Raw genomic sequence first — 57,671 nt, 5'->3', positions numbered from 1 at the left:
GTTTGTCACGGTGCTGGGCACCATCAAAGGCACGGAGCCCGGCAAGATTGGCGAGGCGAACTACAAGTTTGTGGTGATTAATGTGCGAGGCTATCAGCGCTGGCATCTGACCCGACAGGTAATGTCGCCGCCGCAGCCGATCGATCCGTGGATCTGGTATGGTCCGACGCGTCATCGTCCCGGCTACTGGGGACCCAATCCTTACTGGGGAATGTACAGCAGCGGTCCGGCACAGGTCGAAACCATTCTGACTGAGTGACCCGATAGTGACACTTTTTTGGCCCGGTAGCGCTGGTCGCCGCCGGGCTTTTTATTTGTCTGTTTAACAGCACGAAATTTAGTGATGGACTTCGCAACCTCAACATGCCGAAACCGGCAAACTGGTACAATCAGTTAAAATATTGTTAACAAACCAGGTTGGCTGAGGCAGCGATGGAAATACAACATGATTATCGGGGTGGATCCTTGAATAAGGTTTGGCTTAAACGCTACCCGGCTGATGTGCCAGCCGAAATAAGTGCAGATCGTTATACGTCGCTGGTGGATCTGTTTGAGCAGGCCGCCAAACGCTACGCCGATCAACCTGCATTCTGGAATATGGGTCAGAAGATGACCTATCGCCAGCTGGAAGAGAAAAGCCGCGCGTTTGCGGCTTATCTGCAACAGCAGCTGGGCCTAAAAGCCGGCGATCGGGTGGCGCTGATGATGCCAAACCTGCTGCAGTATCCGGTGGCGCTGTTTGGCGTACTGCGCGCCGGCATGGTGGTGGTGAATGTGAATCCGCTCTATACGCCGCGCGAACTCAAACACCAGCTGAATGACAGCGGTGCCAGCGCCATCGTTATCGTGTCCAACTTCGCCCATACGCTGGAAAAAGTGGTGGCGGAAACCGCTGTGCGCCATGTGATTCTGACCCGAATGGGCGATCAGCTGGCTCCGGTCAAAGCGACGCTGGTTAATTTCGTGGTCAAATACGTCAAGCGTCTGGTACCGAAATACCATTTGCCCGGCGCAATCTCGTTTCGTCAGGTGATGGAGCAGGGGGCCACGCTCACGTATCAGCGACCAACGGTCAGCAATGACGATCTCGCTTTCCTGCAGTATACCGGCGGCACCACCGGCATCGCCAAAGGCGCGATGCTGACGCATCGCAATATGCAGGCCAATCTGGAACAGACCAAAGCCACCTACGGTAAAGTTCTGCGCGACGGCAAAGAGTGCGTGGTTACGGCGCTGCCGCTCTATCACATCTTTGCCTTAACGGTGAATGGCCTGCTGTTCCTGGAGCTGGGTGGTCAGAATCTGTTGATCACCAATCCGCGTGACATCCCTGGCTTTGTTAAAGAGCTGGCGAAGTTTCCGTTTACCGCCATCACCGGCGTGAACACGCTGTTCAACGCTCTGCTGAATGATGAGCAGTTCAATAAGCTCGACTTCAGTACGCTGCGACTGTCCGCCGGCGGCGGAATGGCGGTGCAGAAAGCGGTGGCAGAACGCTGGGAAAAGCTGACCGGTCACTATCTGCTGGAAGGCTATGGGCTGACTGAATGCTCGCCGCTGGTGTCGGTCAATCCTTACGATATCAGCTGCCACACCGGCAGCATTGGCTTGCCGGTTCCCTCAACCGATGTGTTGATTGTGGATGATAATGGCAATGAAGTTGCGCCGGGTGAACCGGGCGAGCTGTGTATCAGCGGTCCACAGGTGATGCTCGGCTACTGGCAGCGTCCGGATGCCACGGAGGAAGTGCTGAAAAATGGCTGGCTCCACAGCGGCGATATTGTTACCGTTGATCAGGAAGGCTTTATTCGCATCGTCGATCGTAAGAAGGATATGATTCTGGTCTCCGGCTTCAATGTTTATCCCAACGAGATCGAAGATGTGCTGATGCAGCATCCGAAAGTTCGTGAAGCGGCCGCTATCGGCGTCCCCAGCGATCTTTCCGGCGAGGCGGTAAAAGTCTGCGTGGTGAAAAAAGATGCCTCACTGACTAAAGAAGAGCTGCTCGACCACTGTCGCCGTCAGCTGACCGGATACAAAGTGCCGAAAATTATCGAGTTTCGTGATGAGCTGCCAAAAACCAACGTCGGCAAGATTCTGCGACGCGAATTGCGCGACGAAGTGAAAGCCAGCGCAGGCTGAGTTTTGGCAAGGATTCAGGTTAGACGCCGGCATGTCCGGCGTTTTTATTGTGTTTAACATGGAGCACCGCACGTTGTTAGCTGCGGTGAAAAATGAGACGTGAATTACTCTTTGATCGACCAGGATGAACAACTGGCTGAAGTGTGCCAGAAAGCGCGCCAGCATACGGCAGTGGCACTGGATACTGAATTCGTCCGCACCCGGACCTACTACCCGCAACTCGGATTGATCCAGCTGTTCGACGATCACCAGTTAGTGCTAATCGATCCTCTTGCAATTCGTGACTGGTCACCGTTTATCGCGTTGCTGACCGATACCGCAGTGACTAAATTCCTGCACGCCGGCGGCGAAGATCTGGAAGTCTTCCTGCACCGTTTTGGCGTCCTGCCACAGCCGATGATCGATACCCAGATTCTGGCGGCGTTCTCCGGCCAGCCGCTGTCGTGGGGCTTTGCCTCGATGGTGGCGCATTTTACCCAGGTCGAACTGGATAAGAGTGAGTCCCGCACCGACTGGCTGGCGCGCCCGCTGACCGAGCGTCAATGTCAGTATGCCGCGGCGGATGTGCATTATCTGCTGCCGATTGCCCATCAGCTGATGGTGCAGACTGAGGCAGCAGGCAACATGGCGGCGGCACTCAGTGAGTGTGAAAACCTGTGCCAGCGTCGCCTCGATAGCTTAGCGCCTGAAGAAGCGTGGCGTGAGATCACCAACGCCTGGCAACTGCGTCCGCGTCAGCTGGCAGCGCTGCAGCGGCTGGCCGCATGGCGACTGAAGCTGGCGCGTGAAAAAGATATGGCGGTTAACTTTGTGGTGCGCGAAGAGCATCTGTGGAAAGTGGCGCGCTTCCTGCCGGGTTCGCTGGGCGAACTGGACCATCTTGGCCTCTCCGGTCATGAGATCCGTTTCCACGGTAAAATGCTGGTGGCGCTGGTGGCAGAAGCCCAGGCGCTGGATGAGAATGAATTGCCTGCGGCGCTCGGCAACCTGATTGACCATCCGCATTACAAGCAGGTGTTTAAAGCGATGAAAGCGCTGGTGCAGCAGGTGAGTGAGCAGAGCGGATTCAGTCAGGAATTACTGGCGTCACGGCGTCAGATTAATCAGGTTCTGAGCCAGCACTGGGGATTGAAGCCACAGGGACGTCAGCCAGAGTTACTGACCGGATGGCGCGGCGAATTACTTAAACCCGGCATAGAAAAGATTCTGGCCGAGGTGTGACCGATAAAATTTCCCCTGCAACAGCGCAGGGGAAATTCAGGAAACGGTCAGCGTCATTTAGTCACTTCTTCCGTTTCCGGTAGCGTAACGTTCAGCTCCAGAATTGAGATGTCGTCACCTTTCTGATCGAGCTGAACTGTGACCATTTCCGGATCGATTTTCACATATTTGCAAATCACTTCCAGAATGTCGCGCTTAAGTTGCGGAAGATAGTGGGGCTCACTGTCGCCCCTTCTGCGTTCTGCCACGATAATCTGCAGCCTTTCCTTGGCTATGTTGGCAGTGTTCTTCTTCCGGGATAAAAAGAAATCAAGTAATGCCATGGTTTATCCCCCGAACAGGCGTTTCAGGAAACCCTTCTTCTCTTCTTCAATAAAGCGGAAGGGGCGAACTTCACCGAGCAACCGTTCAACGGTATCGGCATAGGCTTTGCCAGCATCAGATTCACCATCAAGGATCACCGGCTCGCCCTGGTTAGAGGCACGTAACACCGATTGATCTTCCGGGATCACGCCGACCAGAGGAATGCGTAAAATTTCCAGCACGTCTTCCATACTCAGCATGTCGCCACGATTAACACGGCCTGGATTGTAACGGGTCAGCAGCAGATGCTCCTTAACCGGCTCCTGGCTGTTTTCAGCGCGACGGGATTTTGACGAGATGATCCCGAGAATACGGTCTGAGTCACGTACCGAAGAGACTTCCGGGTTAGTGGTGATGATCGCTTCATCAGCGAAGTACAGCGCCATCAGTGCACCGGTTTCAATCCCTGCTGGCGAGTCACAGACGATAAAATCGAACTCCATCGCCGCTAAATCGTTCAGTACTTTTTCGACGCCTTCACGGGTCAGCGCATCTTTGTCGCGGGTCTGTGACGCAGGCAGAATGTAGAGCTGCTCGGTACGTTTATCGCGAATCAACGCCTGATTCAGCGACGCATCGCCCTGAATCACGTTGACGAAGTCGTAGACCACGCGTCGTTCACAACCCATGATCAAATCGAGGTTACGCAGGCCGATATCAAAATCGATAACAACCGTTTTTTTGCCTTTCTGCGCTAAACCGGTGGCGATGGCCGCGCTTGACGTGGTCTTACCAACGCCCCCTTTACCGGATGTAACTACAATAATGCGTGCCATAAATGTTGATTTCCTTAACAAAAGAAAAGGGGCCTAATTAAGTGTCTGGATGGTGAGCGCGCCATCCTGCAGGCAAAGGCGCGCAGCTTTACCAAAATATGCTTCGGGGATCTGATCCATGATCCAGTATTCGCCCGCAATCGAGACCAGCTCTGCTGCCAGATTGGTACAGAAAATCTGACAGTTGCGGTCTCCGCTGGCACCGGCGAGCGCGCGACCGCGCATCATGCCGTAAATATGAATGTTGCCGTCGGCAACCAGTTCGGCGCCGGCACTGACGCTGCTGGTGATGATTAAATCAGCGTCACGCGCATAAATTTGCTGACCCGAACGCACCGGGGTATTCACGATGCGGGTTTTTGCTGCCATTGCCGGTTCAGCGGCCATCGGCTGAGGTTCCGGCGCGGGAGCAGCAACATCACTGCGCGTTTTCGCCTCTTTACCCTCTGCCAGCACCGGCAAGCCAGCGCGGGAAATCATGCGTTTCAGCGCATCATCTTTACAGCCGCTGACGCCGACAATCCGCAAACCGGTGGCGATAATCGCCTGCTGTAGCTGCTTCCAGTTAATATCGGCACTTAAGGCCGCAACGTTCAGCACTACCGGCGCGTTTTTCAGAAAATCCGGAGCCTGGTCAATCTTGTCCTGAAGTGCCTTACGAATCACCGCGGGATCGTGGTGATGCAGATGGACGACAGATAGGGTGAAACTGCTACCTTTGAATTCGATTGGCGTTTGCGACATCTGTCCCGACTCAGTCCTGTTTTCACTACCGCTGGCTAAGCGATGATAAAATCATCATTAAAGCGCCAACGGTGAATATTCGAAGTTCTGCAAGCATGTTATAGTTACAGCTATATTCAGACAAGCCTCAACGCTGGTTAATTCGAGTAAAAAATATGTTTTGTGTGATCTACAGAAGCCCGCTGCGCGACCAGACTTATCTTTATGTTGAAAAAAAAGACGATTTCTCTCGCGTTCCGCCAGAGTTGCTGAAAGGGTTTGGCAAGCCGCAGCTGGCAATGGTGCTTAAGCTGGCGGGCCGCGACAGGCTGGCAAATGCAGATATCAATAAAGTAAAGCAGGGATTGAGTGAGCAGGGCTATTATTTACAGCTGCCGCCGCCGATAGAAAGTCTGCTTACTGTTCATCTGCAGACAGATAAAAAAGTTTAATTCAGATTCATCTGTAAATATTAATCCTGTCGCGCTGATGCCGTCAGGATTAATATTTTTCCTACCCCGCTAAAATTAAACCTACTGCTTATCTATCCAGTTATTTTAAATTGCCTGCCTGATATTTAACGTCATTTGTACGTTTATTCATCAGTTCAGCGCTCTGATTCACGCTTTTTGACAAATTCTTCCCCCCGGAGAGCTAAAAGCGTCTTATTATCAGGCGATGAGGTTGGCATTTCGATCAACACAGCCGCAAACATCGACCCGCCAGCCACGCTGGCATCACAACTAACCTACGCAGGGGATAAGCATGTATCAGCATCGTAACTGGCAAGGCGCTCTGTTGGACTTTCCGGTCAGCAAAGTGGTTTGCGTCGGCAGCAACTATGCGAAACACATTAAAGAGATGGGCAGCGCCACGCCCACCGAACCGGTGATTTTCATCAAGCCGGAAACCTCGCTGTGTGATTTGCGCCAGCCGCTGTCGATTCCGGATGCGTTTGGCGAAGTTCATCATGAGGTTGAGCTGGCGGTCCTGATTGGCGCAACCCTGAAGCAGGCGACAGAAGCGCATGTGGCGCAGGCGATTGCCGGCTACGGCGTGGCGCTTGATTTGACGCTGCGTGACCTGCAGGCAGGGCTGAAGAAAGCGGGCCAGCCGTGGGAAAAATCGAAAGGTTTCGATAATTCCTGTCCGATTTCCGGTTTTATCCCGGCCGCTGAATTCAGTGATGACCCGCAGAATACCGAACTTAAGCTGCGGGTGAATGGTGAGGTGCGTCAGCACGGTTCCACTGTGGATATGATCCATAAAATCCTGCCGCTGATTGCCCACATGAGCCAGTATTTCACCCTGCGTGCCGGTGATGTGATCCTGACCGGAACCCCGGAAGGGGTCGGTCCGATGCGCTCTGGCGATCAGCTGGAAGTGTCACTGGCCGGACACGGCATCAGCACGCGCGTACTGTAAAACTTGCATCGCCGCACCAGAGGCTTTATAAGGTGCGGTTTACGCTAAACCCGGACAATCATCATGACTGACACCCCTTTCTGGCAACACAAACGCCTGGCAAAAATGAGCGATGAGGAATGGGAATCCTTGTGTGATGGTTGTGGGCAGTGCTGTCTGAATAAGCTGCAGGACGCCGACACCGATGAGATCTACTTCACCAACGTCGCCTGTAATCAGCTGAATATCAAAACCTGCCAGTGCCGCAATTATGAACGTCGCTTCGAACTTGAAGAGGATTGCATCAAGCTGACGCGCGAGAACCTCACCACCTTTGACTGGCTGCCGCGCACCTGCGCCTATCGCCTGTTGGGTGAGGGCAAGCCGCTGCCAGCCTGGCATCCGCTGCGTGCTGGCTCAAAAAAAGAGATGCACGCCCAGCGGATTTCAGTACGTTACATTGCGGTGCGGGAGAGTGAAGTGCGCGACTGGGAAGATCACATTATCGATCGACCTGACCGTAACGGCTAAGCGCCGGAGTAATCATCAAAAAAGGCTGCCAGTGGCAGCCTTTTTGCTATCAGCGACGCAACAGTTTGTTATCAGCGACTGAACAGATCGCGGCGTTTCGCTTTAAACGGCTGGGCGATCAGCACCAGCAGCGCCACCAGCAGATAAGCGGCGAACACCACGATCATCCACTGCGGCATGCTGAAGGTCAGGAAGGTCCAGCTGCGGTCGGCACAATCGCCGCTGGCGAGAAACACCGACGGCAGCCATTTATCCAGCGGTAAGCCACTGGGGAAACGTGCCGCAAAGTCACAGGTGGTAAAAGGATTGGGATGCAGCTGAATCATGGTGTGTTCATAGGAGAGGCGCAGACCTTGCCATGCGCTGTATAACCACAATGCCAGCGCCACCAACCGTAACGGCGTTTTTGGCGCTATGGCGCCGATCAGACCGGCACCCATCACGCCGAATAACGCATTGCGTTCATAAATACACATTACGCAGGGCTTGAGTCCCATGACATGCTGGAACCATAACGCCGTAAGTTCCAGCGCCAGCGCTGTCAGGGCCAGTAATAACCAGGCTCCGCGACCACGAGAACATTGATTCAGATATCGTAACATATTGCATTCCCTGTAAACGTTAATGCCTCGCAGTGTAAACCAAAAGCGCCGCCAAACCAGCCTGGCGCAGGGAAAAATCATGTTCAAATATGACCTGAACCTGATCCAGACCGGCTAAAAGGTTTACAGGTGCGGCGGTGAAAGCCATCCGAGACTGAGCAGGCTGTCGGTATACGGCACCAGCAGAAAGTGGATTGCCAGATAGCCCACCAGCGACAGTACCACGGTAAACGGCAGTGCCATCCACACCATCCGTCCGTACGACAGACGAATCAGTGGTGCCAGCGCCGAGGTCAGCAGGAACAGGAATGCCGCCTGGCCATTCGGTGTGGCGACCGACGGCAGATTGGTACCGGTGTTGATCGCCACCGCCAGCAACTCAAACTGCCGGGCGTCAATCGCGCCACGATCAAAGGCATGACGCGCTTCATTGATATAAACCGATCCGACGAAGACGTTATCTGAAATGGAGGAGAGCAGGCCGTTGAAAACGTAGAACCACTTAAGCTGGGCGTCGGGCTCCGTGCTGAGCACAAAGGTGACCAGCGGTGCAAACAGCTGCTGCTCAATGATCACCGCCACGATGGCAAAAAACACCGTCAGCAAGGCGGTAAACGGCAGCGCTTCGGTGAACGCCTGACCAATCGCGTGCTCATCGGTGATGCCGCACAGCGCCGTGGCCATAATAATCACCGACAGCCCAATCAGACCGACCTCTGCCAGATGAAACGCCAGCGCGACAATTAACCAGAGGCCAATCGCCGCCTGAATCCACAGTTTCAGCTTCTCCTGGCGGGTACGCTGTGCAGCGTTCTGCTGTTCACTCTCTTCCAGCAGTTGACGCACGCTGGCCGGCAGGGTGGCACCATAGCCAAACCAGCGGAATTTTTCGACCAGCACGCTGGTGACGATGCCGAAGATCAGCACCGGGACCGTGACCGGCGCCATCCGCAGAAAGAACTGGACGAAGTCCCAGCTGGCGGCATGGGCAATAATCAGGTTTTGCGGTTCACCCACCATGGTCATCACGCCACCCAGTGCGGTACCGACGCCGGCCTGCATCATCAGGCTGCGCAGAAAGGCGCGGAACTGTTCCAGCGTCTCACGCTGTGCCAGCGGATGCTGCTGGAATTGCGGATCGGAGGCGACCCGGTGATAGATCTCATAAAAGCTCACGGCCACGCTGATTACCACGGCCAGTACCGTCAGCGCGTCGAGGAAGGCGGAAAGAAAGGCGGCGGCCAGACAGAACGTCACGCCGAGCAGCACTTTTGAGCGGATTGACAGCAGCAGGCGGGTAAAGACAAACAGCAACAGCTGCTTCATGAAGAAGATGCCTGCCACCATAAAGATCAGCAGCAACAGCACTTCCAGATTATTTGCCAGCTCGGTTTTGACCTGATCGGCGCTGGCCATGCCGATAATTATCGCCTCAACCGCCAGCAGGCCGCCTGGCAACAGCGGATGGCATTTAAGCGCCATGCCGAGGGTAAAAATAAATTCTGCTACCAGCAACCAGCCGGCGGCAAACGGGCTGACAAACGCATAAATCAACGGATTCACGATCAGGAAAACCAGCATTAATGCTTTATACCAGTCGGGCGACTGGCCGAGAAAATTCCGTTTTAACGCTTGCCCGTATGTCATCTCCATCTGAATAAGTATCCTGTTGTTGTGTATGGATTTCTGCCGCAAAGAATAATCCTTAGCGGTGCCGGGCGCAAATTAGCGCGGTTTCACCGTGAGTCAGCCCGGAAAATTGCATCCGCGTCCGGTTTAAAGTGTTGCGCAGGCTATATCCGCTATAGGGCGTCTGGTATGATGAGTGCCCATCACGATTAAGAAAGCAACGAGAACAAACTGCTATGGTAATTAAGGCTCAGAGCCCAGCGGGATTTGCTGAAGAGTATATTATTGAAAGCATCTGGAACAGCCGCTTTCCGCCAGGGTCGATTCTTCCTGCTGAACGTGAGCTTTCTGAATTGATTGGGGTAACACGCACCACCCTGCGGGAAGTGTTACAGCGTCTGGCACGTGATGGCTGGCTGACCATTCAGCACGGTAAACCGACCCGGGTGAATGACTTCTGGGAGACCTCCGGACTGAATATTCTGGAAACCCTGGCGCGTCTCGATCACGACAGCGTGCCGGTGTTGATCGATAATCTGCTGTCGGTTCGTACCAATATATCGTCAATTTTTATCAGTCGCGCGCTGCGTCATCATCCGGAAAAAGCACGTGAAGTGCTGGAAACCGTGGCCAGTGCGGATGATCAGGCTGATGCCTATACCGAACTCGATTACCGGATATTCCGTGGTCTGGCGTTTGCCTCCGGCAACCCAATCTATGGTTTGATCCTGAATGGGCTGAAAGGACTCTACACCCGGGTCGGGCGTCACTACTTTTCTAACCCGGAAGCGCGTCAGGTGGCGCGTGACTTCTATCTTGGACTGCTGGCGCTGTGCGACAAAGAGCCGAGCCAGGATGAGATTGTTGATGCGGTGCGCCATTACGGCCGTCGCAGCGGTGAAATCTGGCACAGCATGCAAAAAAGCATGCCGGATGACCTCGGCAGTAAACGCTAACAAAAAACCGGACATCGCGTCCGGTTTTTTTATACTCAGGTCAGAGTGGTGAGCCACGTGAGGGCGTGCGATCGAGCAGTTCGACGCTGCCATCTTCATTCTGCTGTTCCAGAATCACATCAAATCCCCACAGACGATGCACATGCTTCAGCACCTCGCGGCGGCTTTTATCCAGCGGGGTACGGCTCTGCGGTACATAGCGCAACGTCAGCGAGCGATCGCCACGTAAGTCCACGTTATAGACCTGAATGTTAGGCTCCAGATTGCTCAGGTTGTACTGCGCCGAAAGCTGCTGGCGAATTGCCCGGTAGCCCGCTTCGTCATGGATAGCCGCAATCTCAAGGTAATTGTTGCGGTCATCATCCAGCACGGTAAACAGCCGGAAGTCACGCATCACTTTCGGCGACAGGAACTGACTGATGAAGCTCTCATCCTTGAATTCACGCATCGCAAAGTGCAGGGTTTCCAGCCAGTCCGAACCGGCAATATCCGGGAACCAGTAGCGATCCTCTTCGGTGGGTGACTGGCAGATGCGCTTGATGTCCTGGAACATCGCAAACCCTAAGGCATAAGGATTGATGCCGTTGTACCACTGGCTGTTGTACGGCGGCTGAAACACCACGTTGGTGTGGCTGTGCAGGAACTCCATCATGAAACGTTCCGACACTTTGCCTTCGTCATACAAATGGTTAAGGATAGTGTAGTGCCAGAAGGTGGCCCAGCCTTCGTTCATCACCTGGGTCTGCTTTTGCGGATAGAAATACTGGCTCACCTTACGCACAATGCGCAGGATCTCACGCTGCCACGGCTCCAGCAGCGGCGCGTTCTTCTCCATAAAATAGAGCAGGTTTTCCTGCGGTTCAGACGGATAACGCGCCGCTTCAACCTGCACCGTCTCTTTTTCACGCCGTGGCAGCGTACGCCACAGGGTATTCACCTGGCTCTGCAGATACTCTTCGCGGCTCTTCTGTCGCGCTTTCTCCTCCTGCAGCGAGATCTTCTGCGGCCGTTTATAACGGTCAACGCCGTAGTTCATCAGCGCGTGGCAGGAGTCGAGCAGTCGTTCGACTTCCTCAACGCCGTAGCGCTCCTCGCAATCACTGATGTAATTTTTAGCAAATAGCAGGTAATCAACTATCGAACCAGCGTCGGTCCAGCTGCGGAACAGGTAGTTATTTTTGAAGAAAGAGTTATGACCGTAACAGGCGTGCGCCATCACCAGCGCCTGCATGGTCATGGTGTTCTCTTCCATCAGATAGGCGATGCAGGGATTGGAGTTGATCACAATCTCGTAGGCCAGACCCTGCTGACCATGCTTGTAGCGCTGTTCGGTTTCAATGAACTTTTTACCGAATGACCAGTGTGAATAATTGATCGGCATACCGACGCTGGAATAGGCGTCCATCATCTGTTCAGAGGTGATCACTTCGATTTGGTGCGGATAGGTATCGAGCCGGTAGAGTTTCGCCACACGGTCGATCTCGGCTAAGTAGACATCCAGCAGTTCGAATGTCCAGTCTGGTCCGTCATTGAGTCGTTTGCTGTCCTTGATGGGATCGTCAAAGATTGTCGTCATAGCGCACCTCTTTTTTTGCAAACTGGCTGACCCGAAAGGCAACCCGTTCCGGTTATTTAAGGCTTCATCCTGAGAAAGGGAACCCGAAAAAAACTGAGCGAACACAACAATGATAGTCCACTGTCGCCTATCCGAAATGCGAACTCAAATGAATTCTTTGGCAGAAAATCATTCAGAGTGGATTAGTGTGGAATTTAATAGCCTTTAACTCGACCATGAATTTAAAATGTGGAATATAATCCTGTTTATAAGCGCTTTGTATGGGGTTGAATGATTCTCCTGCCAAAAGCAGATTTAACTGGCTTCGTTGTCATTTATTTCTGAATTGGCCCGATAAGGCGGATAAATCTCTGAATTTTGCGCGGTGATATGATTTTAGTTACCTGTTAAGTAAAAAAGATGTGAAATAGTTGCTGAAATTTCGGGGTGATATCCGCTGAGTGAATCCGCTGAATGTCGCCTGATGAACAGTGAATTATGCTTTTACATGCCGGGTGGGGGACATATGCACGTTGTGATTCTGGGAAGTGGTGTGGTAGGTGTGGCGAGCGCGTGGTATCTGGCGCGGGCCGGACATCAGGTGACGGTGATTGATCGTCAGCCTGCCGCGGCGCTGGAGACCAGCGCAGGCAATGCTGGTCAGATTTCGCCAGGCTATGCAGCGCCCTGGGCGGCGCCGGGCGTGCCGCTAAAAGCGGTAAAGTGGATGTTTCAGCGGCATGCCCCGCTGGCGGTGCGGCTGGATGGCAGCAGCTTCCAGCTGGAGTGGATGTGGCAGATGTTACGTAACTGCGATATCAACCACTATCAGCAGAACAAAAGCCGGATGGTGCGGATTGCGGAATACAGCCGTGATTGCCTGAAAGCGCTGCGCGCCGAAACCGGCATCGCCTATGAAGGCCGGCAGGGCGGCACCCTGCAACTGTTCCGCACCCAACAGCAATACGACAGCGCCAGCAAAGATATCGCGGTGCTGCGCGAAGCGGGCGTGCCCTATGAATTGCTGGAAGCCCATCAGCTGGCGCGGGTTGAACCGGCGCTGGCGGCTACGCAGCATAAACTGACCGGCGGTTTACGCCTGCCGAATGATGAAACCGGCGACTGCCAGCTGTTTACCCAGCGGCTGGCCAAAATGGCAGAACAGGCCGGCGTGGTGTTCCGCTTTAATACCCCGATCGACCACCTGCTGCGCGACGGTAATCGTATCTACGGCGTGAAGTGCGGTGAGGAGATCGTTAAAGCGGATCAGTATGTGGTGGCGCTGGGCTCCTATTCCACCGCGCTGCTGCGCAACGTGGTCGATATCCCGGTCTATCCGCTGAAAGGTTATTCACTCACCATCCCGATTAAAAATCCGGATGCTGCACCGGTCTCAACCATTCTCGACGAAACTTACAAAGTCGCGGTGACCCGCTTTGACGATCGTATCCGGGTGGGCGGCATGGCGGAAATTGTTGGTTTTAACACCAGACTGACCGAAGCACGGCGGGAAACGCTGGAGATGGTGGTCAGTGATCTCTATCCTGAAGGCGGTCATCTGGCGCAGGCCAGCTTCTGGACCGGCTTACGTCCCATGACGCCCGACGGTACGCCAATTGTCGGCGCCACCCCGGTGGCTAACCTCTGGCTTAACACCGGTCATGGAACGCTGGGCTGGACGATGGCCTGCGGTTCGGGTCAACTGCTGGCCGATTTGATCAGCGGTAAAAAACCGTCGATCGCCGCCGATGACTTATCGGTGTTCCGCTACTTACCCGGTTTCGTGGCGAGTGCTTCGCCACTGCGTAACGCCAACGCTACTCGTTAAGCTCTCAGGGAGAGGAAGGATGTCACGTCCGATTGTCGCCACCATCAATCAGCAGGCATTGCGACATAACCTGGCGGTGGTTCGCCAGGCCGCACCTGCGTCCCGCGTCTGGTCGGTGGTTAAGGCTAACGCTTACGGCCATGGACTTGCCCGCGTCTGGGAAAGTCTGGCCACCACCGACGGCTTTGCCCTGCTTAATCTGGAAGAGGCGATTCTGTTGCGCGAGCAGGGCTGGAAAAAACCGATCCTGCTGCTGGAGGGATTTTTTCAGCCAGAGGATCTGCAGCTGATCGATCGCTATCGCCTGACCACCAGCGTGCACAGTAACTGGCAGATTAAAGCGCTGGCTAACGCGACGCTGTCGGCACCGATTGATATCTATCTCAAGGTCAACAGCGGAATGAACCGGCTCGGTTTCCGGCCCGAACAGGTGAACGCGGCATGGCAGAAACTGCGTGCACTTAACAACGTCGCTGAAATGACGCTGATGGCCCATTTTGCGGATGCCGAGAATCCCGACGGCATTATCGTTCCGCTACAGCGGATTGAGCAGGCGGCCGAAGGATTGAGCTGCCCGCGATCGCTGTCCAACTCCGCCTGTACCCTGTGGCACCCTGAAGCGCATTATGACTGGGTGCGGCCCGGCATTATTCTGTATGGCGCGTCACCGAGCGGCGACTGGCAGGATATTGCCAGCAGCGGTCTGCAACCGGTAATGACGCTGAGCAGTGAGATTATCGGCATTCAGCAGCTACAGGCGGGCGATGGCGTCGGCTATGGCTACCGTTATCATGCGACGCAGGCGCAGCGGATAGGGGTGGTGGCCTGTGGCTATGCGGATGGTTATCCGCGCCATGCTCCAACCGGTACACCGGTCAGCGTCGATGGGATACAGACCCAGGTGGTGGGTGCGGTGTCGATGGACATGATCACTGTCGATCTGACCCCCTGTCCGCAGGCCGGAATCGGCTCGCGGGTGGAATTGTGGGGCGAACAGGTGAAGATCGATCAGGTGGCAAAAGCGGCCGGAACGGTGGGGTACGAACTGATGTGCGCACTGGCTCCGCGCGTTCCGGTTCAGCTAAGTTAAGGTCAGCTCAGCGCGGTCACCCGGCCGCGCATCTTCCTGCTGCAGCGCCAGGCGATCAACGCCAGCACGGCACCCAGCAACATCATCAGACTCAGTGACAGCTTTTCAGCCATCGGCAGCGCCACGATAATCAGGCTGCCTGCCGCACCGCCCGCCATCTGGATAAATCCCTGTAATGCGGAGGCTACCCCCGCCTGTTGCTGATACGGCTCCAGCGCATAGCTGGTGGCCGGACCGACGGTAAACGCCAGACCGGCTACCGATACCGCCACCGGGAACATATACAGGGCCCAGTGAGTCTGCATCGACGCCGGGAACAGCATCATTCCCGCCAGCAGCAGCAGCGCCCCCAGCAGCATGGTAATAAAGCCCATCGCCAGACAGAACGGCCGTCCCGCTTTGCGGATGGTTTTATTGACGAACACGCTGACAAACATAATCCAGAAGCCGTTGGCACCAAAGGCAAAGGAGAACTGAATTGGCGATAAGCCACCCTCGGTCATCAAAACCTGCGGAGCCAGTGACACATAGGTCAGCACCATGCCCAGAGCGCCCGCATTAGCAAAGGCAAAAGCGAGAAAGCGTGGCTGACGCAGAATGGCAGCATACTGGGCAATCGGCAGGCCTTTGACCCGCAAAGTATCGGCCGGACGCGTTTCCGGCAGCCAGATAATCACCAGCAGCATGATCAGCGCGCCGTAGCCGCACAGGAACCAGAAAGGCGCGCGCCAGTCAAAAGCGCTGGCCAGCAGGCCACCCAGCAGCGGTGCCAGCGCCGGCACGATGTTTAACGCGCCATTCAGAAACCCGTAGGCGCGTGCTGCGTCATCACCGCTCAGACGGTCACGTACGCCGCTGAAGGCGACCACTGCGCTACAGCAGACGCCACAGCCCTGCACCAGGCGGGCAATCAGGAACAGCGGAAACGAGGTGGCCGTAGCGGCGATGACGCTGCCTGTAATATAGAGCGCCAGCCCGAGCAGGGCGATCGGCTTGCGACCGTAGTTATCCACCAGCGGGCCGGTGACCAGCTGTCCCAGTCCCATCACCAGCAGAAACAGAGGAATAGTGGTCTGCACCAGATTGACCGGAGTATTCAGCCCTGCTGCAATCTGCGGCAGCGTGGGCAAATAGAGATCGATGCCTAAAGGTGCCAGCAGTACCAGGCTCAATAACAGTAGAGTAAATTTTTGCATATCGACCAGAGGGTAAACGTTCTGTTAAAAAACGAGCCGCAGAGGGTAATGATTCAGCGCGAAAAAAGATAGAGGGGAACGTGCGGAAGTTGCGATGCCTGCTGTAAACAGGCATCGCATAACAGGTTTAGTAAGCGCCGTCGCGGCGCAGTACTACACCGGCGGTTTTAAACAGGATAGCGATATCGGTCCACAACGCCCAGTTTTTGACATACCAGGAGTCAAAGTAGACGCGGGTGTCATAGTCGATGTCATTACGTCCGCTGACCTGCCACAAGCCGGTCATGCCGGGTTTCGCCATCAGATAGTAATCAACATCACCGGCATAACGCTCCAGCTCCGCCTCAATCACCGGACGCGGCCCCACCAGGCTCATTTCGCCGCGGATCACGTTCCACAGCTGCGGCAGCTCATCCAGGCTGGTTTTACGCAGGAAGCCACCAATCTTAGTGATGCGCGGATCGTTCTTCAGTTTAAAGTCCTTATCCCACTCAATACGCGCCGCTTCGCTGGTCGCCAGCAGATTCTCCAGCACCTCTTTCGAGTTGGTGACCATAGAACGGAATTTAAGGCATTTAAACTTCTTACCATCCTGGCCGACGCGCTCATGGCCGTAGATAGCGTTGCCGCCGTCGCGTTTCACCATGTAGCAGAGCAGGGCGAAAATCGGACCGAGGAACAGCAGCAGCATTGAAGCGACAATCAGGTCAAAGGCGCGCTTCAGGAACCGCGACGAATGTTTGGCCAGATTGTTGCTGACCCGCAGGATCATCACTTCATGACTGAAGATAAACGACATGTCGGTACCGTAGAGCGGCACACCGCGCAGGGTCGGGATCACCGAGACTGAGCGACAGTTCATCTTCGACAGGAACTTCAGCCAGCGGTCGCGCATCGGTTGCTGCTCATATTCCATCGCCACAATAAACTGCACGTTGTCGCGGTCGATGGTTTGCCAGTTGATATCCTTCCAGGTAATCACCGGCACGCCATTCACCGTCTGCTGCGTCGGCACGTCATCTACTGAGATAAATGCCTGTACGTTATAACCGAGGATCTCCTCGCTTTGCAGCGCGGCGTAAGCTTCGGTGGCGTTGCGGCCCGAACCAATAATAATGGTCTCTTTCTGCCACTGACCGGCTTTGTTAATGGCGCGCTTAACCAACGCGCGCATTAATGGCAGCAACAGCAGCGCGTAGGTCCAGCTGAACACCCACACCATGCGGGAAAAATCCCACTTAGAGAAAGCAATCAGGGCGAGATCGAGCAAGGAGAAAACGAAAAGCGTTTTAACGATTTCTTTCAGCTCGAACCAAAAGGGTTTGCGATAGGTGTAGTGGCGCAGGCGTACCCAAAACCAACCGGTACACATGACGGACATAATAAACTGCGCGACAAAGCGGTATTCAATTTGTTGCGGGGGAATAAATGTATCCAGCTCTCCCCAAATACCCTGAATAGTGGCGGCCGATAAAAACAACGCCAGATTAAGTGCAATCAAATCAGAAAAACTCAGGGCGAACTTCACGATGATATTTTTACGCGTTCCGCTCCACGAGCGGCTCGGGTTATTCATTATCAATGTACTTGCCATAAAACCTGCTCTCTTTCTTAAGTAAAAGATGGCCTGACCAGAATCAAGTACGCGTTCAGGAGTGGGCTACTGAAAAAATTAAAAAATAATTTTCAGTCTGTTGCAGTCAGTACAGCCAAACGAAGCTGCGAAAAGAGCGACCGGAAAAGCGTGATGTCACTCACGAAATATTGCAGCGTTGAGAAGGAGTATGCAGGAGTTATTTGACAGAGTTAATACGGAAAAAATCTGAAAACATGAAAATTGATTAAAGTTTTAAAGGGGTAACCGATTGTTTTAGAAGGATAAAATAAGAGAAGGGGCGGTTATAACCAAACTGTTTAAGACTATTTTTAGGAATTACCGCCAGTTGATTTGACTGGCGGTCGGGTGAGCAACTCAGGCTGGCTTCTTTAAAATCCAGCGGTCCTGCTGTTTATCGTAATGCCCGATTTGCAGATTAACCGGTTCGCCGTCGATCCAGGCCGGAACGCTGGTATCACGATCCCAGCCGTCAAGTTGCGTAATTAAGCCGGGATTGGTATCACAGGGGATACTGACGGTGTCGGGGTTCTCACTGTCAAGATCGGCATCCACAATCTCATAACGTCCAATTTTAACCACGTGTCCCATTCATTTCTCCCGTTTGTGCTGGCTTGAACTATTAGCTTAGTGCATCAGCAGAAATTAACGTGGCTGAATGATTAGGATTATTCCTTCTCTTCAGCCGGACGTACGCCAATCTTCACGATCCGGTTATCTTCTTTCTCGGCGACGGTCCAGGTTAGCTGATTCCATTCCACCTGATCGCCAACCACCGGCGCGCCGCCCAGCATGCTGAGCATCAGTTGCCCCAGCGATTGCTGGTCATTGGTCGCTTCGTCCAGCTCAAGGCCGTAGATTTGCGCCACATCGCGCAGACGGGCTTCTGCATCCAGAATGAAGTCTCCGAAGAAGCGCTGATCGAGCGACACCGGCGGCGACTGGCTGAACATCTTGCCGAGCGCTGGCAGATCGCGCTCACGGCCAATCACGCAGATCACATCGTTCTCTTTCAGGCGCGTCCCTCCATTGGGGTGCATCAGCACGTTATCGCGGAACAGTGCCGCGATCCGGGTTTCACGCGGCATCTGCAAATCGCGCAGCGCGGCACCGACACACCATTTATCGGCGCTGAGCTGATAAACAAACTGCTCCCACGGATTCTCCGGATGAATATCCAGACCCACCCGGCTGATTGGCGAGGCGGTCGGCGGCACTACCACTTTGGCTTTTTTGGCGGCAAAGCCCAGCGAGGTGCCCTGCAGCATCAGCGAAACCAGCACCACGAAGAAGGCAATATTGAAGTAGAGCGAGGCATTTTCTAACCCCGCCATCATCGGGAATACCGCCAGGATAATCGGCACCGCACCGCGTAAGCCCACCCAGCTGATGAAGAAACGTTCGCGGGTGGTGAAACTGCGGAATGGCAGCAGGCCGATAAACACTGACAGCGGACGCGCTACCAGAATCAGCCACAGCGACAGAATCATCGCTGGCACCGCGATATGCCACAGGTCTGACGGCGTAACCAGCAGGCCCAGCACGATAAACATCCCAATCTGACTCAGCCAGGCCATGCCGTCGAAGGTCTGCAAAATGCCGTGACGGTTACGGATTGGGCTGTTACCCAGCAGAAAACCGCACAGGTAGACCGCGAGGATGCCGCTGCCTTCTAACACCGTAGTCAGGGCAAAAACCAGAATGCCGCCACTCAACGCCAACAGCGGATAAAGTCCACCGGCCAGGCTGATGCGGTTAATTAACTGCTGTAACGCCCAGCCGCCGCCCAGGCCTAACACGATGCCCAGTCCAAACTGCTGCACCAGATGCACCAGGAACATCCAGTCGAGCCCGGTCTGGCCCTGCTCAATCATCTCAATCAGGGTAATGGTCAGAAACACCGCCATCGGATCGTTACTGCCGGACTCTATCTCAAGGGTTGAACTGACGCGCTCATTCAGGCCCTTATCGCCCAGCAGTGAGAACACCGCCGCCGCGTCGGTTGAACCGATAATTGCGCCAATCAGGAAGCCCTGCATCATATCCAGATTAAACAGCCAGGCGGCCACCACGCCGGTTAAGCCGGCGGTAATCATCACGCCGATGGTCGCCAGCGACAGGGCGGGCCCCAGCGCCACCTTAAACGAGCTGGCTTTGGTTCGCATGCCGCCATCCAACAGGATGATGGCCAGCGCCAGGTTAGAGATCAGATACGCAGCGGGATAGTTATCAAAGGCGATGCCGCCGATGCCATCAATTCCGGTCAGCATGCCCAGTGCCAGGAAGATAACCAGGATAGGAATGCCGAGACGCGAGGAGAAAGAGCTGAGCAAAATGCTTGAGGCTACCAGCACAGAACCGATGATAAACAGACTGTAAACAATGGTGTGGTTCAAACCCGGGCTCCTGAGATATGGCGTTGAGTTGCATCAAATCATGACAAATGTCCATGCTATGTCTGAAAGATAATGTTTTATCAAGGAGTTGTCATGGTCAAAATGAAAATTATACGAATTGCTTAGTGGCAAATGGTATCAGATTAATGTGAAGAATGAGGGAGTTGGCAGGCAAGCGGCAGAAAACCGACTGTTTTATCAGGTTATTCGGCAGATAAAAAACAAGCCGGTGATAAGCCGGCTTGGTTGATCAGGCTTCGGTTGCCTGTTTATGGAACAGAGATCGGAACACCGGATAGATATCTTCCGGTTCGCGAATATGCTCTATCGCGAAGTTATCGAACATCGCCTGCAGATGCTCATACTCGCGCCACAGCGTCTGGTGGGCACGGCGGGTGATCTCAATATAACTGTAGTAACGCACTACCGGCAGGATATTCTTCGCCAGAATTTCGTGACAAAGCGGTGAGTCATCGGCCCAGTTGTCGCCATCGGACGCCTGCGCAGCGTAGATATTCCACTGTGCCGGGTCATAACGTTCTTTGACCACCTCATCCATCAGTTTCAGGGCGCTGGAGACGATAGTACCGCCGGTCTCCTGCGAGTAGAAGAACTCCTGTTCGTCGACCTCTTTAGCCTGAGTATGGTGGCGGATATAGACCACATCGACATTCTTGTAGGTCCGGCTCAGGAACAGATAGAGCAGAATATAGAAACGCTTGGCCATATCTTTAGTGGCCTGATCCATCGAACCCGAGACATCCATTAAGCAGAACATCACCGCCTGGCTGGAGGGTTCCGGGCGTTTCTCAAAGTTTTTGTAGCGCAGGTCAAAGGTGTCGATAAACGGCACCCGTTCGATGCGTGCGCGCAGCTCGGCGATATCTTTGCGCAGGCGTTCCTCTTCCAGCAGCTGAGCCGGTTCCGATTTTTCCACGATGCTGAGTGTCTCTTCCAGCTCATGCAGCATACGCCGTTTACCTGCGGTCATCGCCGTTCGGCGCGCCAGTGAATTTTGTAACGAGCGCACAACGCTGATGTTGGCGGGAACCCCGTTAGAGGTGTAGCCGGCACGGTGCGTTTTGTACTCATTCAGCTGACGATGCTGGTTGCGGCGAAGGTTGGGCAGCGCCAGATCTTCAAACAGCAGATCGAGATACTCATCCTTAGAAATCTGAAAGACGAATTCATCCTGACCTTCGCCATCCTGACTGGCATTGCCCTGACCACTGCCGCCACCACCGCCGCCCTGCGGCCGCTCGATGCGGTCATTCTGCACAAAATGGTCGTTTCCAGGATGCACGCGATGGCGATTACCGCCGCGTCCCTGGTGAAAAATCGGCTCATTGATGTCATCAATAGGTATCGAAACAGATTCACCGCTGCTGACGTCGGTAACCGAGCGTTTATTAATGGCCTCGGAGATCGACTGCTTGATTTGCGACTTGTAACGGCGCAAGAAGCGCTGGCGGTTGACCGCGCTCTTGTTTTTACCGTTAAGCCGGCGATCGATGAAATAGGCCATAGTGTTCCCCCAAACTACATTGCAAGCAGGTCGGGCATGCCCGACCTTGAGACGGCCGGTATCGCAATACCGGCTTGCTTACCTTAATCAGGACGATTTACGCACACGCAAATACCATTCACACAGCAGGCGAACCTGTTTGCGGGTATAGCCTTTTTCCATCATGCGGTCGACGAAATCGTCGTGTTTCTTCTGCTCATCAGTAGAGGTCTTGGTATTGAAGGAGATTACCGGCAGCAACTCTTCGGTGTTTGAGAACATTTTCTTCTCAATCACGGTGCGTAATTTCTCGTAACTGGTCCAGTTCGGATTGCGACCGTTGTTGTGTGCCCGGGCGCGCAGCACAAAGTTGACGATCTCGTTACGAAAATCTTTCGGGTTACTGATGCCAGCAGGTTTCTCAATCTTCTCCAGTTCCGCATTCAGCGATTCCCGATCGAACAGCTGACCGGTATCGGGATCGCGATACTCCTGATCCTGGATCCAGAAGTCGGCGTAGGTCACGTAGCGGTCGAAGATGTTCTGACCATACTCGGAATAGGATTCCAGGTAAGCGGTCTGAATCTCTTTGCCAATGAACTCGGCGTATTTCGGGATCAGATAGCCTTTCAGGTGCTCGAGGTATTTTTCCGCCTGGTCCTGCGGGAACTGCTCACGTTCAATCTGCTGCTCCAGCACGTAGAACAGGTGCACCGGGTTGGCCGCCACTTCGGCATGGTCAAAGTTGAAGACGCGCGACAGGATCTTAAAGGCAAAACGGGTCGACAGACCGTTCATCCCTTCATCCACGCCCGCGTAGTCATGATACTCCTGCCACGATTTGGCTTTAGGATCGGTATCTTTCAGGCTTTCACCGTCATAAACCCGCATTTTGGAGTAGATGCTGGAGTTTTCCGGATCTTTCAGCCGCGACAGAATCGAGAAGCGAGCCAGGGTTTCCAGCGTGCCGGGTGCACAAGGCGAGGTGGCCAGCTCACTGTGATTCAGCAGTTTTTCATAAATTTTGATCTCTTCCGAGACCCGCAGGCAATAAGGCACTTTGACGATGTAAACACGGTCAAGGAACGCCTCATTGTTTTTGTTATTACGGAAGGTGACCCATTCTGACTCGTTGGAGTGCGCCAGAATGATGCCGTTGAACGGCAGGGCCGAAATGCCCTCAGTCCCGTTATAGTTACCTTCCTGGGTAGCGGTCAGTAAAGGATGCAGTACCTTAATTGGCGCCTTAAACATCTCGACGAACTCCATGATGCCCTGGTTAGCGCGGCACAGTGCGCCGGAGTAGCCGTAGGCATCAGGATCGTTTTGCGCGTGATTCTCCAGTTTACGGATGTCCACTTTACCCACCAGCGCCGAGATATCCTGGTTGTTCTCATCGCCGGGTTCGGTTTTGGCAATCGCCAGCTGTTCCAGAATCGATGGCCAGACCTTAACCACTTTAAAGCGTGAGATATCGCCACCGAAATCGTGCAGACGTTTGGCCGCCCACGGCGACATAATGGTGCCGAGGTAGCGACGCGGCACGCCGTACTCTTTTTCAAGGATATGGGCATCTTCCTGCGGGTTAAACAGGCAGAGCGGATGGTCATTGACCGGGCTGCGTTCGCCATCGGCGCTCAGCACGTAGATCGGTACGCGCTGCATCAGCGATTTAAGCCGCTCAGCCAGCGAGGATTTACCGCCGCCGACCGGACCCAGCAGATAGAGGATCTGTTTCTTCTCTTCAAGTCCCTGAGCGGCATGTTTCAGGTAGGAGACGATTTGTTCAATCGCTTCCTCCATGCCGTAAAACTCCTCGAACGCCGGATAGCGTCCCATCACACGGTTGGAGAATATTCTGGAAAGGCGTGGCTCCTGAGCAGTGTCAACCATTACTGGCTCACCAATAGCCATTAACAGTCGCTCTGCAGCGTTGGCGTATGCACTGCGATCCTGCTTACAGATAGCAAGAAATTCCTGCAGTGTGAACTCTTCGTCCTTGGCAGCTTCATAACGCTGACGATAGTGATCGAATATATTCATAGCGATGCCCGTCCTTTCGTTTTTAGCACAGGTAAGGAGCGTAATTAGAGGCTCATGCAGCTCCCGGAAGATATTCTCTATTGAGTACAGCAACCCTTATGCCAACCTGATCGTTTTTATCGGGATACACAACTTTTATGGTTACTCTGCTCGTACAATATGTCTGGTCTTACTTCTAACTGTAGATGGCTTCTAAGAAATTTCCTCCATGGCTGTGGATAGGTGAGGGTGAGATCAACAACATAATCGGTTTGATGTAAGGCCGGTATGCGCCTCTGATGACTTAACTTAACGTGATTTTAACCTTTAATGCCACTTTCAGCGGCTGGTCGCTTAAAGGAATTCGATATAAGTTAATCCAGTCGCAAAAAAACGTTAGACTTCATGTTTGATTGTTATATTTATGGAATGAATAAATTGTGAACCAATTCAAATTTAAGGCGCTTGTCGCACTTTTACCTTGTTATTTGCTCTCTGGCGGCGCTCATGCCGCACCGCTTTCTGTCGGTGCTTCAGTGATTTATGCCGAGTCCCCTTATCGTGGTGGTCAGGACCGTTACCTGCCGGTTCCGGTGATTAATTACGAAGGTGAAAACTTCTGGTTCCGCAGCCTGCAGGGCGGTTACTATCTGTGGAAAGATCCGCAGAACCAGCTGTCACTGACGCTGCTCGGTTCCCCGCAGGAGTACAAGCCCAGCGACAACGATCTGGGCGATATGAAAGGGCTGGATAAGCGTCGAATGACCCTGATGGCGGGTGCCACCTACCGTCATACTGCCGACTGGGGTATTGTCCGCACCGCCTTACTGGGTGACGTGCTGAACAACAGCAACGGTATGATCTGGGACTTAACCTACCTTTATCGTTTCGAAATGGGTGATTTCAGCCTGACGCCCGGTATCGGTGCGATGTGGAACAGTGCCAATCAAAACCGTTATTACTACGGTGTTTCCGGCCATGAAAGCGCCCGTACCGGCATCAGCCGCTATAATCCGGATGACAGCTGGTCACCTTACGTCGAGCTGAGCGCCAGCTATCAGATTTCGCCGCAGTGGAACGTTGGCGTCGTCGGACGCTATACCCGTTTCGACAGCGAAATCAAAGACAGCCCGATGATTGATAAAAGCAGCCAGGCGACACTCTGGACCGGCGTCAGTTACACCTTCTGATAACGCACTAAACGAGGGCATTTTATGCCCTCTGTTCTTTTATGGGGCCTCATAATGGGGCGGGAGAGCGGAATGCGTAACCTCATCAATTTTGCCGGCCATCACTCTCTGCCGGTGATCGGCCAGGGCAGCTGGTATATGGGCGAAAACCCGGCGCAGCGTGCAACCGAAGTCGCTGCGCTGCAGGCCGGACTGGCGTGCGGTCTGCGCCTGATCGACACGGCAGAAATGTACGCTGACGGCGCGGCCGAAGAGGTGGTGGGTGAAGCGCTGCAGGGGCGTCGTGACCAGGCGCTGGTGGTGTCTAAAGTCTATCCGTGGAATGCCGGTGAGCAGGATGCCATTGAAGCCTGCGAGCGCAGCCTGCGCCGCCTGAGAACCGATTACCTCGATCTCTACCTGCTGCACTGGCGCGGTAACATTCCGCTGGAAGAGACGATACGGGCGATGGAATGTCTGCAGCAGCAGGGTAAAATCCGCTACTGGGGCGTCTCTAATTTCGATACCGATGATATGGCTGAGCTGTGGGATGAAGCGGGTGGGGCGCAGTGCGCGACCAATCAGGTGCTTTACCATCTCGGCTCACGCGGCATTGAATACGATCTGTTGCCAGCCTGCCAGCAGCGAAACCTGCCGATCATGGCTTATTGCCCGCTGGCGCAGGCCGGACGACTGCGCGAAAGCCTGTTCAGCGATCCTCAACTGACCCGACTTGCACAGCAAAAGGGCATCAGCGTGGCGCAGCTGCTGCTGGCCTGGGTGATCCGTCAGCCTGGGGTTATCGCCATTCCCAAAGCCAGTTCTGTCGCCCATGTGCAGGAAAATGCTGCGGCGCTGGAGGTGGTGCTGACAGAGGACGATCTCACCCTGATTAACCAGCGCTATCCGGCACCGCAGCACAAGTTGCCGCTCGACGTGGTTTAAGCTTTAACCGCCTCGCCGCTGATTTTTTTCTTCAGGCGGAAGGTGGTCGCCAGACGGGCCGGCTTTTCGCCTGCGCTGCGCAGTGGCTGGTTGATACGGGCCGTTTCCACGCAAACCATGGTCTTGTAGCCCTCATTCGGCATATCGGCCATGCTGCAGGAGAGCTCAACCCCTGGATTCCACGTCACAACGTCACTGTGATGGTGGTGATAGACTTCAATCTGCCGCTGAGCAGCCGGATCGTTGATCACTGAGCAATCTTCGGCTGCGGTAAAGATGCGGTCAATTCGGCCCGGATAGCGCTGCTTTCCGTCACTGCTGCCGATCTCACCCTGATTTACCTTGTCGATATAGCTGTTTCCCAGTCCTGACACTTCAACTCCGCTGATATCGCTGACGGTGAAATAACTGTGCAGGGCAGCGGTTGCTTCGAAGTCACCGTGCGCTTCCAGTTCGATTTCGCAGTGCTGGCCGAGCCGGAAGCGGGCAATTAACGTGAATTCATGCGGCCACAGCTTCAGCGTCTGAGCATTGCTTTCCAGCACCAGCGTCAGCATCACGCCATCTTCATTTTCATCATGCGCTGACAGCGTCCACGGCTGATTACGGGCAAAGCCGTGCGCCGGTTCGCCTGCCGGGCCAAACCATGGCCAGCAGATCGGCACGCCACCGCGAATCGCTTTACCGGGGGCAAACTGGCTCTTGTCGCTGAGCCACAGCACCGGCTGCTCACCGCTAGGCTGCCAGGCAATCAGATGGGCACCCTGCAGAGTCAGGGCGGCACGCACTTTGGGATGACTGACGATAATCGCCGGCAGTTCTCCAACCTGACGCTGCGACAGGTAAGGGGAGATCTGCGTCACCACCGGCAGAGAAAACAGTTTATCTTGCATGTTCGATTCCTTGCTGAGCGGATCAAAAAAAGGGCGACCGAAGTCGCCCTTATTCTCAGTGATGTCTGGCTGCCTTATTTAGCAGAAACCAGCGCAATCAGGTCGAGAACTTTGTTTGAGTAGCCAGTTTCGTTGTCGTACCAGGAAACCAGTTTCACAAAGTTGTCGTTCAGCGCGATACCGGCTTTAGCGTCAAACACTGAAGTCAGGATTTCGCCGTTGAAGTCAGTAGAAACTACGTCATCTTCAACATAGCCCAGCACGTCTTTCATCTCGCCTTCTGCAGCAGCTTTGATAGCAGCACAGATTTCTTTGTAAGAGGCCGCTTTTTCCAGACGTACAGTCAGGTCAACCACGGAAACGTTAGGGGTTGGTACGCGGAAAGCCATACCGGTCAGTTTGCCGTTCAGCTCTGGCAGAACTTTACCGACTGCTTTCGCTGCGCCAGTTGATGAAGGGATGATGTTCTGAGATGCGCCGCGGCCGCCGCGCCAGTCTTTGTGAGACGGGCCATCAACGGTTTTCTGAGTAGCGGTAGTTGCGTGAACAGTGGTCATCAGACCTTCAACGATACCAAACTTGTCGTTGATCACTTTTGCCAGTGGAGCCAGGCAGTTAGTGGTGCACGATGCGTTAGAAACGATATCCTGACCCTGGTATTTGTCGAAGTTTGCACCACGAACAAACATTGGGGTGTCATCTTTCGATGGACCGGTCAGAACAACTTTCTTCGCGCCTGCAGTGATGTGTTTACGTGCAGTTTCGTCAGTCAGGAAAATACCGGTTGCTTCAGCAACAACGTCAACGCCGACTTCGTCCCACTTCAGGTTAGCCGGATCTCTCTCAGAGGTAACACGGATTTTCTTGCCGTTAACAACCAGTGCGCCGTCCTGAACTTCTACGGTGCCGTCGAAACGACCGTGAGTAGAGTCATACTTCAGCATGTACGCCATGTAATCGGCGTCCAGCAGGTCGTTGATTGCAACGATTTCGATGTCAGAACGCTGTTGAGCAGCACGGAAAACGATGCGACCGATACGGCCAAAACCGTTGATACCTACTTTGATAGTCATATATTCCACCAGCTATTTGTTAGTGAATAAAAGGTTGCCTGTAAAATTACAAAAACCTTACCAGGCGTCAAGCGGAATCGTGTCAATTGTTGCGACAGGTCAATTCGCCTGAAAGGAATTATTCGATGCGCAATCGCTTGCGGACCGCCAATGATATCGCGCTTCGTTTAATCAATCGCCGAATATATAGGGATGCCCCGGATAAAAGGTGATCAAAGTCACAAATCCGGGTTGCAGACGTCGGACTGAAAGGGTGAGCACGAAAAAAGACCCGTCTTATGTTGATCATTTGTTAGAATAGTAGTCGAAATTTTCAGAATGGCACCTTCCGGAATCTTAAAAATGGCTAAAGACACCGCACCCGAAGCAAAAATTGCGCAGCTGACAGAAATGCAGCGGTATGTGACCCAGCATCGCGGAACGGAGCCGCCTTACAGTGGCGCACTGCTGCACAACAAGCAAGACGGCATTTACCACTGTCTGGTTTGTAACGCGCCGCTGTTTCTGTCTGAGACCAAATATGATTCAGGTTGTGGCTGGCCGAGCTTTTACCAGCCGGTAAGCGACGACGCGATTCGTTATATTGAAGATGATTCACACGGCATGCAGCGCATTGAGATTCGCTGTGGTCAATGTGACGCACATCTGGGACACGTTTTCCCTGATGGCCCGCAGCCGACCGGAGAACGCTATTGCGTCAACTCCGCCTCACTGAATTTTACCGACGAGCAGGGCGAACAGACCAAAGGATAAGGGCGATGAAGCAGCAACTTGAAGCGATGCTCGCCGCAATGACGCCAGAAGTCTATCAGCGACTGGCAACGGCGGTAGAGATTGGTAAATGGCCGGATGGCGTGGCGCTAACCCAGGAACAGCGCGACAATTGTCTGCAGCTGGTGATGCTGTGGCAGGCGCGGCATAACGACAGCCCGCAGCACATGACTATCGGCAAAGACGGCGAGATGGTGACGAAGTCTAAAAAGCAGCTTAAGGAAGAGTTCGGTATCGACTCAGACGTGACCCGCATCAACCTGCACTGAGTGAGCCATGTTCACCGTCAGTGGGTGATCTGTCTTCACCGGGCAAAAAAAAGCTGGCTTAGCGCCAGCTTTTTTTATATCAGCACCGCGCCCTGGGCGGTCATTTGCGCGAAGGCGATCTCACTGTCTTCGGGATTCAGGTTCACGCCGCGACAGCCTTCTTTGACCACTTCAACCTGGTAGCCCAGCTCGAGCGCGTCCAGTACGCTGTATTTCACACAGTAGTCGGTCGCCAGCCCCAGCACTACCAGATGGGTAATCTCGCGTTCGCGTAACCAGCTGTCGAGTTCGGTTTTGCGGCGATGGCCGTTATCGAAGAAGGCGCTGTAGCTGTCAACATCCTGATCCTGCCCCTTATGAAACACCGCATCAAACAGCGAACGATCGAGGTCAGGATGGAAATCGGCCCCCTGGCTGCCCTGAATGCCGTGATCCGGCCACCAGATCTGCGCCAGACCGTTTAATTCGCCAAGGGTGTAGACCGGCTCGCCGGAGACCGAGGCAAAACTGCCGTGATCGGCCGGATGCCAGTCCTGCAGCGCGACCACCGGTTCACCGTTCTGGATAAAGGTGCGTGCATAGCGGTTGGCAACCTCAACGGTCTGGTCGCCTTCGTGGACGGCCATTGGGCCGCCCGGACAAAAATCATTCTGGATATCAATAATGATCAGTGCGCGTTTCATTACAAGTCGCTCCGTCTCAATCTTCTGTCAGTTCACCGCGCAGATTCTGCTGCATTTTGCTGCGTATTTCATCGGCGGAGAGGTTCTGGCTAAGTAAGAAGTGCAACTTAGTCAGTGCTGCCTCAACGGTCAGATCAAAACCGCTGATGACGCCAGCATGTTCCAGCGCGTTGCCGGTGGCGTAGCCGCCCATATTAACCTTGCCCGAAATGCATTGGGTCAGATTGACCACCACGATACCGCGCTCGCTCGCCTGCTGCAGTTCAGCCAGGAACTCCGCATTCTGCGGTGCATTGCCGACCCCGTAAGAGCGCAGAATCAGCGCTTTTACCGGCTGACGCAGGAAGTTGCGCACCACATCGGCCGAGATGCCTGGATAAATGGTCACCACACCAATCGGCTGCGGCGTAATGGTGTGCACAATCAGCCCGCCCTGGCCCTGCGGCGCGGGCGGGGTATTCAGGCGGCGAATATGAATACCGGCTTCCAGCAGCGCGGAAAGGTTAGGCGAAGCGAAAGCATTAAAACCATCGGCGTGCGCTTTGGTGGTCCGGTTGCCGCGGTAGAGGGTATTGTTGAAGAACAGCGACACTTCGCTGATCGGATAATTGGCCGCCACATACAGCGAGTTCAATAAGTTTTGCTGCCCATCCGAACGTAGCTCCGCCAGCGGAATCTGCGAGCCGGTGACGATAACCGGTTTAGCCAGATTCTCCAGCATGAAGGAGAGGGCCGACGCGGTAAACGCCATGGTATCGGTACCATGCAGAATCACAAAACCATCATAGCGATCGTAATTCTGACGGATATCCTCGGCGATTGACTGCCAGTCCTGCGGCGTCATATCGGACGAATCGATCAGCGGCTGATACTCATGAATGGTGAAATCGGGCATCTCGGGACGGTGGAATTCAGGCATGTTAGCCAGCTGCTGCTGCAGATGGCCGGAAACCGGAATGTAACCCTGTGCCGATCGCTGCATACCGATGGTACCGCCGGTGTAGGCTACGTAGATGTTTTTCTTTTGCATTAGAGAACTCAGACTTGCCGTAAAACGCGCAGTATAAGGGGAAAGACCGGGAAAAGCAGCCCGACCAGCGGCCGGGCTGCGAGGTTTATCGCACAGTTTATCGCACGTCGCCGCAGTTCAGGCAGAAGGCGTAACGGTTTTGCGGATCGTTAAGATGATCAAACAGACCAGGTTGCGCTTTCATCGCGCTCATCACATCCAGCATCGGGGCAGGCAGCCAGGCCTTGAGCGGATCCGGCAGCACCGCCTGAACCGAGGCGTTGACCTGGTTTAGCATCATATCGAGGAAGCTCGGGTCATCCTGATACCAGCTCAGCTGCGGTTTGCTCACTTTTGCCAGCTCACCGGCTTTCTTCACCGCATCGTCAAAGTCACCCAGCGCATCGACCAGGCCATTGGCTTTGGCGTCGCTACCGGTCCAGACGTGGCCCTGCGCGATGGCATCAATCTGCTCTGGCGTTTTGTTGCGTGACTTCGCCACCAGCCCCACAAAGTTGCGATAACCATTTTCGATGGTCAGCTGCATCAGCTGCTGAACTTCTGTTGGCAGCGCTTTGGTGCTGGAGATATCGGCCAGCGGTGAGGTAGCCACACCGTCAGTGTGCACACCAATCGCATCCAGACTGTTTTCCAGCGTATTGATCACGCCGAAAATACCGATAGAGCCGGTCAGGGTACTGGGGTTGGCCACGATGTAGTTGGCCGGCGTCGAAATCCAGTAACCGCCGGATGCCGCCATGCCGCCCATCGAAACCACAATCGGCTTACCGGCAGCATGCGCCGCCGCCAGCTCTTCGCGAATCGCTTCAGAGGCCGTTACGCTGCCGCCTGGACTGTTGACCCGCAGGATAATGGCTTTGATTTTCGGATCGAGACGCGCATCGCGAATCTGTGCGGCAGTGGTATCGCCACCGACGTTGCCTGGCGTCTCTTCACCGTCCATGATCGCGCCGCTGGCGAGCACCACGGCAATGTTGCCATCCTGCGCCGGGGCCGGTTTAACCGCATAGTCGTAGATGCTGACGCTGCGATAATCATTACTCTGCTTATCAAGGCCAAAGGTTTTCACCAGCTCCTGATCGGCGGCGGCACGGGAACCCAGCACATCCACCAGCTTGTTATCCAGCGCGTACTGCGCAGTATCGCCTTTAACCGCATTCAGACCGGCAATCACCGCCGCCGCACCCGGGAACAGCTGCTCAGGGGTAATCTGACGGTTAGCGGATACGGTATTCAGGTAGTTCTGCCACAGCTGACCTACCCAGCGGCTGTCAGCGTCGCGGGCGGCAGGTGACATATCGTCACGCAGGAACGGCTCGACTGCGGATTTGTAGGTCCCGACCCGGAATACATGGGAAGTGACTTTCAGTTTTTCCAGCAGAGTTTTGTAATAGAGACCGTTGGTAGCGAAACCGTGCAGATCGACCGTGCCCTGCGGCGACAGGTAGATTTTGCTGGCGTAGCTGGCGAGATAATATTGCGCCTGGCTGTAACTGTCGCCCAGCGCATAGATCGGCTTGCCGCTGTCGCGGAATTCGCGCAGTGCTTTGCCCACATACTGCAGCGAAGGCTGATCGCCGCCGGCAAAGTCGCGTAAATCCAGCACCATACCTTTAATGTTACTGTCTGTTTTAGCCTGTCGAATCGCATCGACGACGTCAAACAGCGAATTTTCCTGCAGCCGATCGCTGCTGGCACCCAGCAACTGACGGCCAATTTTGCTCAGGCGATTACTGACCGAAGGCTTATCGACCAGTACACCACTAAGGTCGACCCGCAGCGCACCTTGCTGCATCGGCGCTGAACTGCCGCCCGAACCGCTCACCTGCAGCCAGATCCCGACACCTGCCACAATCAACAAAATCAGGAAAATATTCAGAATGAATTCCCTGATAAAATTTAATACCCGCCAGGTCCAGCGAAACAGACCTGCAATAATTCGCCACAATGTGCGCATCAGACTCTCCATATTCATGTAGCCGGAAGTGGCCGCCGCGCGTACCAGGCTTCCCCGACGAGCTCATCCTAAAGAGCGGCGTGCTAAAAGTCAGCAGGAATTCACCGCCGACTGTTACAAAAAATCTGACTGTGCCAGGATTAGTGCAACATCAATGCGAGTGGGAGAAAAAACATGGATGCACTGGAGTTACTGGTTAACCGTCGTTCGGCATCACGTCTGACCGACCCGGCGCCTGCCGGCGAGGCGCTGGAAAATATATTGCGCGCCGCTATGCGCGCACCGGATCACGGCACGCTGCAACCCTGGCGCTTTATTATTGTGGAAAATGAGGGCCGCGATCGGCTGAGTCAGCTGCTGGAGCAGGCGGCACGTGATAAGCAACTGGATGAGAAGGCGATCAACAAGGCCAGTCAGTCACCGTTCCGCGCACCGATGATCATTACCGTGGTAGCCCACTGTGAACCCCACCCGAAAGTGCCGCGCTGGGAGCAGATTGCATCGGCCAGCTGTGCGGTGATGGCGATGCAGATGGCGGCAGCCGCGCAGGGCTATAACGGTATCTGGCGCAGCGGCCCGTGGACTGACGATGAGAGTGTTCGTCAGGCATTTGGCTGCCGCGAGCAGGATGCGATTGTCGGCTTCCTCTATTTAGGCACGCCGCAGCTGAAGTCCAGCACCACCGTGCTGCCGCCCGACACCGCGCCTTTCGTCAGCTATTTCTGATCCTTTTTCTCAACCTGCCGGCAGGGCATCTTCTGGCCCTGCAAATTGAACGCTTCCTGTGCGAATGATCGCTATCCCGGCCCGTGACGCTTACGCCAGACGCCTTGCCAGGCTAACATAGCCGCCATATTTGCAGCCAACAGCGAACAACCGGTTATCACTGTTATTCCCTGATGTTAAGGATTACCTGATTCAATGCGTTTGTTTATTGCGGAAAAACCCAGTCTTGGGCGGGCCATTGCCGATGTGCTGCCAAAACCCCATCGACGCGGCGATGGATTTATCGCCTGCGGCAACGATCAGGTGGTGACCTGGTGTGTCGGCCATCTGCTGGAGCAGGCGCAACCCGACAGCTACGACAGCCGTTATGCGCGCTGGTCGTTAGCCGACCTGCCGATCGTTCCGCAAAAGTGGCAGCTTAAGCCGCGGCCGTCAGTCGCCAAACAGCTGAAAGTGGTGGAAGGATTGCTGGCCCAGGCCAGTGAGATCGTGCATGCCGGTGACCCCGATCGCGAAGGACAGCTGCTGGTCGATGAGGTGCTGGACTATCTCAACCTGCCGGCAGAAAAGCGCAGCCGGGTGCAGCGCTGCCTGATCAACGATCTTAATCCGCAGGCGGTAGATCGCGCGGTCAATCGCCTGCGGGAAAACCGGGAGTTTATTCCGCTGTGCGTTTCGGCGCTGGCCCGCGCCCGTGCCGACTGGCTGTACGGCATCAATATGACCCGTGCCTGGACGCTGCTGGGGCGCAGTGCCGGCTACGATGGCGTGCTGTCAGTCGGGCGGGTGCAGACGCCGGTGCTCGGGCTGGTGGTGCGGCGCGACGAAGAGATTGAAAACTTTCTGCCGAAGGATTACTTCGAGGTGAAAGCCCACATCATCACCCCGGATCAGGTGCGGTTCGTCGCCAGCTGGGTACCGAGCGAAGCCTGCGAGCCGTGGCAGGATGAAGAGGGGCGTTTGCTGAAGCGGGCGCTGGCCGATCACGTCGTAGCGCGTATCACCGGCCAGCCGGCGGCGGTGACCGCCTACAGCGATAAACGCGAAAACGAAGGCGCACCGTTACCCTTCTCCTTATCCAGCCTGCAGATTGAGGCAGCGAAGCGTTACGGGCTGAGTGCCCAGACGGTGCTGGATACCTGCCAGCGGCTGTATGAAACCCACAAGCTGATCACCTATCCGCGTTCGGATAGCCGGTATCTGCCGGAGGAGCATTTCGCCGGCCGGCATGCGGTACTGAACGCCATTCAGGCTCATCAGCCGCAGCTGACGCCGCCGGCCGATTTTGATGCCGATCGCCGTAACCGCTGCTGGGATGACAAAAAGGTCGATGCGCACCATGCGATTATCCCGACTGCCCGCGCCGGTTCGGTGAAACTGAGTGAGAACGAGCAAAATATCTATGCGCTGGTGGCGCGCCAGTATCTGATGCAGTTTTGTCCGGATGCGGTGTTCCGTAAATGCGTCATTGAACTGGAAATCGCGGGCGGTAAATTCGTCGCCAAAGCGCGTTTCCTGGCAGAAGCGGGCTGGCGGGCGCTGCTCGGTAACAAAGAGCGGGATGAAGAGAATGATGGTATGCCGCTACCGGTGGTCGCCAAAGGCGATGAGCTATTGTGTGAGCGCGGTGAAGTGCTGGCGAAGCAGACTCAGCCACCGCGCCCGTTTACCGACGCGACTATCCTTTCGGCGATGACCGGGATAGCCCGCTTCGTTCAGGATAAAGAATTAAAGAAAGTGCTGCGTGCGACCGATGGTTTAGGAACGGAAGCGACCCGTGCCGGCATTATCGAATTGCTGTTTCGTCGTGGCTTCCTGGTGAAAAAGGGCCGTTATATTCACTCAACCGAGGCTGGTCGTGCCCTGATTCACTCGTTACCCGATCTGGCTGCACGCCCGGATATGACCGCGCAGTGGGAATCCACGCTGACCCGGATCAGCGAAAAGGCCTGCCGCTATGATGAGTTCATGCAGCCGCTGGTGCAGACCCTGACCGGACTGATTTATCAGGCGCGGCAACAGCCTGCAGTGCATGCCTTTCGGGGATTACCGTCCACCGGACAAAAACGTCCGGTGCGCAAAACCAAGCGTAAAGTCAAGGAGACGGAATGAGGCGTTTTTCACTATTAATCGTGCTGGCCCTGTCGCTGGCTGCCGGTGCCGCAGAGGCCAACAGCCGACATCAGCCGCCGCCAGACAGCGACAATGGCGTCAACACCGACGTGGTGGTCGACCTGCCGCCGGAAGTCTGGACCCAGGGACAACGGCGTCAGCCGGACTGTCTGCGCTGCTGTATTTTTGATAATCGTAACTACAGCGAAGGGTCGGTGGTGAAATCGGAAGGGGTGTTACTGCAGTGCGCCCGTGATGAACACTCGCTGGGCACCAATAATCTGATCTGGAAAATAGTCAAATAGCGGTCGCGTGGCAGCCGGCCACGCGACCTTCAGTTAACGCGCGTCGATCAGAAGCGGAAGGTGGACCAGATCGGCGCGTGATCCGACGGTTTTTCCATGCCGCGGATAGCATAATCAATGCCGCTCTCTACGCAGTGGGCCGCCAGGTTTTTACTCGCCAGAACCAGATCGATGCGTAAACCGCGGTTATCATCGAATCCCTTTGAGCGATAGTCGAACCACGAAAAGCGATCGGCGGTTTCAGGATTATGTTCACGCCAGGTGTCCACCAGTCCCCAGCCCAGCAGCCGATCCATCCACTCACGCTCTTCCGGCAGGAATGAACATTTGCCGGTACGCAGCCAGCGCTTGCGGCTCTCTTCACCAATTCCAATATCCAGATCGGTGCTGCTGATATTCATGTCTCCCATGATCAGCACCGGTTTGTCGGCGGGCAGATCGTCGGTCAGAAAACGTTGCAGGTCGCGATAAAATTTCTCTTTGGCCGGAAACTTGGTCGGATGGTCGCGGCTTTCGCCCTGTGGGAAATAGCCGTTAATCACCGTGATGTCGCCAATCGGGCTGGGGATTTCGGCCATAATCAGGCGGCGTTGTGCATCGTCATCATCACCGGGAAAGCCACGGCGCACCGCGACCGGCTGAACCTTCGTCAGCAGCGCTACACCGTAATGGCCTTTCTGGCCATGATAAAAGACGTTGTAACCGAGCTTCGCCACCTCTTCCAGCGGGAACATGTCATCGTGGACTTTGGTTTCCTGCAGGCCGATGACGTCCGGACTGTGTTGTTCAACCAGTGCCTGTAGCTGATGCGGACGGGCGCGCAACCCATTGATGTTGAATGAAACAAATTTCATGGAATCGACCATTGTTCAGCGAGTAAATCGTTCAGCGAGTAATAGGCTGGGATGGTAGCGATTTTTACTGAAAAAGTCATGACCGAAGCGCGGAAGATTAGACCACAGGGCAGGGACAGACCAACAGAGCAGGGGGAGATAAGCAGTAACAGCAGGAGTAGTTAACAAAAACAGCAGGATAGAACAGCAATCGAAGGTTCTCATCCCTCTCCCCGCAGAACAGGAAGCTAAAGTATTAGTAGGGAATTTTGTGCGATATGCGAGATGGTGGTGGGAGAAGGATTATTCGGCGCGCTGCGCCTCACCCTTCGGGCCGCGCTGAAGCGCGTTGTCTCGCAAAGCTCGACCCGAACCTTAATCGAAGGTTCTCATCCCTCTCCCCGCAGAACAGGAAGCTTAGGTATTAGTTTGGGAATTTGTACGATATGCGAGATGGTGGTGGGAGAAGGATTATTCGGCGCGCTGCGCCTCACCCTTCGGGCCGCGCTGAAGCGCGTTGTCTCGCAAAGCTCGACCCGAACCTTAATCGAAGGTTCTCATCCCTCTCCCCGCAGAACAGGAAGCTTAGGTATTAGTTTGGGAATTTGTACGATATGCGAGATGGTGGTGGGAGAAGGATTCGAACCTTCGAAGTCTGTGACGGCAGATTTACAGTCTGCTCCCTTTGGCCGCTCGGGAATCCCACCAGGGATTACGGTATGCTGGCAACAAGACGATTCAGATGGTGGTGGGAGAAGGATTCGAACCTTCGAAGTCTGTGACGGCAGATTTACAGTCTGCTCCCTTTGGCCGCTCGGGAATCCCACCATGGCCTGAATCTTTATGTCTTAAAGCGGGGCGCATCATACCAAATGCGATAAAGGTGTAAAGCGCCCATCGGCAAAACAGCATCTGTTTGCCCACTTTTTGCCCGTAGCGCTGAATCTGCAGGCAATTCAGCCACTGGCGTGATTAAAGAATAATCGTTCGGTTCCCGTAAACAAACACGCGCTGACCCAGCACTTTATACAGTGCGCGGCTTAACACGTTCTTTTCTACGTCACGACCAGCACGCATCATCTCTTCAGCGGTGTAGCTGTGATCAACATTAATCACGTCCTGCATAATGATCGGACCTTCATCCAGGTTGTCATTTACGTAGTGCGCGGTCGCGCCGATAATTTTCACGCCGCGTTCATACGCCTGATGATAAGGACGGGCGCCGATAAAGGCGGGCAGGAACGAGTGGTGGATATTGATGATCTGATTAGGGTAGCGCTGCACGAAAGCCGGGGTCAGCACGCGCATATATTTAGCCAGCACCACATAGTCAGGCTGATAGCGATCGATCTCTTCAACCATCCGGTTATCGTGTTCTTCACGCGTCAGACCTTCATGGCTGACCAGCACGAAAGGAATGTCGAAACGCTCAACCAGCGAACGCAGCGTGTCATGGTTACCGATCACCGCAGCAATTTCCATATCCAGACCGCCAAAGGCGCTCTTCATCAGCAGATCGCCAAGACAATGTGCCTCTTTGGTCACCAGGATAACCACGCGGCGGCGGCCGGCGCTGTGCAGTTCACGGACTGAACCCTGTGGCAGGGCGCTATCGAGATCGGCAAGCAGGGTGTTGTCGTTAAAAATCCCTTCCAGCTCTGTGCGCATAAAAAAACGCCCGGTGCGATGATCAACAAACTCATTGTTTTGCACAATGTTCAGCTCGTGCTTGTAACAAATATTGGTGATTTTGGCGATCAGACCTTTTGCATCGGGACAAATGGTACGTAAAACTTTTCTTTGCATGGTTTGCGCTTGCATCTCAATCAGAGTCCTGTCAAAGCATTAGGGGTAGAACCGTTGCGGTTGCCTTTGGCTCAGCCACAACATTTTTTGTATTTTTTGTCGGAGCCGCAGGGGCACCGATCGTTACGGCCGACCTGTGGCGCCGTTCCATCGACATAGTACCAGCGTTGATCCTCACGAAGAAAGCGTGAACACTCATGAATGGCCTGAATGGTCATTTTCTCGCGGTATCGCGCAAAAAAGGTGACGAAAGCTTCATTCTCATGGCTTCCATGATTACAACGGGTTACATTCAGGCTTAGCCATTCAGTGCCCTGAAAACTTTCAGATAAAAGCCCTGCCAGCGCGGGCTGACGTTTGGCAGGATGCCAGGTAGAAACCAGATAATCTGCATTCTGCTGAACATAAGCGCAATAACGTGAACGCATAAGTTGTTCAGCTGTAACAGGAATTTGAGTACCCTTAAGAAAGGGCTCGCAACATACGCTATACTGCTCTCCGCTACAACATGGGCAGATGTCTGACACGTGATCTCCTGAGGGTGATGAGTCGATATAAACCAGCGCGCTATGTTAGCTGACCCTACGTTGTGACGCTATGTATTGACGGCAGGACCAGACACAGATGAGAAAGGTAAAAATTGGATTGGCTCTGGGTTCTGGAGCAGCCAAAGGATGGGCACATATCGGCGTAATTAAGGCGCTTGAGCACGCCGGAATTGAAGTCGATGTGGTGGCGGGATGTTCAGTCGGCGCGCTGGTCGGCTCGGCCTATGTTAATAACCGCTTGCCGCTGATGGAAAAATGGGTCAGCGCGTTTCGTTACTGGGATGTCATTCGCCTGATGGATGTTTCGTGGCAGCGCGGGGGCTTATTGCGCGGCGAGCGGGTGTTCAATCATGTCCGGCAGTTAATTCCCAATGACACTATTGAAACCTGCGGTAAACCCTTTGGCGTGGTCGCGACCAACCTCAGTACCGGCCGTGAGCTGTGGCTGACCGAGGGCGATTTGCACCAGGCGGTGCGGGCATCCTGCAGTATGCCAGGTTTATTACCGCCCGTGGGCTACAATGGGTATTGGCTGGTGGATGGTGCCGTGGTTAATCCGGTGCCGATTTCATTAACGCGTGCCCTGGGCGCTGACATTGTTATCGCCGTTGACCTACAGCATGACGCGCATCTGATGCAGCAGGACCTGTTTTCCGTGACACCCCAGAACAGTGAAGAAGAAGCCGCCGCGGTGGCATTGAGCTGGAGCGGAAAGCTACGCCAGCGTCTGGTAAATTTCAGCCAGCGTCGTGCGTCCCAGACACCCGGAGCGATGGAGATCATGACCACTTCTATCCAGGTGCTGGAAAATCGCCTGAAGCGAAATCGTATGGCAGGCGATCCGCCCGATGTCCTGATTCAGCCCGTCTGTCCGCAAATTTCGACGCTGGACTTTCATCGTGCTGAAGAGGCTATCGAGGCAGGCAAGGCCGCCGTTGAGAAGAAAATGGATGAACTGTTACCACTGGTCCGTGGCAGATAATCAGGTTGTTCATTCTCAGATGTTACTTCGGGCAATTCTGAAAGGCGCAACTGCGTTTTATGAACCACTATTGAAATATCTGGTACGCAGGGGGAAAGAATGGAAAAACCACTAATCGGCAAAAAGATACTCATTGTCGAAGATGAGGCTGTTTTCCGTTCGTTGCTGGACCAATTTTTGTTATCGATGGGTGCTGTGACGTTACAAGCGGAAGATGGTCTGGAAGCAATTGCACAACTACAACAGCATACTGTCGACCTGATAATTTGCGATCTGGAAATGCCGCGTATGAGTGGGATCCAGTTCGTTGAGCATATTCGTACCCGTGGCAATGCGGTTCCGATTTTGATCATCTCAGCAACCGAAAACATGTCTGATATCGCCCACGTGCTGCGCCTTGGGGTGCAGGATGTGCTGCTTAAACCGCTGAAAAACTTTGAGCGCTTCCGTGAAGCGGTCTATGAGTGTCTTTATCCCTCGATGTTCACTTCTAAAGTGGAGGAGGACGAACAGCTGTTTCAGGACTGGGATGCGCTGGTGCGCGATCCGAAAGCGGCCGCCAAGTTGCTTAAGCAGCTTCAGCCGCCGGTGCAGCAAACCATTGCTAACTGTCGGGTCAACTATCGGCAGCTCACCATGGCCGAGCAGCCGGGCCTGGTGCTGGATATCGCTGCCCTCTCTGATAAAGACCTGGCATTTTACTGTCTGGACGTCACCCGGGCAGGCGACAATGGGGTACTGGCCGCGTTGCTGTTGCGTGCGCTGTTTAACGGCCTGCTGCAGGAGCAGCTGTCGGGGCAAAAACAGCGCTTACCGGAACTCAATGGCCTGCTCAGACAGGTCAATTTGCTGTTACGTCAGGCCAACCTCAGTGGCCAGTTCCCGTTACTGGTAGGGTATTATCACCGCGGTTTAAAAAATCTCATCCTGGTTTCAGCCGGTTTAAACGCCACGCTTCACGTTCATGCCCATCAGATTCAACTCAGCAACGGCGTGCCTCTGGGCACCATGGGAAGCACCCATCTTAATCAGATCAGTCAGCGTGCCGAAAACTGGCAATGCCACGTCTGGGGCGCGGGCGGACGCATTCGACTGATGCTATCGGCTGAAGAATAAACAACAAAAATTAATTTAATCTGGCGCTGGAGACAGGGCCAGAAGTTAGCTTTACACTTGGGTAATAGTCTTAATTTCGACGGTTTCAGTTCTTCCAGGATAAATCCGTTCGATACTAACTGATATACTCATTTCCGAATTTAAACCGACATATCAAGTATTAACTTGAACGGCCTATAAGAGAGGTATCTTAATGTCTGCCTATAAGTCCAAAGTAAAAAAAGCGGTAATCCCGGTAGCGGGTCTGGGTACGCGCATGCTCCCAGCCACTAAAGCGATTCCGAAAGAGATGTTACCGCTGGTTGATAAGCCGTTAATCCAGTATGTCGTTAACGAGTGTATTGCTGCCGGCATCAACGAAATTGTGCTGGTCACTCACTCTTCTAAAAACGCCATCGAAAACCACTTCGATACCAGCTTCGAACTGGAATCTATGCTGGAAAAACGCGTTAAGCGTCAGCTGCTGGACGAAATCCAGTCAATCTGCCCGCCACACGTCACCATCATGCAGGTTCGTCAGGGCATCGCTAAAGGCCTGGGCCACGCGGTAATGTGCGCGCATCCATTAGTGGGTGATGAGCCTGTTGCTGTGATCCTGCCAGACGTGATCATCGATGAATACGAATCTAACCCAACCAAAGATAACCTGGCAGAAATGCTGAGCCGTTATGAAGAGTCTGGCCGCAGCCAGATCATGGTTGAGCCGGTTGCTGATGTGACTGCCTACGGTGTTGTCGATTGCCAGGGCGCAGAACTGAACCCAGGCGACAGCGCTCCAATGGTGGGTGTGGTTGAGAAGCCAAAAGCGGCAGAAGCGCCATCTAACCTGGCCGTTGTAGGTCGTTATGTTCTTTCAGCTGATATCTGGCCACTGCTGGCGAAAACGCCTCCAGGTGCAGGCGGCGAAGTTCAGTTAACTGACTCTATCGCGATGCTGATGGAAAAAGAGACCGTTGAAGCCTATCACCTGAAAGGCGTGAGCCATGACTGTGGTAACAAACTGGGCTACATGCAGGCTTTCGTTGAGTACGGTGTTCGTCATCCGGTATTGGGCAAAGATTTTTCTGAATGGCTCGATGGCGCGGTTGGCAACAAAAAGTAATTCATAAACACAGGATAACTCGATGAAAGTCACTGTATTTGGTATCGGCTATGTCGGTCTGGTTCAGGCTGCGGTGTTGGCCGAAGTCGGACATGACGTTCTCTGCATTGATGTCGACGAAAAGAAAGTCGAAAATCTGAAAAAAGGCATCATTCCTATTTTCGAACCAGGTTTAACGCCGCTGGTAATGTCCAATTACGAAGCGGGTCGTCTGAAGTTCAGCACCGATGCTGAGCTGGGCGTAAACCATGGTGTTATGCAGTTTATTGCAGTCGGTACACCCCCGGATGAAGACGGCTCTGCCGATCTGAAATATGTGACCGCTGTAGCGCGCACCATTGCGCAATACATGAACGATCACAAAGTGGTTATCGACAAATCAACCGTTCCGGTTGGCACAGCAGACAAAGTGCGTGCAGTGATGACGGAAGCGCTTAAAGCGCGTGACGCGAACATCACTTTCGATGTGGTCTCTAACCCTGAGTTCCTCAAGGAAGGCGCGGCGGTTAATGACTGCATGCGTCCAGAGCGCATCGTTGTCGGCACCGATAACGATGAAGTGGTTGAACTGTTACGCGAGCTCTATGAGCCGTTTAACCGCAACCACGATCGTATGATCATGATGGATATCCGCAGCGCAGAGCTGACCAAGTATGCTGCAAACTGCATGCTGGCGACCAAAATCAGCTTTATGAACGAGATCTCCAATCTGGCTGAGCGCTTAGGCGCGGATATTGAAAAAGTACGCCAAGGTATCGGCTCCGATCCCCGCATTGGCTACCACTTCATCTATCCGGGCTGTGGCTACGGTGGTTCCTGCTTCCCGAAAGATGTGCAGGCGCTGATCCGTACCGCTGAGTCTATCGGTTATAAGCCTCGCCTGTTACAGGCGGTGGAAGATGTCAATGACAGCCAGAAGACCAAGCTGCCGACCTTCATTAAGCGTCATTTCGGCGACGATCTGAGCGGCAAGACCTTTGCTCTTTGGGGTCTGTCATTCAAGCCGAATACCGACGATATGCGTGAAGCCTCCAGCCGCGTGCTGATGGAAACCCTGTGGGAAGCAGGTGCTTCTGTCCAGGCGTTTGACCCTGAAGCGATGGATGAAGCGCAGCGCATCTATGGTCACCGCAGCGATCTTAAGCTGATGGGAACCAAAGAAGCGGCACTGCAGGGCGCTGATGGCCTGGTCATTTGTACGGAGTGGCAAAACTTCCGTGCACCTGACTTTGACGTCATCAAAAATGCACTGAAAGAACCCGTGATTTTTGATGGTCGTAACCTGTATGATCCAGAGCGTACCAGCAAACGCGGATTCGTTTATTATGCAATCGGCCGCGGAGCGTCTATTCAAATTGCGTAATTAACGAGGGATTTATGAACTTTCTGGTCACCGGTGCCGCAGGCTTTATTGGTTTTCACGTTAGCCAACGTCTGCTGGCCGCCGGTCACCAGGTTGTCGGTATCGACAACCTGAATGATTATTACGACGTAAATCTTAAGCATGCCCGTCTGAATCTGATTAAATCCGATCCAGCTTTTACCTTTATTGAGATGGATCTGGCTGACAGTGACGCAATCGCGTCACTGTTTAAGCAACAGCAGTTCCAGCGCGTGATTCATTTAGGCGCCCAGGCGGGTGTTCGCTATTCTATAGAGAATCCCCACGCCTACGCCGACGCAAATCTGATTGGCCACCTCAACATTCTTGAGGGCTGCCGTCATCATAAAATCGAACATCTGCTTTATGCATCCTCCAGTTCGGTTTATGGCCTGAATCGTAAAATGCCTTTCTCCACCGAAGATAGCGTTGACCATCCGGTTTCGTTATATGCGGCGACCAAGAAAGCTAACGAGTTAATGTCACATACTTACTCGCATCTTTACCAGTTGCCGACCACCGGACTGCGGTTCTTTACCGTTTATGGTCCGTGGGGCCGGCCGGATATGGCATTATTCAAATTCACCCGGGCAATGATTGCTGGTGAAGCGATTGATGTTTATAACCAAGGCCAGATGAAGCGCGATTTCACCTATATTGATGACATTGCGGAAGCGATTGTTCGTTTGCAGGATGTTATTCCGCAGGCGGATGAAAACTGGACGGTAGAGGCGGGATCGCCAGCCACCAGTTCAGCGCCTTATCGGGTTTATAATATTGGTAACAGTCAGCCGGTCACGCTGATTAACTATATCGAAGCCATTGAGGAAGCATTGGGTATTACGGCGGTTAAGAATCTGATGCCAATGCAGCCTGGTGATGTGCTGGAAACCAGCGCCGACACCGAAGCGCTGTTTAAGGCAATCGGGTTTAAACCGCAAACCGGTGTAGAAGAGGGCGTTAAGCGCTTTGTTGACTGGTATCGGGACTTCTATCAGGTCTGATTGATAAAATTAAAAAGGAAGCGCAGGCTTCCTTTTTTTTTTGTTATCTCTGCGGGTAATCAGTAGGCAGAAGCGAAGTTCAACCGGTTATCAGAGCAGAAAATCGTCTAACTGTTTACCTTGCTCTTCCAGAGCTTTTTTAATCACTGCCGGTGTGCGACCCTGACCCGTCCAGGTTCTGGTTTCGCCTTTTTCATCGACATACTTATATTTTGCCGGACGAACTGAACGGTTACCTTTACCGGCAACTTTGTTGTCTGACAGGGAGCCAAGCAATTCATTCGGATCGATGCCGTCCGCCAGCAGCATTTCACGATACTGTTCCAGTTTACGTGCACGCTCGGCATTCTCTGCCTGAGTCAGTGACTCCTCTTCGCGGCGTTCTTTTACCACCACTTCAAGTTTTTCCAGCATCTCTTCCAGCGAGTCAATCGGATACTCTCTGGCCTGAGCACGCAGCGTACGGATATTATTAAGAACTTTTAGTGCTTCGCTCATTGTCCTGGTCTCTGAATAATAAAAAAGTTGTTTTGCCCGACAATAGTAGAGGCGGTAATAAATAACTTCAACACAAATTAATATTAAAGCGCGACGGGAAAATAAAAGAGCGCAAAGATTATTCTTCAGAAAAATTTACTTTTTAGCCAGTTAATGCCTATTTTTGTCTCATTTTTTAAAAGACGTAAATTTAATACATTAATTACCGCCGGGAATAGACTGGCTGTTGTTGGGGTTACTATTCAGGCGGCCTGCTCAGGCAGGCAGCGGATCGAGCTGAGTTTTGGCCGTGCAGGGCGGCCAGTGCCGAACATTATTCAGCGGCTACCCGCTCAGTTTTAGCGGCGCTTTATGCTAATATGCGCGCCATTCCGTTAAGTCCTGATGAAGAACCCGCTGCTATGGCCCAACTCTATTTCTACTACTCTGCAATGAATGCGGGTAAATCCACCGCTTTGCTGCAGTCCTCCTATAACTACCAGGAACGGGGAATGCGAACCCTGGTCTACACCGCTGAAATTGACGATCGCTTTGGTGCAGGTACCGTAAGCTCGCGTATTGGCCTCTCTTCGCCTGCCTTGCTGTATAACGCAGAAACGGCGCTTTACCGCGATATCGCCACGGAGCACGCTGCTCAGCCGATTCACTGCGTGCTGGTCGATGAAAGTCAGTTCCTGACCCGTGAGCAGGTGAAGGCGTTGTCAGACGTGGTCGACAACCTGGATATCCCGGTGCTCTGCTATGGCCTGAGAACCGACTTCCGTGGTGAGCTGTTTACCGGCAGCCAGTATCTGCTGGCGTGGGCTGACAAGCTGGTAGAACTGAAGACCATCTGTCACTGTGGCCGCAAAGCCAGCATGGTGCTGCGGCTCGACAGCGAGGGTAAACCGTTCAGTGAAGGTGAGCAGGTGGTGATAGGCGGCAATGAACGCTATATCTCAGTGTGCCGCAAGCATTACAAGCAGGCGATTGAGCAGGGGTCATTGCAGGCGATATACGGCGCACAAACACCGCTGAACTGACAACGCTGCGCCATAAATAAAAAAACCCGCCGAGGCGGGTTTTTTGTTTGTCAGCCGATTAGACGTTTTTCGCTTTCTTCTCGACCTTAACACCTTTTACCGGTTGCTCAGCCACGGCTTCAGCGACGCTGGAGAAGGGTTCAACAAATTCGCGGCCATAATAGGTGTCCAGCATAATTTGTTTCAGCTCAGCAATCAGCGGATAACGTGGGTTAGCGCCGGTACACTGGTCATCGAATGCATCATCTGCCAGCTTATCGACTTTCGCCAGGAAGTCCGCTTCCGCCACACCCGCTTCGCGGATAGAGGTTGGGATACCCAGTTGAGTTTTAATCTCTTCCAGCCACGCCAGCAGTTTTTCAATTTTCTGCGCGGTGCGGTCGCCTGGGGCCGTCAGGCCTAAGTGGTCTGCGACTTCTGCGTAGCGACGACGTGCCTGCGGACGGTCATACTGGCTGAACGCGGTCTGTTTAGTCGGGTTGTCGTTCGCGTTATAACGAATGACGTTGGCGATTAACAGTGAGTTAGCCAGGCCGTGTGGGATATGGAACTCTGAACCCAGTTTATGCGCCATGGAGTGACAAACCCCAAGGAAGGCGTTGGCAAAGGCGATACCGGCGATGGTTGCCGCATTGTGTACCCGTTCACGCGCCACCGGATTTTTAGCACCTTCGGCGTAGCTAGCTGGCAGGTTCTCTTTCAGCAGTTTAAGTGCCTGCAGCGCCTGACCGTCAGAGTATTCGTTAGCCAGCACTGACACATAGGCTTCCAGCGCGTGGGTTACCGCATCCAGGCCGCCAAAGGCGCACAGGGAGCGCGGCATATCCATTACCAGATTGGCATCGACAATCGCCATGTCCGGGGTTAACGCATAGTCAGCCAGTGGGTATTTCTGGCCGGTGGCATCATCGGTAACCACCGCAAACGGCGTCACTTCTGAACCGGTACCGGAGGTGGTGGTGATCGCTACCATGCGCGCTTTGACGCCCATTTTCGGGAATTTGTAGATACGTTTACGGATATCCATAAAGCGTAACGCCAGTTCTTCGAAATGGGTTTCAGGATGTTCGTACATCACCCACATGATTTTCGCGGCATCCATCGGTGAACCACCGCCGAGGGCGATAATCACGTCAGGTTTGAAGCTGTTCATCTGCTCAGCGCCTTTACGCACGATGCTCAGCGTAGGGTCTGCCTCAACTTCGAAGAACACTTCTGTTTCAACGCCGTGTGCTTTCAGCACGCGAGTCACCTGGTCGGCATAACCGTTGTTAAACAGGAAGCGGTCAGTAACGATGAACGCACGTTTGGCGCCATCCGAAGCCACCTCTTCCAGTGCAATTGGCAGAGAGCCGCGACGGAAGTAGATGGATTTAGGAAGTTTATGCCACAACATATTTTCAGCTCGCTTGGCGACAGTTTTGGTATTGATCAGGTGTTTCGGTCCGACGTTTTCAGAGATGGAGTTACCGCCCCATGAACCACAACCCAGCGTCAGAGAAGGGGCCAGTTTAAAGTTGTAGAGGTCACCGATACCACCCTGTGAAGCCGGGGTATTGATCAGAATACGCGCGGTTTTCATTTTGTCGCCGAAGTAGTGAACGCGCTCGGTCTGGTTGTCCTGGTCGGTATACAGGCAGGAGGTGTGTCCGATACCGCCCATCGCCACCAGTTTTTCCGCTTTATCGACGGCATCCTGGAAATCTTTGGCCCGATACATCGCAAGGGTCGGGGAGAGCTTTTCGTGAGCAAACGGCTCAGATTCATCCACCAGCTGCACTTCACCAATCAGAATCTTGGTGCTTGGCGGTACGGTGATGCCCGCCATCTCAGCAATTTTAAACGCTGGCTGACCGACAATCGCCGCGTTCAGGCCGCCGTTTTTCAGAATGATATTCTGTACTGCGTTCAGCTCAGCGCCCTGCAGCAGGTAGCCGCCATGGCTGGCAAAACGTTCGCGCACCGCGTCATAGGCAGAATCCACCACAATCACGGACTGCTCAGAGGCACAAATCACGCCGTTATCGAAGGTTTTTGACATCAGGATAGAAGCCACGGCGCGTTTCACGTCGGCCGTTTCATCAATCACCACCGGCGTATTACCGGCACCCACACCGATAGCCGGTTTACCTGAGCTGTAAGCAGCTTTCACCATACCGGGTCCGCCGGTAGCCAGAATCAGGTTGATGTCAGGGTGATGCATTAACTGGTTAGACAGCTCTACAGAAGGCGCGTCAATCCAGCCGATAATATCTTTTGGCGCACCGGCGGCAATCGCTGCCTGCAACACGATATCCGCCGCTTTATTGGTAGCGTCTTTCGCACGTGGGTGTGGCGAGAAGATAATACCGTTACGGGTTTTAAGACTGATCAGCGCTTTGAAGATGGCGGTAGAGGTTGGGTTGGTGGTCGGCACGATGCCGCAAATCAGGCCAATCGGTTCTGCGATAGTGATAGTCCCGAAGGTGTCGTCGGTTGCTAACACACCGCAGGTCTTTTCATCTTTGTAGGCGTTATAGATATATTCAGAAGCAAAATGATTTTTGATCACTTTATCTTCGACGATGCCCATGCCGGATTCAGCAACGGCCATCTTAGCAAGAGGAATTCGGGCATCTGCGGCGGCAAGCGCGGCAGCACGGAAAATGGCGTCAACCTGTTGTTGGGAAAAGTTGGCGTATTCACGCTGGGCTTTTTTTACACGTTCGACCAGTGCATTAAGTTCAGCGACATTAGTAACGGCCATGGTGTTCTCCTGAAGGAAGTTAAACTTTTTTAGTAAACAATCCTGCGTCCTGAGTATAGTCGCGCCTGGCAGGGACGTTAGGTTGGGTCAGAACACCCGGATTTTCAAATGTTTACTAAACTAGTCTGCTCTGGCAGTACCGCGGTTGAACCTTGATACTGCTAATACTTCCGTTGCGAAAAGATTACCTGGTTTGAGGTACGGCAATTTTGATACAGATCAATTTGAGCGCAAGCTGACACCTTTCAGCCGCACTTTTTGGTAGCCGGCTGTTGAAACGGCATTCGCCTCTGAAGGCCAGGCTCATAGCGGCTAAAACCAGCTGCATTTTAATGTCTGGCGAAAAGCGCTGAATCGGGCGCAGATCGGGAGAATAAATAGCTGCGCGCGCATCTGGCGTCAGGGCGCTTTTTCCCTTACATTAGGCGCGTTTTCCTCCCCCCAGCAGTACGGAGTCTGTCGTGAACCCTGCGCTATTAGATTTATCAGGCTATATAAAATTTTTTGTCGGGCTTTTTGCGCTGGTCAATCCGGTAGGCATTATTCCGGTGTTTATCAGCATGACCCGCTATCAGGGTGTTGCCGAGCGTAATAAAACCAATCTGACGGCTAACCTCGCGGTCGCCATCATTTTGTGGACCTCACTGTTTCTCGGTGACGGGATCCTGCATATTTTCGGCATCTCAATTGACTCATTCCGCATCGCCGGGGGGATTCTGGTGGTGACCATCGCCATGTCGATGATCAGCGGTAAGCTGGGCGAAGATAAGCAGAACAAACAGGAAAAATCAGAGACCGCAATTCGTGAAAGCGTTGGGGTGGTACCGCTGGCACTGCCGCTGATGGCCGGACCGGGTGCTATCAGTTCGACCATTGTCTGGAGCACGCGCTACCACAGCTGGGTTAATCTGCTGGGTTTTAGCCTGGCGATTGCGCTTTTTGCCTTCTGCTGCTGGCTGTTGTTTCGGGCCGCGCCATTAATGGTGCGGGTGTTAGGCCAGACCGGGATTAACGTCATTACCCGTATTATGGGGCTGTTGCTGATGGCGCTGGGTATTGAGTTCGTGGTGACCGGAATGAAATCAATTTTCCCCGGCTTACTCAATTAACGACCCGACTTAATTCAGGGGCCGAAGCGAAGTTGTGAATCATAATGGTGCAAAGCGCTGAAATACTGCACCATAAAAAAGCAATTATTCATCCCGCTTAATAGATTCAGCGGATTATCACTTTCATTACTGCCGACCGGAATTTGCCCGTTTTTAGTCACAGCAATGTCACGATTTTCACATGATAATCTGCTTTCTTATTCGTTCTTAGCCTGACAAATCGCGCCCCTGTTGCCAGCGGGCGCGCTTTCATCACGTCTGATGACGCATCCTCGGCATAATTGCCAAAAAAGTGTTTTTATCCCGCCACTGGCCACAGAAAAAAGTTCGTTTTTATCTAAAATCCCTATTTTTCATAGCGATAAGATATTTTCAGGTCAAAAATTAACACTTCCGCTGCCTGACTTCTCATGATAAAAGAGAATTAGTTAACATTTTAGCTATTTTACTTTGGCGCGCTTCTGCTGCTTCTGATAATTTTTGGCGCAACGTAAAAATTTTTCTCCGACAGCCCAAAGTGAGAACGCTTTTTGCTTAAGCCTATCGGGATACTTAATTAAGGTTGGCGCTTTCGGATGACTGGGATGAAAAACTTGCAGCAACAGCGGTGTAAAATTGCATTATGTCTGTTAATCGCCCTTTCACCGGCCTATGGCGCCGTGGTGCCAGCCGGGACAACGCTGGCGCCGCAGCAGCAAATCGTCATTAATAACGGCACCGAGGTGGCGTCGCTCGACCCACATAAAGTTGAAGGCGTGCCGGAATCGAATATTATTCTTAATCTGCTTGATGGGCTGGTTAACACCGATAACAGCGGCAAGGTGGTGCCTGGCGTAGCGGAGAGCTGGCAAAACCAGCAGGGCACCCAGTGGACCTTTACCCTGCGGGATGACGCAAAATGGAGTAACGGCGAACCGGTAACCGCCGATGATTTCGTCTATAGCTGGCGTCGACTGGCCGATCCTGCGACGGCTTCCCCTTATTCGAGCTATCTGCAGGCTGCCCATTTCGCCAATATTGATGCCATTCTGGCCGGCAAAATGTCACCCGATCGGCTCGGTGTGAAGGCGCTTGATGCCCATCATCTGCAAATCACTCTGAGTGAACCGGTGCCTTATCTGGTCGCCATGCTGGCGCATACCGCGTTGAAGCCGGTTTATGCCCCGGCGATCAAGCAGTGGGGCGAGGCCTGGACCCGGCCGGGTCACTATGTCGGCAACGGTGCGTATACGCTGAGCGACTGGGTAGTCAATGAAAAAATCGTCCTGCAGCGTAATCCACATTACTGGGATAACAGCCATACGGTGATCGAGCAGGGCACTTTCCTGCCGATCGCCTCTGAAAACAGCGATATTAATCGCTATCGCAGCGGCGGCACCGACATTACCAACAGCGCAATCCCGCCAGAAATGTTCGGCAAACTGCGTCAGGAGTTGGGCGAGCAGGTCAAAGTCAGTCCGCTACTTTGCACTTTCTATTATGAAATTAATAATAAAAAGCCGCCGTTTACCGACCCGCGCGTGCGCGCTGCGATCAAGATGACCCTCGACCGTGAGGTGATTGCCAACAAGATCATGGGGCAGGGACAGATTCCGGCCTACAGCCTGACGCCACCGTTTACCGCCGGGATCAACTTAACCCCACCGGAATGGTTCAGACAGACCCAGGCGCAGCGCAATCAGGCGGCGAAGAAGTTACTGGCAGAGGCGGGATTTGATGCCAGTCATCCGTTAACCTTCACGCTGCTCTATAACACCTCCGATCAGAATAAACGTCAGGCGATCGCGGCGGCGTCAATGTGGCAGAAGAATCTCGGTGCGAAGGTCACATTACAGAATCAGGAGTGGAAAACCCTGCTGGAGACCCGTCATCAGGCGCAGTATGACGTGGTTCGCGCCACCTGGTGCGCGGATTACAACGAGCCGTCGACCTTTCTCAACATGCTGATCGGTAACGCCTCAATCAATACCGCCTTTTACCGCAGCCCGACGTTTGATCGCCTGATGTCAGAGACCCTGACCGCCGGCAGTGAAGCGCAACGCGCCAGCCTCTATCAGCAGGCTGAAACACAACTCGACAAAGACTCACCAATTGTGCCAGTTTACTACCGCGTGAGTGTGCGCCTGGTGAAGCCCTGGGTTGGCGGCTTTACGGGCAAAGACCCGCAGGACATGACAGACCTGAAATACTATTTCATCAAACAACACTGAGCCGCGTGCTTACCTGGCGAGACAGTCGGGGAGCGCGCGTCCGTGCAGACCACAGTACGCGGTCACTATCCTCAGGTTAACCAGCCGGGGATCCCGAGACGGGGGACGCCGGGGCAGTCAATCGCCCCGGCGACGATAATAAAACTGGAGTGTAATAATGAACAACATCACGAAAAAAAGCCTGATTGCAGCGGGCGTGTTTGCTGCAATCAGTGCCCTGGCAGGGAATGCAGTTCTGGCGGCTACAGTGCCAGCTGGCGTTGAGCTGGCAGCAAAACAGGAACTGGTACGCGGCAATGGCGATGAAGTGCAGTCGCTCGATCCGCACAAAATTGAAGGCGTGCCGGAAGATAACGTGGCGCGCGATCTCTACGAAGGTCTGCTGGTCAGTGACAGCAATGGCCACCCGGTGCCGGGCGTAGCGGAAAGTTACGAAAACAAAGATTTCAAAGTGTGGACTTTCCACTTACGTAAGAATGCCAAATGGTCGAACGGCGAACCGGTCACCGCACAGGACTTCGTCTACAGCTGGCAGCGTTTGGTGGATCCGAAAACCGCGTCACCTTACGCCAGCTATCCGCAGTATGGCCATATCCTGAATGTTGATGAGATCATCGCGGGCAAAAGACCGACCAGCGATCTGGGCGTGAAGGCGATTGATGACCATACGCTGGAAGTGACGCTGAGCGAGCCGGTTCCTTATTTCGACAAGCTGATGATCAACTCCGTGATGTCGCCGGTGTATAAGCCCGCGATTGAGAAGTTCGGCGATCAGTGGACTCAGCCACAGAACTGGGTCGGTAACGGCGCGTTTAAACTGGATGCGCACGTCATCAACGAACGTATCACCCTGGTGCGTAACCCGCAGTACTGGGATAACGCCAACACCATCCTGAACAAAGTGACCTTCCTGCCGATCAATTCAGAAGTCAGTGACGTTAACCGTTATTTCTCTGAGAACGGCAGCGACATGACCTACAACAACATGCCGATTGAGCTGTTCAAAAAGCTGCAGCGCGATAACGGCAAAGAACTGCACGTTGATCCCTATCTCTGCACCTATTACTACGAAATCAATAACCAGAAAGCGCCATTCACCGATCCCCGCGTGCGCGCCGCGCTGAAGCTCGGCCTGGATCGCGACATCATGGTAAACAAAGTGCTGGCCCAGGGTCAGATGCCAGCCTACAGCTTCACGCCGCCATCAACCGACGGTATGGAGATTCTGCCGCCAGACTGGTTCAAATGGACGCAGGAAAAACGTAATGAAGAGGCGAAGAAATTGCTGGCTGAAGCCGGTTATACCGCCGATAAACCGCTGACTTTCAACCTGCTGTATAACACTTCCGACCTGCACAAGAAGCTGGCTATTGCCGCCTCGTCGATCTGGAAGAAAAATATCGGGGTGAACATCAAGCTGGAAAACCAGGAGTGGAAAACCTTCCTTGATACGCGTCATCAGGGCAACTTCGACGTTTCGCGTGCCGCCTGGTGTGCTGACTATAACGAACCGACGTCTTTCCTGAACATCATGCTGTCGAACAGCAGCAGTAACACCTCGCACTATAAGAGCGAGGCATTCGATCAGGTACTGCGTGATGCAATCAAAGCGCCGGATGACAAAGCCCGTGCCGCCGACTACCAGCGTGCCGAGCAGATTCTGGATAAAGACAGCACCATCGTTCCGGTCTACTACTACGTTAACGCGCGTCTGGTGAAACCGTACGTCGGCGGTTACACCGGCAAAGATCCGCTGGATAAATCGCAGGATAAGAACTTCTACATCATTAAACACTAATAGCACACAGGCTATCGACAGCGGCGGCGCGTCTGCGCCGCCTTTACGTTTTATTTATTTGTTGTGAAGCAACAGCCTGGTAGGTACGGCAATGTTAAAATTCATCCTGCGTCGCTTGCTTGAAGCGCTCCCGACGCTGTTCGTCCTGATTACCATCTCCTTCTTTATGATGCGACTGGCACCCGGCAGTCCCTTTACCGGCGAGCGCACCCTGGCGCCGGAAGTCATGGCCAACATTGAGGCGAAATATCACCTCAACGACCCGATTGGTAAGCAGTATGTCGATTACCTGGTGCAGCTGGCGCACGGCGATTTCGGCCCCTCATTTAAATATAAAGATTATTCGGTTAACTATCTGGTTGGCCATGCGTTCCCGGTTTCAGCCAAACTCGGTCTGGCTGCCTTCGTGCTGGCGGTGGTACTGGGCGTGGCTGCCGGGGTGATCGCCGCGCTTAAACAGAACAGTCTGTGGGATTTCGCGGTGATGGGGGTGGCAATGACCGGCGTGGTGATACCGAGTTTCGTGGTGGCACCGTTGCTGGTTCTGGTATTCGCCATTACGCTGAAATGGCTACCCGGCGGCGGCTGGAATGGCGGGCAGTGGAACTACATGCTGCTGCCGATGGTGGCGCTGTCGCTGGCCTATATCGCCAGTATCGCGCGTATCACCCGCGGATCGATGATTGAAGTCATGCACTCCAACTTTATCCGCACCGCGCGTGCCAAAGGGCTGCCATTGCGCCGTATCGTGCTGCGCCATGCGCTAAAGCCGGCGCTGCTGCCGGTGATCTCCTATATGGGGCCGGCGTTTGTCGGCATCATCACCGGCTCAATGGTGATTGAGTCGATCTACGGCCTGCCGGGTATCGGTCAGCTGTTTGTTAACGGCGCTCTGAACCGTGACTACTCGCTGGTGATGAGCCTGACCATTCTGGTGGGTTTGTTAACCATTCTGTTTAACGCGGTTGTTGACGTGCTGTATGCCGTTATCGATCCGAAAATTCGTTACTGATTGCGGAGTTCGCCATGATGTTAAGTAAGAAAAACAGCGAAGCTCTGGATGCGTTCAGTGAGAAGCTGGAAGTGGAAGGGCGCAGTTTGTGGCAGGACGCCCGCCGTCGTTTTATTCATAACCGTGCAGCCTCATTCAGCCTGCTGGTGCTGCTGCTGATTACGCTGTTTGTGATTGTTGCGCCGATGCTGTCGCAGTTCACCTATGACGATACCGACTGGGGCATGATGTCCTCTGCGCCGGATACCACCTCCGGCCACTGGTTTGGCACCGACTCGTCGGGGCGCGATCTGCTGGTGAGGGTGGCAATTGGCGGCCGGATTTCACTGATGGTGGGTGTGGCTTCCGCGTTGATTGCGGTGATCGTCGGTACCCTGTACGGTTCCGTTGCCGGTTACCTCGGCGGCAAAACCGACTCGGTGATGATGCGTATTCTGGAAATCCTCAACTCGTTCCCGTTTATGTTCTTCGTCATTCTGCTGGTGACCTTCTTTGGCCGTAATATCCTGCTGATCTTTGCCGCCATCGGCATGGTGTCGTGGCTGGATATGGCGCGTATCGTGCGTGGACAAACCCTGAGCCTGAAGCGCAAAGAGTTTATTGAAGCCGCTCACGTTGGCGGCGTTTCCACCTGGAAGATCGTGGTGCGTCACATTGTGCCGAACGTGCTGGGCGTGGTGGTGGTTTACGCCTCCCTGCTGGTGCCCAGCATGATCCTGTTTGAATCCTTTTTGAGCTTCCTTGGCCTCGGGACGCAGGAGCCGCTCAGCAGCTGGGGCGCGCTGCTGAGCGATGGGGCGAACTCGATGGAAGTGTCGCCGTGGTTGCTGCTCTATCCGGCGGGTTTTCTGGTGGTCACGCTGTTCTGTTTCAACTTTATCGGCGATGGCCTGCGTGATGCCCTCGACCCGAAAGATCGTTAAGGAGTTTCCCGATGACCATTCATGAATTCCAGCCAGCAATGGCGGCCCGCGCGGGAAGCGAACAGTTACTGCAGGTGAAGGATTTGCGCGTCACCTTCGGCACTCACGACGGCGATGTGACGGCCGTCAACGATCTTAACTTTTCGCTGCGCGCCGGTGAGACGCTGGGTATCGTTGGCGAATCCGGTTCCGGCAAATCACAGACCGCCTTCGCCCTGATGGGGCTGCTGGCTAAAAACGGCCGTATCGGCGGCTCGGCACTGTTCAACGGCAAGGAGATCCTCAACCTGCCCGAGCACCAGCTTAACCGGCTGCGCGCCGAGCAGATTGCCATGATCTTCCAGGACCCGATGACCTCGCTTAACCCCTACATGCGGGTCGGCGAACAGTTAATGGAAGTGCTGAAGCTGCACAAGGGCATGAACAGCGCCCAGGCCTTCGAAGAGTCGGTCAGGATGTTGGACGCGGTGAAAATGCCTGAAGCGCGCAAGCGGATGAGAATGTATCCGCATGAGTTCTCCGGCGGGATGCGGCAGCGTGTGATGATCGCCATGGCGCTGCTGTGCCGGCCAAAATTGCTGATTGCTGATGAGCCGACCACGGCGCTTGACGTGACGGTGCAGGCGCAGATTATGACGCTGCTCAACGATCTCAAACGCGAATTCAACACCGCCATTATTATGATCACCCACGATCTGGGCGTCGTCGCCGGGATCTGCGACAAAGTGCTGGTGATGTATGCCGGACGCACCATGGAATATGGCCGCGCCCGTGACGTTTTCTATCAGCCGGCACACCCGTATTCAATCGGCCTGCTGAATGCGGTGCCGCGTCTGGATGCTGAAGGCGAGAGCCTGACCACCATTCCCGGCAATCCGCCTAACCTGCTGCGTCTGCCGGTGGGCTGCCCGTTCCAGCCGCGTTGTCCACATGCGATGGATATCTGTGCCAAAGCGCCGCCGCTGGAACCGTTCGGGGATGGGCGTTTACGTGCCTGCTTTAAGCCGGTGGAGGAATTAGTATGAGCGCCGTAGCCGAAAAAAGAGTGTTACTGGAAATCGCCGACCTCAAGGTGCATTTCGATATCAAAGATGGCAAGCAGTGGTTCTGGCAGCCGTCAAAGACCCTGAAAGCGGTGGATGGCGTCAGCCTGCGCCTGTACGAAGGGGAGACGCTGGGCGTGGTCGGCGAATCGGGCTGCGGCAAATCGACGCTGGCCCGGGCGATCATCGGCCTGGTGAAAGCCACCGAAGGTCGGGTGGCGTGGCTGGGGCGCGATCTGCTGGGGCAGAGTGAAGAGGAGTGGCGCAAGGCGCGCAGTGACATCCAGATGATCTTTCAGGATCCGCTGGCTTCGCTCAATCCGCGTATGACCATCGGCGATATCATTGCCGAACCGTTGCGCACTTATCATCCGAAAATGGCACGTCAGGAAGTCAAAGATCGCGTCAAAAATATGATGATGAAGGTCGGCCTGCTGCCAAACCTGATCAACCGCTATCCGCATGAGTTCTCTGGCGGCCAGTGCCAGCGTATCGGTATCGCGCGTGCGCTGATCCTCGAGCCTAAGCTGATTATCTGTGATGAACCGGTCTCCGCCCTTGACGTCTCGATTCAGGCGCAGGTGGTGAACCTGCTGCAGCAGTTGCAGCGCGAAATGGGGCTGTCGCTGATCTTTATCGCCCACGATCTGGCGGTGGTGAAACACATCTCCGATCGGGTGCTGGTGATGTACCTCGGTCATGCGGTCGAGTTGGGCACCTACAGCGAGGTCTACAGCAATCCGCAGCATCCGTACACCAAAGCGCTGATGTCAGCGGTGCCGATTCCCGATCCGGATCTGGAAAAGAACAAGCAGATTCAGCTGCTGGAAGGCGAGTTACCGTCTCCGATCAATCCGCCGTCCGGCTGCGTGTTCCGCACCCGCTGCCCGATTGCCGGACCGGAGTGCGCTAAAACCCGGCCGCTGCTGGAAGGCAGTTTCCGCCATGCGGTCTCCTGCCTGAAGGTCGATCCGTTATAATGCAAAACGCCGGGCAGAGGCCCGGCGTTTTTTATCGCGGCGACGGCTATTCACGCCACAGGATATGACACA

52 protein-coding genes, 2 tRNA genes and 2 other RNA genes (2 of these 56 cut by a window edge) are annotated in these 57,671 nt (G+C 54.1%); 29 read left to right on the top strand and 27 right to left on the bottom strand.

Annotated features, from left to right (window positions below):
* From AC6I8I_RS10545 to rnd, 3 genes are all read left to right on the top strand, one after another.
* A protein-coding gene (locus AC6I8I_RS10545; protein WP_312757187.1) for a Slp/YeaY family lipoprotein crosses the window boundary here: on the top strand, nt 1-259 show its final stretch. The gene continues 335 nt to the left of window position 1, outside the view; 259 of the gene's 594 nt are visible here — the last part of the coding sequence; its start codon lies beyond the left edge, outside the window; its stop codon occupies nt 257-259.
* A gap of 206 nt (nt 260-465) precedes the next feature.
* Complete coding sequence (fadD, locus tag AC6I8I_RS10540; RefSeq protein WP_312055779.1) at nt 466-2,142, top strand: long-chain-fatty-acid--CoA ligase FadD; 1,677 nt, start codon at nt 466-468, stop codon at nt 2,140-2,142.
* 99 nt (nt 2,143-2,241) lie between these two features.
* Entirely contained in the window at nt 2,242-3,363 is a 1,122-nt protein-coding gene (gene rnd, locus AC6I8I_RS10535; protein ID WP_312055780.1) for a ribonuclease D, read from the top strand.
* A gap of 53 nt (nt 3,364-3,416) precedes the next feature.
* On the opposite strand, the gene minE is transcribed toward rnd, so the two are convergent.
* From minE to minC, 3 genes are read right to left on the bottom strand one after another with little or no spacing between them, the layout of a single operon-like run.
* Nucleotides 3,417-3,686, bottom strand: a complete 270-nt coding sequence (gene minE / locus AC6I8I_RS10530) for a cell division topological specificity factor MinE (protein WP_031374622.1) — start codon at nt 3,684-3,686, stop codon at nt 3,417-3,419.
* A gap of 3 nt (nt 3,687-3,689) precedes the next feature.
* Entirely contained in the window at nt 3,690-4,502 is an 813-nt protein-coding gene (gene minD / locus AC6I8I_RS10525; protein ID WP_031374621.1) for a septum site-determining protein MinD, read from the bottom strand.
* 33 nt (nt 4,503-4,535) lie between these two features.
* Complete coding sequence (minC, locus tag AC6I8I_RS10520) at nt 4,536-5,246, bottom strand: septum site-determining protein MinC (RefSeq protein WP_497827812.1); 711 nt, start codon at nt 5,244-5,246, stop codon at nt 4,536-4,538.
* Nucleotides 5,247-5,401: 155 nt separating this feature from the next.
* Between minC and AC6I8I_RS10515 the strand changes: the two genes are divergently transcribed.
* The 3 genes from AC6I8I_RS10515 (at nt 5,402) to ycgN (ending at nt 7,160) form a co-directional block, all read left to right on the top strand.
* Nucleotides 5,402-5,677, top strand: coding sequence for a YcgL domain-containing protein (locus tag AC6I8I_RS10515; protein ID WP_031374619.1), 276 nt, complete (start codon nt 5,402-5,404; stop codon nt 5,675-5,677).
* 313 nt (nt 5,678-5,990) lie between these two features.
* Nucleotides 5,991-6,650, top strand: coding sequence for a fumarylacetoacetate hydrolase family protein (locus tag AC6I8I_RS10510; protein ID WP_497827811.1), 660 nt, complete (start codon nt 5,991-5,993; stop codon nt 6,648-6,650).
* A gap of 63 nt (nt 6,651-6,713) precedes the next feature.
* Nucleotides 6,714-7,160 carry a cysteine cluster protein YcgN gene (ycgN, locus tag AC6I8I_RS10505; protein ID WP_497827810.1) on the top strand — a complete coding sequence of 149 codons (447 nt, stop codon included), beginning with the start codon at nt 6,714-6,716 and terminating at the stop codon, nt 7,158-7,160.
* Between the two features lie 71 nt (nt 7,161-7,231).
* Here the strand turns inward: ycgN and dsbB are convergent, their stop codons facing one another.
* Together dsbB and nhaB are read right to left on the bottom strand one after the other, a co-directional pair.
* Nucleotides 7,232-7,762, bottom strand: coding sequence for a disulfide bond formation protein DsbB (dsbB, locus tag AC6I8I_RS10500; RefSeq protein ID WP_312757181.1), 531 nt, complete (start codon nt 7,760-7,762; stop codon nt 7,232-7,234).
* 123 nt (nt 7,763-7,885) lie between these two features.
* A complete protein-coding gene (gene nhaB, locus AC6I8I_RS10495; RefSeq protein WP_312055784.1) occupies nt 7,886-9,415 on the bottom strand; it encodes a sodium/proton antiporter NhaB in 1,530 nt (509 codons plus the stop codon).
* 212 nt (nt 9,416-9,627) lie between these two features.
* Here nhaB and fadR point away from each other — a divergent pair, with 212 nt between their 5' ends.
* Nucleotides 9,628-10,347, top strand: coding sequence for a fatty acid metabolism transcriptional regulator FadR (gene fadR / locus AC6I8I_RS10490; RefSeq protein WP_312055785.1), 720 nt, complete (start codon nt 9,628-9,630; stop codon nt 10,345-10,347).
* Between the two features lie 40 nt (nt 10,348-10,387).
* Here fadR and AC6I8I_RS10485 read toward each other — a convergent pair whose 3' ends face one another.
* Nucleotides 10,388-11,923 carry a SpoVR family protein gene (locus AC6I8I_RS10485; protein ID WP_312055786.1) on the bottom strand — a complete coding sequence of 512 codons (1,536 nt, stop codon included), beginning with the start codon at nt 11,921-11,923 and terminating at the stop codon, nt 10,388-10,390.
* A 505-nt stretch (nt 11,924-12,428) separates the two neighbouring features.
* Here AC6I8I_RS10485 and AC6I8I_RS10480 point away from each other — a divergent pair.
* Together AC6I8I_RS10480 and dadX are read left to right on the top strand one after the other, a co-directional pair.
* Complete coding sequence (locus AC6I8I_RS10480; protein ID WP_312055787.1) at nt 12,429-13,730, top strand: D-amino acid dehydrogenase; 1,302 nt, start codon at nt 12,429-12,431, stop codon at nt 13,728-13,730.
* 19 nt (nt 13,731-13,749) lie between these two features.
* Entirely contained in the window at nt 13,750-14,820 is a 1,071-nt protein-coding gene (gene dadX, locus AC6I8I_RS10475) for a catabolic alanine racemase DadX (protein ID WP_312757178.1), read from the top strand.
* 2 nt (nt 14,821-14,822) lie between these two features.
* Here dadX and AC6I8I_RS10470 read toward each other — a convergent pair whose 3' ends face one another.
* The 6 genes from AC6I8I_RS10470 to yeaG form a co-directional block, all read right to left on the bottom strand.
* The gene (locus tag AC6I8I_RS10470; RefSeq protein ID WP_312055789.1) at nt 14,823-16,016 is read right to left on the bottom strand and encodes a multidrug effflux MFS transporter; all 1,194 of its coding nucleotides are present in this window, start codon (nt 16,014-16,016) and stop codon (nt 14,823-14,825) included.
* A 127-nt stretch (nt 16,017-16,143) separates the two neighbouring features.
* Entirely contained in the window at nt 16,144-17,610 is a 1,467-nt protein-coding gene (gene wbaP / locus AC6I8I_RS10465) for an undecaprenyl-phosphate galactose phosphotransferase WbaP (protein ID WP_312055790.1), read from the bottom strand.
* A gap of 378 nt (nt 17,611-17,988) precedes the next feature.
* A complete protein-coding gene (locus AC6I8I_RS10460) occupies nt 17,989-18,222 on the bottom strand; it encodes a DUF1480 family protein (RefSeq protein ID WP_069728546.1) in 234 nt (77 codons plus the stop codon).
* A gap of 77 nt (nt 18,223-18,299) precedes the next feature.
* The gene (locus AC6I8I_RS10455) at nt 18,300-20,027 is read right to left on the bottom strand and encodes a potassium/proton antiporter (protein WP_031374607.1); all 1,728 of its coding nucleotides are present in this window, start codon (nt 20,025-20,027) and stop codon (nt 18,300-18,302) included.
* Between the two features lie 250 nt (nt 20,028-20,277).
* Nucleotides 20,278-21,552: a YeaH/YhbH family protein gene (locus AC6I8I_RS10450; protein ID WP_312055791.1), complete on the bottom strand. Its 1,275-nt coding sequence runs from the start codon at nt 21,550-21,552 to the stop codon at nt 20,278-20,280.
* An 87-nt stretch (nt 21,553-21,639) separates the two neighbouring features.
* The gene (gene yeaG / locus AC6I8I_RS10445) at nt 21,640-23,574 is read right to left on the bottom strand and encodes a protein kinase YeaG (protein ID WP_031374605.1); all 1,935 of its coding nucleotides are present in this window, start codon (nt 23,572-23,574) and stop codon (nt 21,640-21,642) included.
* 419 nt (nt 23,575-23,993) lie between these two features.
* On the opposite strand from yeaG, the gene AC6I8I_RS10440 reads away from it, so the two are divergent.
* Together AC6I8I_RS10440 and AC6I8I_RS10435 are read left to right on the top strand one after the other, a co-directional pair.
* Complete coding sequence (locus AC6I8I_RS10440; RefSeq protein ID WP_312055792.1) at nt 23,994-24,743, top strand: MipA/OmpV family protein; 750 nt, start codon at nt 23,994-23,996, stop codon at nt 24,741-24,743.
* Nucleotides 24,744-24,815: 72 nt separating this feature from the next.
* Complete coding sequence (locus AC6I8I_RS10435; protein ID WP_497820212.1) at nt 24,816-25,667, top strand: aldo/keto reductase; 852 nt, start codon at nt 24,816-24,818, stop codon at nt 25,665-25,667.
* On the opposite strand, the gene AC6I8I_RS10430 is transcribed toward AC6I8I_RS10435, so the two are convergent.
* Together AC6I8I_RS10430 and gapA are read right to left on the bottom strand one after the other, a co-directional pair.
* Nucleotides 25,664-26,560, bottom strand: a complete 897-nt coding sequence (locus AC6I8I_RS10430) for a D-hexose-6-phosphate mutarotase (RefSeq protein ID WP_312757169.1) — start codon at nt 26,558-26,560, stop codon at nt 25,664-25,666. The two genes, AC6I8I_RS10435 and AC6I8I_RS10430, sit on opposite strands and share 4 nt — an antisense overlap.
* A 74-nt stretch (nt 26,561-26,634) precedes the next feature.
* Nucleotides 26,635-27,633, bottom strand: coding sequence for a glyceraldehyde-3-phosphate dehydrogenase (gene gapA / locus AC6I8I_RS10425; RefSeq protein WP_069728542.1), 999 nt, complete (start codon nt 27,631-27,633; stop codon nt 26,635-26,637).
* Nucleotides 27,634-27,975: 342 nt separating this feature from the next.
* On the opposite strand from gapA, the gene msrB reads away from it, so the two are divergent.
* Both msrB and AC6I8I_RS10415 read left to right on the top strand, forming a co-directional pair.
* Nucleotides 27,976-28,386, top strand: coding sequence for a peptide-methionine (R)-S-oxide reductase MsrB (gene msrB / locus AC6I8I_RS10420; RefSeq protein WP_312055795.1), 411 nt, complete (start codon nt 27,976-27,978; stop codon nt 28,384-28,386).
* Between the two features lie 5 nt (nt 28,387-28,391).
* Nucleotides 28,392-28,673: a YeaC family protein gene (locus AC6I8I_RS10415; RefSeq protein WP_312055796.1), complete on the top strand. Its 282-nt coding sequence runs from the start codon at nt 28,392-28,394 to the stop codon at nt 28,671-28,673.
* Between the two features lie 74 nt (nt 28,674-28,747).
* On the opposite strand, the gene pncA is transcribed toward AC6I8I_RS10415, so the two are convergent.
* From pncA to sppA, 3 genes are all read right to left on the bottom strand, one after another.
* Entirely contained in the window at nt 28,748-29,356 is a 609-nt protein-coding gene (gene pncA / locus AC6I8I_RS10410; protein WP_312055797.1) for a bifunctional nicotinamidase/pyrazinamidase, read from the bottom strand.
* Between the two features lie 16 nt (nt 29,357-29,372).
* Nucleotides 29,373-30,386, bottom strand: a complete 1,014-nt coding sequence (ansA, locus tag AC6I8I_RS10405; protein WP_312055798.1) for an asparaginase — start codon at nt 30,384-30,386, stop codon at nt 29,373-29,375.
* Nucleotides 30,387-30,483: 97 nt separating this feature from the next.
* Complete coding sequence (gene sppA, locus AC6I8I_RS10400) at nt 30,484-32,343, bottom strand: signal peptide peptidase SppA (RefSeq protein ID WP_312757162.1); 1,860 nt, start codon at nt 32,341-32,343, stop codon at nt 30,484-30,486.
* Between the two features lie 174 nt (nt 32,344-32,517).
* On the opposite strand from sppA, the gene AC6I8I_RS10395 reads away from it, so the two are divergent.
* The 3 genes from AC6I8I_RS10395 (at nt 32,518) to AC6I8I_RS10385 (ending at nt 35,486) form a co-directional block, all read left to right on the top strand.
* A complete protein-coding gene (locus tag AC6I8I_RS10395) occupies nt 32,518-33,069 on the top strand; it encodes an NAD(P)H nitroreductase (RefSeq protein ID WP_312055800.1) in 552 nt (183 codons plus the stop codon).
* A gap of 195 nt (nt 33,070-33,264) precedes the next feature.
* A complete protein-coding gene (locus tag AC6I8I_RS10390) occupies nt 33,265-35,181 on the top strand; it encodes a DNA topoisomerase III (RefSeq protein WP_312055801.1) in 1,917 nt (638 codons plus the stop codon).
* Entirely contained in the window at nt 35,178-35,486 is a 309-nt protein-coding gene (locus AC6I8I_RS10385) for a YnjH family protein (protein WP_312055802.1), read from the top strand. Before AC6I8I_RS10390 ends, AC6I8I_RS10385 begins: the two co-directional genes overlap by 4 nt.
* A gap of 47 nt (nt 35,487-35,533) precedes the next feature.
* Here AC6I8I_RS10385 and xthA read toward each other — a convergent pair whose 3' ends face one another.
* The 7 genes from xthA to AC6I8I_RS10350 form a co-directional block, all read right to left on the bottom strand.
* Nucleotides 35,534-36,340: an exodeoxyribonuclease III gene (gene xthA / locus AC6I8I_RS10380; RefSeq protein WP_312055803.1), complete on the bottom strand. Its 807-nt coding sequence runs from the start codon at nt 36,338-36,340 to the stop codon at nt 35,534-35,536.
* Between the two features lie 265 nt (nt 36,341-36,605).
* Nucleotides 36,606-36,733, bottom strand: a non-coding RNA gene (locus tag AC6I8I_RS10375) — RtT sRNA.
* A 40-nt stretch (nt 36,734-36,773) separates the two neighbouring features.
* Nucleotides 36,774-36,901, bottom strand: a non-coding RNA gene (locus AC6I8I_RS10370) — RtT sRNA.
* Nucleotides 36,902-36,941: 40 nt separating this feature from the next.
* A tRNA-Tyr gene (locus AC6I8I_RS10365) sits at nt 36,942-37,026 on the bottom strand.
* A gap of 36 nt (nt 37,027-37,062) precedes the next feature.
* Nucleotides 37,063-37,147 (bottom strand) — tRNA-Tyr (locus tag AC6I8I_RS10360).
* A 144-nt stretch (nt 37,148-37,291) separates the two neighbouring features.
* On the bottom strand, nt 37,292-38,140 hold the full coding sequence (gene purU / locus AC6I8I_RS10355; RefSeq protein ID WP_312057690.1) for a formyltetrahydrofolate deformylase: 849 nt from the start codon (nt 38,138-38,140) through the stop codon (nt 37,292-37,294).
* A 56-nt stretch (nt 38,141-38,196) separates the two neighbouring features.
* Nucleotides 38,197-38,652: a YchJ family protein gene (locus AC6I8I_RS10350; RefSeq protein ID WP_497827809.1), complete on the bottom strand. Its 456-nt coding sequence runs from the start codon at nt 38,650-38,652 to the stop codon at nt 38,197-38,199.
* Between the two features lie 97 nt (nt 38,653-38,749).
* On the opposite strand from AC6I8I_RS10350, the gene rssA reads away from it, so the two are divergent.
* From rssA to AC6I8I_RS10325, 5 genes are all read left to right on the top strand, one after another.
* Entirely contained in the window at nt 38,750-39,655 is a 906-nt protein-coding gene (rssA, locus tag AC6I8I_RS10345) for a patatin-like phospholipase RssA (RefSeq protein ID WP_031374592.1), read from the top strand.
* A 99-nt stretch (nt 39,656-39,754) separates the two neighbouring features.
* Nucleotides 39,755-40,771, top strand: a complete 1,017-nt coding sequence (gene rssB, locus AC6I8I_RS10340) for a two-component system response regulator RssB (protein WP_089561436.1) — start codon at nt 39,755-39,757, stop codon at nt 40,769-40,771.
* A gap of 193 nt (nt 40,772-40,964) precedes the next feature.
* Entirely contained in the window at nt 40,965-41,873 is a 909-nt protein-coding gene (gene galU / locus AC6I8I_RS10335) for a UTP--glucose-1-phosphate uridylyltransferase GalU (protein ID WP_031374590.1), read from the top strand.
* 22 nt (nt 41,874-41,895) lie between these two features.
* Nucleotides 41,896-43,236, top strand: coding sequence for a UDP-glucose dehydrogenase family protein (locus tag AC6I8I_RS10330; RefSeq protein ID WP_312057120.1), 1,341 nt, complete (start codon nt 41,896-41,898; stop codon nt 43,234-43,236).
* Nucleotides 43,237-43,250: 14 nt separating this feature from the next.
* Nucleotides 43,251-44,258 carry an NAD-dependent epimerase gene (locus tag AC6I8I_RS10325; protein ID WP_497827808.1) on the top strand — a complete coding sequence of 336 codons (1,008 nt, stop codon included), beginning with the start codon at nt 43,251-43,253 and terminating at the stop codon, nt 44,256-44,258.
* 90 nt (nt 44,259-44,348) lie between these two features.
* Here the strand turns inward: AC6I8I_RS10325 and hns are convergent, their stop codons facing one another.
* Nucleotides 44,349-44,756 carry a histone-like nucleoid-structuring protein H-NS gene (gene hns, locus AC6I8I_RS10320; RefSeq protein WP_312057123.1) on the bottom strand — a complete coding sequence of 136 codons (408 nt, stop codon included), beginning with the start codon at nt 44,754-44,756 and terminating at the stop codon, nt 44,349-44,351.
* Between the two features lie 401 nt (nt 44,757-45,157).
* Between hns and tdk the strand changes: the two genes are divergently transcribed.
* Complete coding sequence (gene tdk / locus AC6I8I_RS10315; RefSeq protein ID WP_312757149.1) at nt 45,158-45,778, top strand: thymidine kinase; 621 nt, start codon at nt 45,158-45,160, stop codon at nt 45,776-45,778.
* A 58-nt stretch (nt 45,779-45,836) separates the two neighbouring features.
* Here the strand turns inward: tdk and adhE are convergent, their stop codons facing one another.
* Nucleotides 45,837-48,524, bottom strand: coding sequence for a bifunctional acetaldehyde-CoA/alcohol dehydrogenase (adhE, locus tag AC6I8I_RS10310; protein WP_312057127.1), 2,688 nt, complete (start codon nt 48,522-48,524; stop codon nt 45,837-45,839).
* Between the two features lie 461 nt (nt 48,525-48,985).
* On the opposite strand from adhE, the gene AC6I8I_RS10305 reads away from it, so the two are divergent.
* The 7 genes from AC6I8I_RS10305 (at nt 48,986) to oppF (ending at nt 57,599) form a co-directional block, all read left to right on the top strand.
* Nucleotides 48,986-49,633, top strand: a complete 648-nt coding sequence (locus AC6I8I_RS10305; protein ID WP_312057128.1) for a YchE family NAAT transporter — start codon at nt 48,986-48,988, stop codon at nt 49,631-49,633.
* Nucleotides 49,634-50,217: 584 nt separating this feature from the next.
* Nucleotides 50,218-51,843 (top strand): ABC transporter substrate-binding protein, encoded by a 1,626-nt coding sequence (locus tag AC6I8I_RS10300; protein ID WP_312757145.1) that lies wholly within the window; start codon nt 50,218-50,220, stop codon nt 51,841-51,843.
* Nucleotides 51,844-52,000: 157 nt separating this feature from the next.
* On the top strand, nt 52,001-53,641 hold the full coding sequence (oppA, locus tag AC6I8I_RS10295; RefSeq protein WP_497827807.1) for an oligopeptide ABC transporter substrate-binding protein OppA: 1,641 nt from the start codon (nt 52,001-52,003) through the stop codon (nt 53,639-53,641).
* A 91-nt stretch (nt 53,642-53,732) separates the two neighbouring features.
* On the top strand, nt 53,733-54,653 hold the full coding sequence (gene oppB / locus AC6I8I_RS10290) for an oligopeptide ABC transporter permease OppB (protein WP_497827806.1): 921 nt from the start codon (nt 53,733-53,735) through the stop codon (nt 54,651-54,653).
* 14 nt (nt 54,654-54,667) lie between these two features.
* Nucleotides 54,668-55,576 (top strand): oligopeptide ABC transporter permease OppC, encoded by a 909-nt coding sequence (oppC, locus tag AC6I8I_RS10285; protein ID WP_312057133.1) that lies wholly within the window; start codon nt 54,668-54,670, stop codon nt 55,574-55,576.
* Nucleotides 55,577-55,587: 11 nt separating this feature from the next.
* Nucleotides 55,588-56,601, top strand: a complete 1,014-nt coding sequence (locus AC6I8I_RS10280; RefSeq protein ID WP_497827805.1) for an ABC transporter ATP-binding protein — start codon at nt 55,588-55,590, stop codon at nt 56,599-56,601.
* Nucleotides 56,598-57,599 carry a murein tripeptide/oligopeptide ABC transporter ATP binding protein OppF gene (oppF, locus tag AC6I8I_RS10275; RefSeq protein ID WP_233988032.1) on the top strand — a complete coding sequence of 334 codons (1,002 nt, stop codon included), beginning with the start codon at nt 56,598-56,600 and terminating at the stop codon, nt 57,597-57,599. The genes AC6I8I_RS10280 and oppF overlap by 4 nt, the downstream gene beginning before the upstream one ends.
* A gap of 46 nt (nt 57,600-57,645) precedes the next feature.
* Here oppF and AC6I8I_RS10270 read toward each other — a convergent pair whose 3' ends face one another.
* Nucleotides 57,646-57,671 carry the 3' end of an HI1450 family dsDNA-mimic protein gene (locus AC6I8I_RS10270; RefSeq protein ID WP_031374578.1) on the bottom strand. It continues 298 nt past the right edge of the window, so the window shows 26 of its 324 coding nt (coding positions 299-324); its start codon lies off the right edge, out of view — the gene reads right to left on this strand; its stop codon occupies nt 57,646-57,648.

This window comes from Pantoea sp. X-Soil-YNGN-775, assembly GCF_059730575.1.
The sequence above is the reverse complement of the archived record's forward strand: the minus strand, read 5'-3'. Positions and strand labels throughout refer to the sequence as shown.

Excerpts from the sequence above, each read along its gene's own strand:
- xthA (WP_312055803.1), bottom strand. The coding sequence starts at position 36,340 with ATGAAATTTGTTTCATTCAACATCAATGGGTTGCGCGCCCGTCCGCAT.
- oppB (WP_497827806.1), top strand. The coding sequence starts at position 53,733 with ATGTTAAAATTCATCCTGCGTCGCTTGCTTGAAGCGCTCCCGACGCTG.
- AC6I8I_RS10430 (WP_312757169.1), bottom strand. The coding sequence starts at position 26,560 with ATGCAAGATAAACTGTTTTCTCTGCCGGTGGTGACGCAGATCTCCCCT.
- wbaP (WP_312055790.1), bottom strand. The coding sequence starts at position 17,610 with ATGGCAAGTACATTGATAATGAATAACCCGAGCCGCTCGTGGAGCGGA.
- AC6I8I_RS10395 (WP_312055800.1), top strand. The coding sequence starts at position 32,518 with ATGGATGCACTGGAGTTACTGGTTAACCGTCGTTCGGCATCACGTCTG.
- AC6I8I_RS10325 (WP_497827808.1), top strand. The coding sequence starts at position 43,251 with ATGAACTTTCTGGTCACCGGTGCCGCAGGCTTTATTGGTTTTCACGTT.
- ycgN (WP_497827810.1), top strand. The coding sequence starts at position 6,714 with ATGACTGACACCCCTTTCTGGCAACACAAACGCCTGGCAAAAATGAGC.
- oppA (WP_497827807.1), top strand. The coding sequence starts at position 52,001 with ATGAACAACATCACGAAAAAAAGCCTGATTGCAGCGGGCGTGTTTGCT.
- dsbB (WP_312757181.1), bottom strand. The coding sequence starts at position 7,762 with ATGTTACGATATCTGAATCAATGTTCTCGTGGTCGCGGAGCCTGGTTA.
- AC6I8I_RS10300 (WP_312757145.1), top strand. The coding sequence starts at position 50,218 with ATGAAAAACTTGCAGCAACAGCGGTGTAAAATTGCATTATGTCTGTTA.
- AC6I8I_RS10330 (WP_312057120.1), top strand. The coding sequence starts at position 41,896 with ATGAAAGTCACTGTATTTGGTATCGGCTATGTCGGTCTGGTTCAGGCT.
- AC6I8I_RS10450 (WP_312055791.1), bottom strand. The coding sequence starts at position 21,552 with ATGGCCTATTTCATCGATCGCCGGCTTAACGGTAAAAACAAGAGCGCG.
- AC6I8I_RS10470 (WP_312055789.1), bottom strand. The coding sequence starts at position 16,016 with ATGCAAAAATTTACTCTACTGTTATTGAGCCTGGTACTGCTGGCACCT.
- AC6I8I_RS10515 (WP_031374619.1), top strand. The coding sequence starts at position 5,402 with ATGTTTTGTGTGATCTACAGAAGCCCGCTGCGCGACCAGACTTATCTT.
- adhE (WP_312057127.1), bottom strand. The coding sequence starts at position 48,524 with ATGGCCGTTACTAATGTCGCTGAACTTAATGCACTGGTCGAACGTGTA.
- AC6I8I_RS10460 (WP_069728546.1), bottom strand. The coding sequence starts at position 18,222 with ATGGGACACGTGGTTAAAATTGGACGTTATGAGATTGTGGATGCCGAT.
- AC6I8I_RS10435 (WP_497820212.1), top strand. The coding sequence starts at position 24,816 with ATGCGTAACCTCATCAATTTTGCCGGCCATCACTCTCTGCCGGTGATC.
- dadX (WP_312757178.1), top strand. The coding sequence starts at position 13,750 with ATGTCACGTCCGATTGTCGCCACCATCAATCAGCAGGCATTGCGACAT.
- minC (WP_497827812.1), bottom strand. The coding sequence starts at position 5,246 with ATGTCGCAAACGCCAATCGAATTCAAAGGTAGCAGTTTCACCCTATCT.
- AC6I8I_RS10480 (WP_312055787.1), top strand. The coding sequence starts at position 12,429 with ATGCACGTTGTGATTCTGGGAAGTGGTGTGGTAGGTGTGGCGAGCGCG.
- tdk (WP_312757149.1), top strand. The coding sequence starts at position 45,158 with ATGGCCCAACTCTATTTCTACTACTCTGCAATGAATGCGGGTAAATCC.
- minE (WP_031374622.1), bottom strand. The coding sequence starts at position 3,686 with ATGGCATTACTTGATTTCTTTTTATCCCGGAAGAAGAACACTGCCAAC.
- AC6I8I_RS10390 (WP_312055801.1), top strand. The coding sequence starts at position 33,265 with ATGCGTTTGTTTATTGCGGAAAAACCCAGTCTTGGGCGGGCCATTGCC.
- sppA (WP_312757162.1), bottom strand. The coding sequence starts at position 32,343 with ATGCGCACATTGTGGCGAATTATTGCAGGTCTGTTTCGCTGGACCTGG.
- AC6I8I_RS10415 (WP_312055796.1), top strand. The coding sequence starts at position 28,392 with ATGAAGCAGCAACTTGAAGCGATGCTCGCCGCAATGACGCCAGAAGTC.
- yeaG (WP_031374605.1), bottom strand. The coding sequence starts at position 23,574 with ATGAATATATTCGATCACTATCGTCAGCGTTATGAAGCTGCCAAGGAC.
- rssB (WP_089561436.1), top strand. The coding sequence starts at position 39,755 with ATGGAAAAACCACTAATCGGCAAAAAGATACTCATTGTCGAAGATGAG.
- msrB (WP_312055795.1), top strand. The coding sequence starts at position 27,976 with ATGGCTAAAGACACCGCACCCGAAGCAAAAATTGCGCAGCTGACAGAA.
- rssA (WP_031374592.1), top strand. The coding sequence starts at position 38,750 with ATGAGAAAGGTAAAAATTGGATTGGCTCTGGGTTCTGGAGCAGCCAAA.
- hns (WP_312057123.1), bottom strand. The coding sequence starts at position 44,756 with ATGAGCGAAGCACTAAAAGTTCTTAATAATATCCGTACGCTGCGTGCT.
- AC6I8I_RS10280 (WP_497827805.1), top strand. The coding sequence starts at position 55,588 with ATGACCATTCATGAATTCCAGCCAGCAATGGCGGCCCGCGCGGGAAGC.
- pncA (WP_312055797.1), bottom strand. The coding sequence starts at position 29,356 with ATGAAACGCGCACTGATCATTATTGATATCCAGAATGATTTTTGTCCG.
- AC6I8I_RS10485 (WP_312055786.1), bottom strand. The coding sequence starts at position 11,923 with ATGACGACAATCTTTGACGATCCCATCAAGGACAGCAAACGACTCAAT.
- ansA (WP_312055798.1), bottom strand. The coding sequence starts at position 30,386 with ATGCAAAAGAAAAACATCTACGTAGCCTACACCGGCGGTACCATCGGT.
- minD (WP_031374621.1), bottom strand. The coding sequence starts at position 4,502 with ATGGCACGCATTATTGTAGTTACATCCGGTAAAGGGGGCGTTGGTAAG.
- purU (WP_312057690.1), bottom strand. The coding sequence starts at position 38,140 with ATGCAAGCGCAAACCATGCAAAGAAAAGTTTTACGTACCATTTGTCCC.
- AC6I8I_RS10385 (WP_312055802.1), top strand. The coding sequence starts at position 35,178 with ATGAGGCGTTTTTCACTATTAATCGTGCTGGCCCTGTCGCTGGCTGCC.
- nhaB (WP_312055784.1), bottom strand. The coding sequence starts at position 9,415 with ATGGAGATGACATACGGGCAAGCGTTAAAACGGAATTTTCTCGGCCAG.
- gapA (WP_069728542.1), bottom strand. The coding sequence starts at position 27,633 with ATGACTATCAAAGTAGGTATCAACGGTTTTGGCCGTATCGGTCGCATC.
- galU (WP_031374590.1), top strand. The coding sequence starts at position 40,965 with ATGTCTGCCTATAAGTCCAAAGTAAAAAAAGCGGTAATCCCGGTAGCG.
- fadR (WP_312055785.1), top strand. The coding sequence starts at position 9,628 with ATGGTAATTAAGGCTCAGAGCCCAGCGGGATTTGCTGAAGAGTATATT.
- oppF (WP_233988032.1), top strand. The coding sequence starts at position 56,598 with ATGAGCGCCGTAGCCGAAAAAAGAGTGTTACTGGAAATCGCCGACCTC.
- AC6I8I_RS10510 (WP_497827811.1), top strand. The coding sequence starts at position 5,991 with ATGTATCAGCATCGTAACTGGCAAGGCGCTCTGTTGGACTTTCCGGTC.
- oppC (WP_312057133.1), top strand. The coding sequence starts at position 54,668 with ATGATGTTAAGTAAGAAAAACAGCGAAGCTCTGGATGCGTTCAGTGAG.